At 71.4% G+C, this 56960-nt stretch carries 53 protein-coding genes (2 of these 53 running past the window's edge); 18 read left to right on the top strand and 35 right to left on the bottom strand.

What is annotated here, in order from left to right; translation table 11 throughout:
- Positions 1-233, top strand: the final stretch of a protein-coding gene (locus ACPXBU_RS07735) for an alpha/beta fold hydrolase (protein WP_393365639.1). It extends 700 nt beyond the left edge of the window; 233 of the gene's 933 nt are visible here — the last part of the coding sequence; its start codon lies beyond the left edge, outside the window; its stop codon occupies positions 231-233.
- 4 nt (positions 234-237) lie between these two features.
- Here the strand turns inward: ACPXBU_RS07735 and ACPXBU_RS07730 are convergent, their stop codons facing one another.
- Together ACPXBU_RS07730 and ACPXBU_RS07725 are read right to left on the bottom strand one after the other, a co-directional pair.
- Complete coding sequence (locus ACPXBU_RS07730; protein ID WP_393365638.1) at positions 238-603, bottom strand: hypothetical protein; 366 nt, start codon at positions 601-603, stop codon at positions 238-240.
- Positions 600-3749 (bottom strand): SseB family protein, encoded by a 3150-nt coding sequence (locus ACPXBU_RS07725; RefSeq protein WP_425757392.1) that lies wholly within the window; start codon positions 3747-3749, stop codon positions 600-602. Before ACPXBU_RS07725 ends, ACPXBU_RS07730 begins: the two co-directional genes overlap by 4 nt.
- Before the next feature lie 152 nt (positions 3750-3901).
- Here ACPXBU_RS07725 and mycP point away from each other — a divergent pair, with 152 nt between their 5' ends.
- Positions 3902-5125 (top strand): type VII secretion-associated serine protease mycosin, encoded by a 1224-nt coding sequence (gene mycP / locus ACPXBU_RS07720; RefSeq protein WP_425757390.1) that lies wholly within the window; start codon positions 3902-3904, stop codon positions 5123-5125.
- Between the two features lie 118 nt (positions 5126-5243).
- Here mycP and ACPXBU_RS07715 read toward each other — a convergent pair whose 3' ends face one another.
- Positions 5244-5537, bottom strand: coding sequence for a WXG100 family type VII secretion target (locus ACPXBU_RS07715; protein WP_393365632.1), 294 nt, complete (start codon positions 5535-5537; stop codon positions 5244-5246).
- Positions 5538-5559: 22 nt separating this feature from the next.
- A complete protein-coding gene (locus ACPXBU_RS07710; protein ID WP_393365630.1) occupies positions 5560-5880 on the bottom strand; it encodes a WXG100 family type VII secretion target in 321 nt (106 codons plus the stop codon).
- A gap of 291 nt (positions 5881-6171) precedes the next feature.
- Here ACPXBU_RS07710 and eccE point away from each other — a divergent pair, with 291 nt between their 5' ends.
- The 4 genes from eccE (at position 6172) to rarD (ending at position 10162) form a co-directional block, all read left to right on the top strand.
- A complete protein-coding gene (gene eccE / locus ACPXBU_RS07705; RefSeq protein WP_425757387.1) occupies positions 6172-8103 on the top strand; it encodes a type VII secretion protein EccE in 1932 nt (643 codons plus the stop codon).
- A 61-nt stretch (positions 8104-8164) separates the two neighbouring features.
- Positions 8165-8551: a phage holin family protein gene (locus tag ACPXBU_RS07700; RefSeq protein WP_355027384.1), complete on the top strand. Its 387-nt coding sequence runs from the start codon at positions 8165-8167 to the stop codon at positions 8549-8551.
- A 115-nt stretch (positions 8552-8666) separates the two neighbouring features.
- Positions 8667-9164, top strand: coding sequence for a GNAT family N-acetyltransferase (locus ACPXBU_RS07695; protein ID WP_425757385.1), 498 nt, complete (start codon positions 8667-8669; stop codon positions 9162-9164).
- Positions 9161-10162, top strand: coding sequence for an EamA family transporter RarD (gene rarD / locus ACPXBU_RS07690; protein WP_425757383.1), 1002 nt, complete (start codon positions 9161-9163; stop codon positions 10160-10162). The genes ACPXBU_RS07695 and rarD overlap by 4 nt, the downstream gene beginning before the upstream one ends.
- Here the strand turns inward: rarD and ACPXBU_RS07685 are convergent.
- Both ACPXBU_RS07685 and ACPXBU_RS07680 read right to left on the bottom strand, forming a co-directional pair.
- A complete protein-coding gene (locus tag ACPXBU_RS07685) occupies positions 10147-10863 on the bottom strand; it encodes an anti-sigma factor family protein (RefSeq protein ID WP_425757381.1) in 717 nt (238 codons plus the stop codon). The genes rarD and ACPXBU_RS07685 overlap by 16 nt on opposite strands.
- On the bottom strand, positions 10860-11354 hold the full coding sequence (locus ACPXBU_RS07680; RefSeq protein ID WP_393367050.1) for a sigma-70 family RNA polymerase sigma factor: 495 nt from the start codon (positions 11352-11354) through the stop codon (positions 10860-10862). Before ACPXBU_RS07680 ends, ACPXBU_RS07685 begins: the two co-directional genes overlap by 4 nt.
- Before the next feature lie 247 nt (positions 11355-11601).
- Between ACPXBU_RS07680 and ACPXBU_RS07675 the strand changes: the two genes are divergently transcribed.
- A complete protein-coding gene (locus ACPXBU_RS07675; RefSeq protein ID WP_425757379.1) occupies positions 11602-13716 on the top strand; it encodes a PhoX family protein in 2115 nt (704 codons plus the stop codon).
- Between the two features lie 116 nt (positions 13717-13832).
- Here ACPXBU_RS07675 and ACPXBU_RS07670 read toward each other — a convergent pair whose 3' ends face one another.
- Positions 13833-14615, bottom strand: a complete 783-nt coding sequence (locus tag ACPXBU_RS07670; protein ID WP_393365618.1) for an IclR family transcriptional regulator — start codon at positions 14613-14615, stop codon at positions 13833-13835.
- A 154-nt stretch (positions 14616-14769) separates the two neighbouring features.
- On the opposite strand from ACPXBU_RS07670, the gene ACPXBU_RS07665 reads away from it, so the two are divergent.
- Positions 14770-16014, top strand: coding sequence for an MFS transporter (locus ACPXBU_RS07665; RefSeq protein ID WP_425757377.1), 1245 nt, complete (start codon positions 14770-14772; stop codon positions 16012-16014).
- Between the two features lie 26 nt (positions 16015-16040).
- The gene (locus tag ACPXBU_RS07660) at positions 16041-17144 is read left to right on the top strand and encodes an IS30 family transposase (RefSeq protein WP_425757375.1); all 1104 of its coding nucleotides are present in this window, start codon (positions 16041-16043) and stop codon (positions 17142-17144) included.
- A gap of 120 nt (positions 17145-17264) precedes the next feature.
- Here ACPXBU_RS07660 and ACPXBU_RS07655 read toward each other — a convergent pair whose 3' ends face one another.
- From ACPXBU_RS07655 to mqnC, 20 genes are all read right to left on the bottom strand, one after another.
- Positions 17265-18350 carry a polyprenyl synthetase family protein gene (locus ACPXBU_RS07655; RefSeq protein ID WP_425757373.1) on the bottom strand — a complete coding sequence of 362 codons (1086 nt, stop codon included), beginning with the start codon at positions 18348-18350 and terminating at the stop codon, positions 17265-17267.
- 90 nt (positions 18351-18440) lie between these two features.
- The gene (gene nuoN, locus ACPXBU_RS07650) at positions 18441-19994 is read right to left on the bottom strand and encodes an NADH-quinone oxidoreductase subunit NuoN (RefSeq protein ID WP_425757371.1); all 1554 of its coding nucleotides are present in this window, start codon (positions 19992-19994) and stop codon (positions 18441-18443) included.
- A complete protein-coding gene (locus ACPXBU_RS07645) occupies positions 19991-21523 on the bottom strand; it encodes an NADH-quinone oxidoreductase subunit M (RefSeq protein WP_425757369.1) in 1533 nt (510 codons plus the stop codon). The genes nuoN and ACPXBU_RS07645 overlap by 4 nt, the downstream gene beginning before the upstream one ends.
- A 64-nt stretch (positions 21524-21587) precedes the next feature.
- Positions 21588-23513: an NADH-quinone oxidoreductase subunit L gene (nuoL, locus tag ACPXBU_RS07640; RefSeq protein ID WP_393365611.1), complete on the bottom strand. Its 1926-nt coding sequence runs from the start codon at positions 23511-23513 to the stop codon at positions 21588-21590.
- A 12-nt stretch (positions 23514-23525) separates the two neighbouring features.
- A complete protein-coding gene (gene nuoK, locus ACPXBU_RS07635) occupies positions 23526-23843 on the bottom strand; it encodes an NADH-quinone oxidoreductase subunit NuoK (RefSeq protein WP_238684800.1) in 318 nt (105 codons plus the stop codon).
- A gap of 58 nt (positions 23844-23901) precedes the next feature.
- On the bottom strand, positions 23902-24672 hold the full coding sequence (locus tag ACPXBU_RS07630) for an NADH-quinone oxidoreductase subunit J (protein ID WP_425757367.1): 771 nt from the start codon (positions 24670-24672) through the stop codon (positions 23902-23904).
- Complete coding sequence (gene nuoI, locus ACPXBU_RS07625) at positions 24669-25310, bottom strand: NADH-quinone oxidoreductase subunit NuoI (RefSeq protein ID WP_357484594.1); 642 nt, start codon at positions 25308-25310, stop codon at positions 24669-24671. The genes ACPXBU_RS07630 and nuoI overlap by 4 nt, the downstream gene beginning before the upstream one ends.
- Position 25311: 1 nt before the next feature.
- Entirely contained in the window at positions 25312-26664 is a 1353-nt protein-coding gene (gene nuoH / locus ACPXBU_RS07620) for an NADH-quinone oxidoreductase subunit NuoH (RefSeq protein ID WP_393365607.1), read from the bottom strand.
- Positions 26661-29162, bottom strand: coding sequence for an NADH-quinone oxidoreductase subunit G (locus ACPXBU_RS07615; protein ID WP_393365606.1), 2502 nt, complete (start codon positions 29160-29162; stop codon positions 26661-26663). The genes nuoH and ACPXBU_RS07615 overlap by 4 nt, the downstream gene beginning before the upstream one ends.
- Positions 29162-30478, bottom strand: a complete 1317-nt coding sequence (gene nuoF / locus ACPXBU_RS07610; protein ID WP_357372903.1) for an NADH-quinone oxidoreductase subunit NuoF — start codon at positions 30476-30478, stop codon at positions 29162-29164. The genes ACPXBU_RS07615 and nuoF overlap by 1 nt, the downstream gene beginning before the upstream one ends.
- Positions 30475-31641, bottom strand: a complete 1167-nt coding sequence (gene nuoE, locus ACPXBU_RS07605; protein ID WP_425757364.1) for an NADH-quinone oxidoreductase subunit NuoE — start codon at positions 31639-31641, stop codon at positions 30475-30477. Before nuoE ends, nuoF begins: the two co-directional genes overlap by 4 nt.
- On the bottom strand, positions 31638-32963 hold the full coding sequence (locus ACPXBU_RS07600) for an NADH-quinone oxidoreductase subunit D (protein ID WP_393365602.1): 1326 nt from the start codon (positions 32961-32963) through the stop codon (positions 31638-31640). Before ACPXBU_RS07600 ends, nuoE begins: the two co-directional genes overlap by 4 nt.
- Positions 32960-33697 (bottom strand): NADH-quinone oxidoreductase subunit C, encoded by a 738-nt coding sequence (locus ACPXBU_RS07595; RefSeq protein ID WP_393365600.1) that lies wholly within the window; start codon positions 33695-33697, stop codon positions 32960-32962. Before ACPXBU_RS07595 ends, ACPXBU_RS07600 begins: the two co-directional genes overlap by 4 nt.
- Positions 33694-34371, bottom strand: a complete 678-nt coding sequence (locus ACPXBU_RS07590; protein ID WP_030486262.1) for a NuoB/complex I 20 kDa subunit family protein — start codon at positions 34369-34371, stop codon at positions 33694-33696. Before ACPXBU_RS07590 ends, ACPXBU_RS07595 begins: the two co-directional genes overlap by 4 nt.
- A 14-nt stretch (positions 34372-34385) precedes the next feature.
- A complete protein-coding gene (locus ACPXBU_RS07585) occupies positions 34386-34751 on the bottom strand; it encodes an NADH-quinone oxidoreductase subunit A (protein ID WP_074316036.1) in 366 nt (121 codons plus the stop codon).
- A 135-nt stretch (positions 34752-34886) separates the two neighbouring features.
- Positions 34887-36164, bottom strand: a complete 1278-nt coding sequence (locus ACPXBU_RS07580) for a geranylgeranyl reductase family protein (protein ID WP_393365598.1) — start codon at positions 36162-36164, stop codon at positions 34887-34889.
- 139 nt (positions 36165-36303) lie between these two features.
- Positions 36304-36528, bottom strand: coding sequence for a hypothetical protein (locus ACPXBU_RS07575; RefSeq protein ID WP_393365596.1), 225 nt, complete (start codon positions 36526-36528; stop codon positions 36304-36306).
- A gap of 79 nt (positions 36529-36607) precedes the next feature.
- Entirely contained in the window at positions 36608-37318 is a 711-nt protein-coding gene (locus ACPXBU_RS07570; protein WP_393365595.1) for a demethylmenaquinone methyltransferase, read from the bottom strand.
- Positions 37319-37456: 138 nt separating this feature from the next.
- The gene (locus ACPXBU_RS07565; RefSeq protein ID WP_425757360.1) at positions 37457-38761 is read right to left on the bottom strand and encodes a cell wall anchor protein; all 1305 of its coding nucleotides are present in this window, start codon (positions 38759-38761) and stop codon (positions 37457-37459) included.
- 424 nt (positions 38762-39185) lie between these two features.
- Positions 39186-40376 (bottom strand): cyclic dehypoxanthinyl futalosine synthase, encoded by a 1191-nt coding sequence (gene mqnC / locus ACPXBU_RS07560; RefSeq protein WP_393365593.1) that lies wholly within the window; start codon positions 40374-40376, stop codon positions 39186-39188.
- A gap of 168 nt (positions 40377-40544) precedes the next feature.
- Here mqnC and ACPXBU_RS07555 point away from each other — a divergent pair, with 168 nt between their 5' ends.
- Both ACPXBU_RS07555 and ACPXBU_RS07550 read left to right on the top strand, forming a co-directional pair.
- Entirely contained in the window at positions 40545-40940 is a 396-nt protein-coding gene (locus ACPXBU_RS07555; protein WP_425757357.1) for a hypothetical protein, read from the top strand.
- Positions 40941-40979: 39 nt separating this feature from the next.
- Entirely contained in the window at positions 40980-41507 is a 528-nt protein-coding gene (locus ACPXBU_RS07550) for a hypothetical protein (RefSeq protein WP_425757355.1), read from the top strand.
- A 203-nt stretch (positions 41508-41710) separates the two neighbouring features.
- Here the strand turns inward: ACPXBU_RS07550 and paaE are convergent, their stop codons facing one another.
- The 5 genes from paaE to paaA are packed head-to-tail and all read right to left on the bottom strand — an operon-like array spanning position 41711 to position 45503.
- Positions 41711-42847, bottom strand: a complete 1137-nt coding sequence (paaE, locus tag ACPXBU_RS07545; RefSeq protein WP_425757353.1) for a 1,2-phenylacetyl-CoA epoxidase subunit PaaE — start codon at positions 42845-42847, stop codon at positions 41711-41713.
- Complete coding sequence (paaD, locus tag ACPXBU_RS07540) at positions 42844-43317, bottom strand: 1,2-phenylacetyl-CoA epoxidase subunit PaaD (RefSeq protein ID WP_393367048.1); 474 nt, start codon at positions 43315-43317, stop codon at positions 42844-42846. Before paaD ends, paaE begins: the two co-directional genes overlap by 4 nt.
- Before the next feature lie 47 nt (positions 43318-43364).
- Positions 43365-44090 (bottom strand): 1,2-phenylacetyl-CoA epoxidase subunit PaaC, encoded by a 726-nt coding sequence (gene paaC, locus ACPXBU_RS07535; protein ID WP_425757351.1) that lies wholly within the window; start codon positions 44088-44090, stop codon positions 43365-43367.
- Between the two features lie 37 nt (positions 44091-44127).
- A complete protein-coding gene (gene paaB, locus ACPXBU_RS07530; protein ID WP_355027413.1) occupies positions 44128-44415 on the bottom strand; it encodes a 1,2-phenylacetyl-CoA epoxidase subunit PaaB in 288 nt (95 codons plus the stop codon).
- A complete protein-coding gene (paaA, locus tag ACPXBU_RS07525; RefSeq protein WP_393365588.1) occupies positions 44412-45503 on the bottom strand; it encodes a 1,2-phenylacetyl-CoA epoxidase subunit PaaA in 1092 nt (363 codons plus the stop codon). Before paaA ends, paaB begins: the two co-directional genes overlap by 4 nt.
- 369 nt (positions 45504-45872) lie before the next feature.
- Between paaA and ACPXBU_RS07520 the strand changes: the two genes are divergently transcribed.
- Both ACPXBU_RS07520 and ACPXBU_RS07515 read left to right on the top strand, forming a co-directional pair.
- A complete protein-coding gene (locus ACPXBU_RS07520) occupies positions 45873-46883 on the top strand; it encodes a hypothetical protein (RefSeq protein ID WP_425757349.1) in 1011 nt (336 codons plus the stop codon).
- On the top strand, positions 46883-47845 hold the full coding sequence (locus ACPXBU_RS07515; protein ID WP_425757347.1) for a hypothetical protein: 963 nt from the start codon (positions 46883-46885) through the stop codon (positions 47843-47845). The genes ACPXBU_RS07520 and ACPXBU_RS07515 overlap by 1 nt, the downstream gene beginning before the upstream one ends.
- Positions 47846-47985: 140 nt before the next feature.
- Here the strand turns inward: ACPXBU_RS07515 and ACPXBU_RS07510 are convergent, their stop codons facing one another.
- A complete protein-coding gene (locus ACPXBU_RS07510) occupies positions 47986-48837 on the bottom strand; it encodes a menaquinone biosynthetic enzyme MqnA/MqnD family protein (RefSeq protein ID WP_393365584.1) in 852 nt (283 codons plus the stop codon).
- A 229-nt stretch (positions 48838-49066) separates the two neighbouring features.
- Here ACPXBU_RS07510 and ACPXBU_RS07505 point away from each other — a divergent pair, with 229 nt between their 5' ends.
- Complete coding sequence (locus ACPXBU_RS07505) at positions 49067-50317, top strand: DUF222 domain-containing protein (RefSeq protein WP_425757345.1); 1251 nt, start codon at positions 49067-49069, stop codon at positions 50315-50317.
- Positions 50318-50674: 357 nt separating this feature from the next.
- Positions 50675-52861, top strand: coding sequence for a HelD family protein (locus tag ACPXBU_RS07500; RefSeq protein WP_425757343.1), 2187 nt, complete (start codon positions 50675-50677; stop codon positions 52859-52861).
- On the opposite strand, the gene ACPXBU_RS07495 is transcribed toward ACPXBU_RS07500, so the two are convergent.
- Positions 52850-53461: a hypothetical protein gene (locus ACPXBU_RS07495; protein ID WP_393365580.1), complete on the bottom strand. Its 612-nt coding sequence runs from the start codon at positions 53459-53461 to the stop codon at positions 52850-52852. The genes ACPXBU_RS07500 and ACPXBU_RS07495 overlap by 12 nt on opposite strands.
- A gap of 250 nt (positions 53462-53711) precedes the next feature.
- On the opposite strand from ACPXBU_RS07495, the gene ACPXBU_RS07490 reads away from it, so the two are divergent.
- The 3 genes from ACPXBU_RS07490 (at position 53712) to ACPXBU_RS07480 (ending at position 56262) form a co-directional block, all read left to right on the top strand.
- Positions 53712-54653, top strand: coding sequence for an ABC transporter ATP-binding protein (locus ACPXBU_RS07490; RefSeq protein WP_393365578.1), 942 nt, complete (start codon positions 53712-53714; stop codon positions 54651-54653).
- A gap of 10 nt (positions 54654-54663) precedes the next feature.
- Positions 54664-55401, top strand: a complete 738-nt coding sequence (locus ACPXBU_RS07485) for an ABC transporter permease (protein ID WP_393365577.1) — start codon at positions 54664-54666, stop codon at positions 55399-55401.
- Between the two features lie 96 nt (positions 55402-55497).
- Positions 55498-56262: a VOC family protein gene (locus ACPXBU_RS07480; RefSeq protein ID WP_357244012.1), complete on the top strand. Its 765-nt coding sequence runs from the start codon at positions 55498-55500 to the stop codon at positions 56260-56262.
- 77 nt (positions 56263-56339) lie between these two features.
- On the opposite strand, the gene ACPXBU_RS07475 is transcribed toward ACPXBU_RS07480, so the two are convergent.
- Positions 56340-56960: the 3' portion of an ABC transporter ATP-binding protein gene (locus tag ACPXBU_RS07475; protein ID WP_425757340.1), read on the bottom strand. Its footprint extends 234 nt past the window's final position; the window shows 621 of its 855 coding nt (coding positions 235-855); the start codon falls outside the window, past its right edge; it ends in the stop codon at positions 56340-56342.

Below are 56960 nucleotides of genomic sequence, written 5' to 3'. Positions count from 1 at the left end.
TGCGGCTGCACGGCTACCGGTTCGTACGCCTCATGCAGAAGCCGCTGGCCACCCCGACCCTGCAACTGCACGGCGCGCTGGACCCCGCCTCCCTGCCCCGTACCGCCCTGGGCTCCGGCCGCTACGTCGTCGCCCCGTACGAGTGGCGGCTGCTCGACGGGGTGGGGCACTTTCCGCACCTGGAGGCACCGGAGCTGGTGCTCGGCGAAATCCTGCGCTGGGCCAAGAGCTGACCGCTCAGACCCGCTGCTCCCGCAGGTCGGTGACCTCGGACGCCGGTGCCCAACCCTGGTAGACGCCGAAGTCGAAGACCTCCAGCCGCATCGCCTCGGCCACCGGCCAGCGGCCACCCGTGTATTCCACCCGCAACCAGGCGTCGTGCTCGCCGAGCACGATGAACGGCTGCCCCTGCCAGGTGCAGGTGGTTCGCACGTACGCCAGGTCCTCGATCTCGTTCGCCCGCAGCACCCGGACGTACCGGCCCGCGCGGACCTCCTCGAAGCCCTCGCCCGGCTCGCGTTGGTAGAGGCGGATGTTGTCACCATCCGGGCTGGCCTGGTATTCCCGGCCCTGCCACCGGGCCACGTAACCGTCGCGCATCACGCCTCACCGACCCGTCGCCAGACCACCGTGTCGGTGTCCAACTCGGCGATCACCCGCTCGGTGCCGTCCGCGCCGATCCGCCAGAGCTGTGCGCCGTGCGGGAGGCGCGCGCTGTCCACCTTGAACTCCGCCACCACGTCGCTGCTCTCGCCCGGGGCGAACCCGTTGCCCCGGAACGGGGGACGCTCGATGACCCAACCCTCCATGGCCCGCATCGCGGGCTCGTTCTGACCGCCGTAGGGGATGCGGTAGAGGCTCGGCCGGTGCGCCGGCCAGCGCAGCACGTAGATCTCCTCGGCGTCGCGGGCGAACGGCGAACCGGGGTAGCTGAGGCCGAGCGCGTCGTGCACCTGCGCGGGCGTGGTCAGGTGGGCCAGCTCACCGGCCCGGTGCACGAAGCCGGAGACCCGGTCGTACCCGCGGTCCAGGTAGTAGGCGAGTTGGCTGGGCGCGACCGCCTTCTGCATCACCGTCGGCCGGGTCGGGTCGACCACCGCCGGGGCGTACCGGGGGCGGGCGGTGGGCTCCGCCACGGCCGGCGCCTCCTCCGGGTCCACCTCCAGGTCGTCACCGAGCCCCACCTCGGCGGCCCAGTTGGCCAACGCGACGATCTGCTCACCGGGCAGCTTCGCGCCGACCGGCGTGCCCGGGTTGACGGCGAACGACCAGTCCTCGTCCGGCCACCGCCGGATCAGTTGGGCGAACTTCACACCGACGGTGACCACGTCGCCCTCGACGTGGTCGGCGAGACGCTTCGGTGACGTGTAGACCACCACGTACGTCTCGCCGTCGAGCTGCGCCGTCCGCCAGACGAAGCCCGGATCACCGGGACGGCTGCCCGGCAGCGAATCCGGGGCCGCCGGTAGCAGCACCCGGGCCAGCAGCAGGGTGGACAGGAACGTGTCGGTGCTGCCGGCGCCCGCGGCACCGAGAAGGTCTTCCTCGACGGTGTTGGCCGGCTCGAACTCGACCGGGGCCGGTTCGTCGACGGGCGGCGGCCGCCCATCGCCGTCCGCGGTCGCGGTCGCGCTCTCGCCGCTGCCGACCCGGTCCGCGCCGGTCACACCTGCCGACGAGCCGTCGCCGTCGGTGCGACCGCCACTGACCGGGACGCCATCCCGGTCACTGCTGAGCCCGCCACTGACCGGGTCGCCATCGCGGTCAGCGGTGAGCCCGCCACTGACCGGGTCGCCATCGCGGTCAGCGGTGAGCCCGCCAGTGATCGGGTCGCCAGCGCGGTCAGCGGTGAGCCCGCCGCTGACTGGGACGCCAGTGCGGTCAGCGGTGAGCCCGCCGCCCGTGCCGGCACCGCTCAGGCCGCCTGCGGCGTGGCCGGCGTCCACCGGCCCGCCGGCGGCCGGCGCCGACGGGCTCGGACCGGGGTCGGACGACGCGGGACCGGACGGGCTGGGGTTGGAGGACGACGGGCTGAACAGGTTTGGACCGGAGGGCGCGGGGTCGAACGGTCGCGGGGCGGCCTCGGCGGGGCGGGGCTGCCGGGTCGCGTCGAACGGGCCGCTGGTCTCGACCGGGTCGGTGAGATCGCGGGACTCGATGATGGTGCCCTCGATGACGATGGGCGTGAAGCCGCGGCGCGGCGCGGGCGGGCCGGAGACCGGTTCCGCGACGGACGCCGACAACTCCTCCGCCGGCCCGAATCGGCTCGGCCGGTCGTGCGGGATCGCCTGGGTCCGGTCCGCCGACGGGCTGGGCCGCTGCGGCGCCCGGGTCAGCGGTGGCTCACCGGTCACCCGAAAGGCGCGGGTCGGCTCCTCGGCCACCGGGTCGGGTCGGCGCGGTGGCAGCGGCTGGGTGATCTCCTCGCCGGGTGCCGGTGCGCGTACCCCTCGGGAAGTGCCGGGGCCGCCGGCCGGCGGCCGCAGCGGCCGGGTGGCGTCCGGGTCAGCCATCGGAAAGGCCCGGGTCGCGGCCTCCTCGGCCGGCGCGTCGGCCGGACGGCGGCGCGGGAAGGGCTGGCTGCCGCGGCCGAATCGGGTCGGCGGGGCCGCCCGGTCGGCGGAGCGCCCACCGCCCGGCGGCGGGTCGGACGCCCGTTCCCGGGAGGTGGTGGGTTCGAAGAAGGAACGCCGAGCGGCCTGGGGACCGCCGCTGCCGTTACCCGCCGCCGGGCCGTCGGCCTCGCTCGGCCGATTCGCTGCCGGCCAGCCCACGCCCGGTCCGGGGGCATCGGTCGGCCCGACACCGGAACGGTCGGCGGGCGCCAACGGCGTGAACCGGGACGGCCGGCCGCTGCGGGGCAGGGCGCCGCTGCCCGGCGCGCCGGGTTGGGGCGCGTCGCTCGGGTACCGCGGACCGGCGGCGGGCAGGTCTTCCTCGCCGGGCCGGCGGGACGGCCCAACGGGGCCGGGCGTGCGCGACGCCGGACCGGGCATCGGCGGGCCGGGTATCGAGGGGGCAGGCACCGACGGGCCGGGCACCGACGGGGCAGGCATCGGCGGGGCGGGCACCGAGGGGGCAGGCACCGAGGGGGCAGGCACCGAGGGGGCAGGCACTGAGGGGGCAGGCACCGACGGGGCGCCGGCCGACCGGGGTGCTGGACCCCACGCGGCCCTCCGCGCCGGGATCGGGGCGGGCGCGGTCGGGGCGGGCGGGACCGGGGCGGGGCCAGCCGGCGTCGCACCCGTCGGGGGAGGCGATCCGGCGGCCGGCGCGGCGTCCCGACCGGGCGTGCCGGTGCGGGTGCGGGCCAGGGACTCGGCCCGCTCCAGCCGAGCGCGGGCGCCCATGGCGCGGCCGGGCAGGCGCACGTCGCCCCGGGAGAGTTGGGCCACGAACCAGGCCGGCAGATAGCCCTCGACCGGCAGACCCGGGTTGACAGCGAGCCACCACTCCTGGTTGGGCCAGCCGACCGCGAGGTCGGCGAAGGGAACGCGTCGGTTGGTGCCGGAGTGCTCACCGAGGCAGACCCGCAGTGCGGCGGCGGACGTGAAGGCCAGCACGTGCGTCCGGCCACCTGTGGTCCAGGTGCCCCAGCCGGGTGGCGCCTGGCCGGGCTGCGCAGGCGCGGAGACCGGCAGCAACAGATCGGTGCGGGACAGGAGTCGGAAGTAGAGCTCCTGGTCGTTGGCGCGCAGCGCGTCGCGCATCGCCACCTCGGCCTCCGTGGCCGGCTCCCATGCGGTCACGGCCACCTCCCCTTCCGAGAACAGGCCACAGGTATCGCGTACAACCTACAAGGTGGTATCAAGATCACAATGGCTGACCGTCGGCGGCCAACCGGGGCGTGGGTGAGGCGATAACATCCCGTCCCGGAGCCGACACGATACGGAGGCTGTCGATGTCCCGATCGATCACGCGCCCGGTCCTCGCAGGCCTGGCCGCAAGCCTGCTGACCGTACCGGTCCTCCCGAGCACCACCGCCACCGCCAGGCTCCGGACGGCACCGGCGTGCGCGAGGCCACTCGCCCCGGTCCGGCCGGTCCCGGCCACCCCGTGGCCACAGCAACGGTACGACCCGACCCGGCTCGCGTCGTTGGCCACCGGCGCCGGGGTGACCGTCGCGGTTGTCGACTCGGGGGTGGACCGGGCGCACCCCCAGCTGGCCGGGCGCGTGCTGGCCGGCACCGACCTGCTCGACCTCGGCGGTGACGGCAGTCGGGACTGCGCCGGGCACGGCACCGGTGTGGCGAGCATCATCGCGGCGGGACCCCAACCCGGAGTCGCCTTCCGTGGCCTGGCGCCGGGTGCCCGGATCATGCCGGTGCGGGTGAGCGAGCAGCAGGTGGTGCAGGGGCGCGAGTCGGGGCGTACGGTCAGCGTCGCCGAGTTCGCCCAGGCCATCCGCTGGGCCGTCGACCACGACGCCGACGTGGTGAACCTGTCGGTCGTGTTGTACGCGGACGACCCGGAAGTCCGTTCGGCAGTGCGGTACGCGGTCGACCGGGACGTGGTGCTGGTGGCCGCCGCCGGCAACCTGCGCGACAGCGGGAATCCCCGGCCGTTTCCCGCCGCCTACGACGGGGTGCTCGGCGTGGGAGCGATCGGCGCGGACGGCGCACGGGCCACCTTTTCGCAGACCGGCGCGTACGTCGACCTGGTCGCACCGGGCAGCGCGGTGCTGACCGCCGCCCCCGGGTCGGGCCATCATCAGGTCGAGGGCACCAGCTACGCCGCGCCGTTCGTGGCCGCCACCGCCGCGTTGCTGCGCGAGTATCGGCCCGAGTTGACCGCCGCCCAGGTCGCGGAACGGATCATCGCCACCGCCGATCCGGCTCCCGACGCGGGCCACGGCGGCGGGTACGGGGCCGGCGTGCTGAACCCCTACCGGGCCGTCACCGAGACCAGCGGCAGCCGCGCGGCCGACCCTCGACCGGTCGCCGTGCTCTCCGACGACCGGGCCGACCCGGCACTGCTGGCCCGCCAGGCCCGCCGCGCGAGGGCGCAGAAGCGCGCCCTGCTGGTCGGCGCGGCGGTCGGCACGATGGCGGCCACCGTGGCGCTGCTCGCCCTGGTGGTGCCCAGGGGTGCCCGGCGACGCTGGCGCCCGGCCGACCCGACCTGATCCCGACAGTCGACCACCTGGACCGTCGACAACCTGCGACAGTCGACCACCTGGACCGCCGACCTGCGGCGGCCGGGCGGCTGACCGGGACACGGTCAGCGCTCCCGACCCACCGCGTTCACTGGAACAGCCCGGTGTTCTTCTTCTCGGTGTCCAGGTAGTCGGTGGCCGAGTCGTGCACCGCCACCTTGATGTCCCGCAGCATCGCCTGGAGATCCTGCGAGGCGGACCGCCACCGCGCCTGCCGCTGCTCGTAGGCCTCACGGGCCTCGCCCGTCCAACTCGCCACCAGCGGGGCGGCGTCTCGTTCGAGTTGACCCAGCTGGGAGTCGAGCGTGTTCAGCGCCTTCTGGATGTCGCCGCCGGCCTGCTGAAGCGCGGCGAAGTTGACGACCAGCACACCATGGTCCATCGGATTTCCCTCCCCAGTGGGATCAGAGCGGCAGCTGGATGCCGCCGCGATTGGTGCCGGCAACCCGGCTGGCCACCTCGTCGTCGGAGGCGTCGTACTGTCGGCCGGCGGTGCGGATCGCCCCGGCGGTCTCCCGCAGCGCCCGGTGCAGCGCCGCCTGGTCCTGTGACCACTGCTGCTTGACCTGCTCGAACGACCGGCCGCCAGCACCGCGCCAGGCCTGCTGCAACACCTGCAGCTCGGCCAGCAGGCCGGTCAGCATGGTCTGCAACGACTGGTCTACCTGCTCGAACTTCGCGGCGGTCTGCTGCATCACCGCGGCTTCTGCCTGGGTCTGGGACACCCGGACGTCACCTCGTCTCCCTGATCGCGCCTCGGCCGTCGACGCGCCCGCCCTGTGAACGCGTCGTTCGCTTGGCCCGGTCGTCGAGCACTGAGACGCGGGTCAGCGATGACTTCGTGGCTGACGGTAGCGGCCTCGTTGCGGTTCTGCTACCCCCTTCGTCTCCCCTGTGGACAACCGCGTGAGCCATCGGTCGCTTACGATGTGCCGCAGCCACGTCGCGGCGCGTGACGGGCCGCCGGAGGGCGGGCGGGCCGCCCGACACGGTCCCCCACTGGTCGAGGAGGCACGGTGCCGGCGATCACCACCGGAGGACCGCACCCGGCGACCCCGGTCGGGTCCGGGCCGAGCGCCGCCCCGCAAGCGGTCGGGCCGGGTGAGCGGGCCAGGTCGGGTCGACCCGCCGAGGTCGGCCCGGACCCCACCGGTCCGCGCGCGCTCCGTCGCCGGTCATCCCTGGATCACCGGGCCTGGTCCGGTCGGCGGACCGGCGCCGGCGTACGGGCCGGTCAGCTGGTCACCGCGCAGGTCGCGGCGGCGCTCGTCCTCACCGCCCTGGGCCGGCCCGCACCCGTCGTCGTCGCGGCCGCGCTGGTGGCCGTACTGCTGCTGGCGGTCGCCGGGGTCCGGTTCCGGGGCCGGTGGCTCTTCGAGTGGCTGGGCACGGCGGTCGGGCACCTGACCCGCCGCCGGACGCTCGCCGGTCCGGCCGGAGCGGCCGAACTGCTCGACCTGGTCGCTCCCGGCACCGTCGTCCGCGCGACGGAGCTGACCGGCGGCCCGGCCGCCGTCCTGGAGGACACGGCGGGCATGGTGGCGCTCCTGGAACTCGGCGACCCCGGCGACCTGCTGGGCGACGTGTCCCGGGCGATCCCCACGCCCGCCGCGTTGCTGCCCCCGGCCGGTCCGGACGTGCCCCCGCTGCGGGTGCAACTGCTGCTCGCCGGTGCGCCGGCACCGGTGCCGGCCGCCGGCGGCACGGCCGGCACGTCGTACCGGCAGCTCACCGACGGGCGGCTCGCCGGGCGGGAGCGGGCGGTGGTGGCGATCCGGGTGCTGCGGGTGGACGGATGGTCGGAGGAAGACCTGCGCCGGGTGCTCGCCGGCACGGTACGGCGCGTCGTCCGCCGGCTCGGATCGCTGACCGCGCGGCCACTCGGTGTACCGGCGGCCCTGCGCGTCCTGGCCGAGTTGGCCCACCACGACGGCCAGCCGGTGCGGGAGTCCTGGCCGGCACTGCGCTGCGGCACCCTGGTGCAGGCCACCTTCCGGCTGGTCCGGTGGCCGGAGGCGGGCGGCACGGGTGGGTTGCGGCTGGTGCCCCGGCTGCTCGCGCTGCCGGCGACCGCGACGACAGTGTCGATCACCGCGGGACCGTCAGCGAGCACCGGCACCGGCCCGGCGCCGACCGAGCTGACCGTGCGGCTGGCCGCCACGACGGCGACCGAGCTGACCGCGGCCACCGGGGCGCTGCATCGTCTGGTGACCGACCTGGGCGGGGAGCTGCGACGCCTCGACGGCGCACACCTGCCCGGACTGGCCGCCACGCTGCCGCTGGCGCTCACCGCACCCGGGGCGCGGACACGCATCGCGATGGACGACTGGGAGCTGACCCTGGGCGACGCGGGGATGATGCTCGGCACGAACCGACACGGCAGGGCCGTCACCGTGCGGCTCTTCCGGCCGGAGAGCACCCGGGTGCTGCTGGTCGGCGGGGTGCGGGCGGCCCAGTTGGTGACGCTGCGCGCACTGGCACTCGGCGCGCTGGTGGTGGTGCAGACCGCACGGCCACGCGCCTGGGAGCCGTTCGTCCGGGGAGTGGGCGCGCCGGGTGGGACGATTCCGCTGCTCCCACCCGGTCGACAGATCGCCGACGGGGTGGGGTCCGCCCTGCGTCCGTTGCTGCTTGTCGTCGATGCCGGGCCGGTGCCGGCCGAGGCCGAGCCGGGTCCGCCGTGGCGGGCCACGCTCGTCGTACGGGACGAGTTGACCCCGGCCGACGTCGACGCGTTGAGCCGGGCCGATCTCGCTTTGCTGCAGCCGCTCGACGACGGCGAGGCCGCGCTGGCCGGCGCCGCCCTGGGGCTGGGCGGCTCGGCCGAGTGGCTGACCCGGATCCGGGACGACATGATCGCCGTGGTCAACCGGCGGGCGCTGCGCTGGGCACTGCTCTCCCCCACGCCGATCGAGGCGCAGCTGATCGGTCGGCCGGGGCGCGGCTGATCCGCCCGCATGGTCAACTGGCGGGTTACGCCGGTGCGAGGTCCGTGGCACGATCCCCGCCATGGGTTTTCTGAAAGGTCTGCTGATTCGGCTGGCCAGCACAGCGCTGGCATTCTGGCTGGCCACACTTCTCATCCCGGGCATCTCGCTGGAGTCGGACTCCGCCGTCGAGACGGTCACCACGCTGCTCCTGGTGGCGGTGATCTTCGGCGTGGTCAACGCGGTCCTCCAGCCGGTCATCAAGACCGTCGGGTGTGGCTTCTACCTGCTGACCCTGGGTCTCATCGCGCTCGTGGTGAACGGGCTGCTGTTCCTGCTCACCAGTTGGATCGCCGACCAGGCCGGGCTGCCGTTCACGGTGGACGGTTTCTGGCCGGCCGCGGTGCTCGGCGCGCTGTTCGTGAGCATCGTGACCTGGATCCTCGGCGCCGTCCTCGACCGGGACTGACCGTCCAGGCGCCAGCACCGATCCGCGCCCCGAGGGCTCTGACCACGGCCGGCCAATGACCAGGATCTGGGAATTGGCCGGTCTGGCCGCCCATCCCGGCGGCTAGCGTCGATGCGTGTTCTCGTTGACTCGCACCGATGGTTACCTGCTCAGCACCGACCCCGACCGACTTGATCTGGCCCGCGTGCATCTCTGGTTGTCCACCGACGCGTACTGGGCACTCGGTCGGGACCGGGAGACCACGGCACGGGCGTTCGCCGGCTCGCTGCCGTTCGGCGTCTACCGACCCGAGGACGGCCAGCAGGTGGCGGTTGCCCGGGTGGTCACCGATGGCGCCACCTTCGCGTGGCTCTGCGACGTGTACGTCGACCGCGCCGCCCGCGGCCGCGGGTTGGGCGGCTGGATGGCCGGCGCGATCCGCGACCACCTGGACGACCTCGGCGTACGCCGGATCCTGCTGATCACGAAGGACGCGCACGAGGTGTACGCGCGGCTCGGCTTCACGCCGCTGGACGTGCCGGAGCGGTGGATGCAGCTCGACCGGCGCACGCCGGTGACCCCCGTCACCGGAAAGGAGCAAAGCGACAGTACGCCCCTTACGGTGGAGGGGTGACGCCACTCCGCCTGGGATACCTCTACGGCTTCGGCGCGTACCTGCTCTGGGGCTTCTTTCCGCTCTACTTCAAGCTGCTGCGGCCCGCCGGGCCGCTGGAGGTCCTGGCCCACCGGGTCGTCTGGTCGGTGGTCTTCGTGGCCCTGCTGCTGGCGGCGCTGCGCAACATCGGCTTCCTGCGAGCGCTGGTGCGACGTCCCTGGGCGATGGCCGGGATCGTCGCCGCCTCCGCGTTGATCGCCGTCAACTGGGGCACCTACATCTACGGGGTCAACTCCGACCGGGTGGTCGAGACCGCGCTCGGCTACTTCATCAATCCGCTGGTCGTGGTGCTGCTCGGGGTGACCGTGCTGCGGGAGCGGCTACGCCCGGCACAGTGGTTGGCGCTGGGAATCGGCACGTCGGCGGTCGTGGTGCTCACCGTGGACTACGGCCGGCTGCCCTGGTTGGCGCTGACGCTGGCGTTCAGTTTCGGCGGCTACGGCCTGGTCAAGAAGCGGCTCGGGCTGCCGCCAGCGGAGGGTCTCTTCGTCGAGTCGGCGGTGCTCGCGCTGCCGGCCTTGGGTTACCTGGCCTGGCTCACCAGCCGCGCACAGTCCACGTTCGGCCACGTCTCGGCCGGGCACACCGCGCTGCTGGTGCTGGCCGGCGCGGCCACGGCGATCCCGCTGCTCCTGTTCGCCGGGGCGACCAACCGGTTGCCCCTGAGCGGTCTCGGCATGATCCAGTATGTGGCGCCGATCCTCCAGCTCGGCTGCGGCGTGCTGATCTTCCACGAGCCGATGCCGCCAGCCCGCCTAGCCGGTTTCGCACTGGTCTGGCTGGCCCTGATCGTCTTCACCGCCGACGCGGTCCAGTCCTCCCGCCGCACCCGCGCCAGCGCCCTCCCCCGCGATCTTGCAGTTTCGGTTGTCGAGATGTCCGCCATGCCCCTTGTGGAAGGACAGAAAGTGCAAGATCGCCGAGGAGAGGGGTGGGCTGGTCAGGGGACCGCGTAGGTGAGCAGGGGCGTGCCGTCGGCCTTCTGGAGTTCCACGCTTATCAGCTCGGCATCGGTGAACCTGGTGGCACCCGTGAACTGGAGGTCGTCGCCCGGCGCGGCCAGCCAGGAGCCGATCTGTTCGCTGGCGCCACTCGGACCGCGCGCCACGAGCCGGAACGGGTACGCCTTGCCGTAGCTCGTCCGCGCGTCGTACCCGCAGCGCATGGTCACCTGCGTGCCCCACTTGGTGCCGAGAAGCCCGATGTCGGCGTGCACCGGCCCGGTGCTGGCCACCGGACGCATCGCGACCATCGACACCTGCGGCGCCGGCGTGCCGCCCTGGACGACCGGCGGGCCCGGCGGGGCGGGGCGGGGCAGCACCACGGCGGTGCCCACACCGACGAGCAGGGCCAGCCCGGCGGCGGCCAGGGTGGTCAACGCGTAGCGTCGCCGGTCCGTGGCGCGCTCCCGACGCCGGCGACGCCGGGCCTCCTCCAGCAACGCGGGCACCCGGGGCGGGGCCGGTGGCGGCAGGATCTGCTCCAACCCCACCGGGTCGAGCCGCCCGAGCAACCCGGGCAGGACGGCGATCTCGGCGACCGCCTCCCGGCAGGACGCGCAGCCGCCAAGGTGCCGCTCGTAGGCCGCCCGCTCGGCGGGGGCCAGGGCACCCAGCACGTACGCGCCATCGTCGTGCGCGAACTCGCACCGGGTCATCCCGTCACTCCCATCTCAGCCAGGACCAACCGTAGGGACCGCAGCGCGTAGTGGGTGCGGGACTTCACGGTCCCCGGTGGCACGCCGAGTCGGGATGCGGCCTCGGCCACCGACCGTCCCTGGTAGAAGCACTCGACGAGCACTTCCCGGTGGGTCGGGCTGAGCCGGTTGAGCGCCTCGGCGACGGTCCACGCCTCCACCGCCCGCTCGGCCTCGTCGATCACCTCGGGCGGTTCGGGAACGTCGTCGGTGAAGACCTCGCCGACCCGTGTGGAACGCCGCCGCCAGGCGTCGATGGCCAGGTTGCGGGCGGTGGTGAAGAGCCAGGACCGCACCGAACCGCGCTGCGGGTCGAGCGACTCCGGATGTCGCCAGGCCCGCAGCAGCGTCTCCTGCACGAGGTCCTCGGCTCGCTGCCGGTCGCCGTTGACGAGCCGCAGGGCATGCGCGTACAGCGCCTCCGCGTGCTCGTCGTGCAGCGCGCGCAGCAGTTGGGCGTCGTGGTCGCTGATGGCGGTCTCCCTCGCTTCCGGCGCGCGTCCGGCGTTGCGTTCGCTCGGGAATACGTGCGGTCACGCCGATCGGTTCAGCCCGAGGTCAGACCGGTTACGTGCGGTAGCCGTCCCGGCAGGTGTTCACGACGGGTTCACATCGTGGCCGACGCGTGCTCACCACGTCCTCCTAGCGTCCGCCTGGTACGCCGCCTGCCGTGCCACCGACTTCTCTGGAGGCTCCCCCATGAGCGACAGTCCCCGGCTGCTCCCACTGCTGACCGGCAACCGCCATGGCACGCGTGACGCCATGACCTGCCTGTACCGCTGCGGAAACGCCTGTGACCACCCGGTACCGAACACCTCCGACAACGCGTACTTCGGGGACGTGGTGAACGCGGAGGTCTCGCGGCGAGGCGTGGTCCGGGCCGGCGCGATCGGCGCACTGGTCCTCGGCTTCGGCGGCGCGGCTGTCGGCGCGGCCCCGGCCCTGGCGGCCCCCGCCACCCCGGACGTCCCGGAGGCCTTCGGTTTCGGCCGTCCCAGCACCGGGGTCGGCAACGGCGCGCTGACCTTCAAGCCGATCCCACCGAACAAACTGGACACCCTCGTCGTCCCGAACGGCTACGACCACGCCGTGGTGATCAAGTGGGGTGACCCGGTGCTGCCGGGCGCGCCGGAGTTCGACGTGCACCACCAGACCGCCGCGGCGCAGTCCCGGCAGTTCGGTTACAACAACGACTTCGTGGGCGTGCTGCCGCTGGACAAGCAGGGCCGGCGCGCCCTGCTCGTGGTCAACCACGAGTACACGAACGAGGACCTGATGTTCCCGGGCTTCCCCGGCCTGGACGGGCTCTCCGTCGAGCAACTCCGCACCGCGATGGCCGCGCACGGCATGTCGGTGGTGGAGGTGGAGCGGGTCGCGGGCACCGGGCAGTGGAAGCCGGTCGACGCCGGCCGCCGGCCGTACAACCGGCGGGTCACCGCGCTCAGCACCAGGTTCGACCTGACCGGCCCGGCCGCCGGCTCGGCCTGGCTGAGGACCGCCGCCGACCCCAAGGGTCGTACGGTCGTCGGCACGCTCAACAACTGCGCCGGTGGCGTGACCCCGTGGGGCACGGTGCTGTCCGGCGAGGAGAACTTCAACCAGTACTTCGTGGGCGCCGACGCCGCGCCGGCCGAGCTGAAGCCGAAGCTGGACCGCTACGGCATCGGCACCGCCAGCCGCTACCCCAGTGGCAGCCGCAAGTGGGAGCGCGCCGACGAGCGCTTCGACCTGGCCAAGCACCCCAACGAGGCGCACCGGTTCGGCTGGATCGTCGAGATCGACCCGTTCGACCCGGAGAGCCGCCCGCGCAAGCACACCGCGATGGGCCGGTTCAAGCACGAGGGCGCGAACGTGATCGTCGCGAAGGACGGCCACGTGGTCGCGTACATGGGCGACGACGAGAGGTTCGACTACCTCTACAAGTTCGTCTCGGACCAGAAGTTCCTGAAGGGCAACTCCTGGGCTGCCCGCAAGCACAACCTGACCCTGCTGGAGTCGGGCACGCTCTACGTGGCGAAGCTCGACCAGACCAGCGCCGCCGAGATCGACGGCTCGGGCCAGCTCCCCACCGACGGCGCGTTCAACGGCCGGGGGCGCTGGATCAAGCTGGTCAGCGGCAACCGGTCGTTCGTCGACGGGATGACCGCCGCGGACGTGCTCACCTTCACCCGGCTCGCCGGCGACAAGGTCGGCGCGACCAAGATGGACCGCCCCGAGGACGTGGAGCCGAGCCAGCTCACCGGCAAGGTGTACGTGGCGCTCACCAACAACACCGACCGCGGCAAGGCCGGCAAGGCCGCGGCGGACGAGGCCAACCCGCGTAACGCCAACAAGCACGGGCAGATCCTGGAGTTGGTCGAGGACCGTAACGACAACACCGCGGAGACCTTCGCCTGGTCGCTGCCGATCGTCTGCGGCGACCCGACCGACCCGTCGACCTACTTCGCCGGGTACGACAGGACCAGGGTCTCCCCGATCTCCTGCCCGGACAACGTCGCCTTCGACGCCACCGGCAACCTGTGGATCTCCACCGACGGCAACGCGCTGGGCAGCAACGACGGTCTGTTCGCCACCGCCGTCGAGGGCCCGGAGCGGGGTCACCTCAAGCAGTTCCTGACCGTGCCGCTCGGCGCGGAGACCTGCGGGCCGTTCATCACCGGCGACAACCGCTCGGTCTTCGTCGCCGTTCAGCACCCGGGTGAGATCACCGGCGCCTCGGTGGAGAACCCGGCCTCGAACTGGCCCGACGGCGACTACGCCAAGCCGGGCGTGGTGGTCACCTGGCGTCTCGACGGCGGCCCGGTGGGCAGCTGACGGAGCCGCCACCGTCGGTGGACCGCTGAACCTCACCTCAGGGCGGGTCCGGCGCTGGACCGCCCCGAGAGGCCCTCTCCCAGCCCGGGAGAGGGCCTCTCGCCGTCTCTCGGGGGTCAGGCGTCGGCGGCGATGCCGTCGGCGACGCTGCGGGCCACGGTGAGCAGCTTGGCGCGGACCACCCGGGCGGAGGTCATCATCTCGCTGGCCGGCATCGCACAGGCCAGCACGACGCGGCGTTCCATGTCCTTGTCCGGCGCGACGAGCACCGCCGCGCACGCCACCCCCTGGCGGAACTGCCCCATCTCCAACTGCATGCCGCGCCGGTCACCGGCTGCCAGGTCGGCCTCGAACGCCTCGGTGGTGGTGAGCGTGGCGCTTGTGAACGGGCGCATGCCGTACTCCCGCAGGTAGCGGTAGCGCTGATCGGCGGTCAGGGTGGCCAGCAGTGACTTGCCGAGAGCCGTCGCGTGCGCCCCCTCGTCGAAGCCGGGGACCAGATCCTCCAGGTAGGGCGAGCGGTGCCCCTCGGCGACCGCCGTGAGGGCCACCTGCCCGCCGACGAAGCGACCCAGGAAGTGGCTGTAGCCGGTGTCCAGAGCGGCCCGCCGTAGCGTCTCACCGACCACCGGGGGGCCCCGGAACGCCGTCACCAGCTCCCGGTAGCGGTCGGCCACCTCCAACCCCACGATGTACGTGCCGTCCTCGCGACGGATCACGTAACCCTCGTAGGCGAGCGTGCGGACCAGGTGGTAGGTGGTGGCCACGGTCAGCTCGCACCGCCGAGCGATCTGCTTGACGGTCAGGCCTTTCGGGGCACGACCGACCGACTCCAGCACCCGCAGCGCTCGGGACACGCTGCGAATCAGGTCCGAAGGTTCTGCCAAGGGGTCGCGCACAACCACCTCCGCCGCCGGGGACTTACACCATATGAAATACAGGCCCACTGCGAAATGCCTGTTCGGGTGGAGGATGCCAGATCATCACCCACAGCGTGTACCCCGGTGGTCACCATGAGTGGCCCGAGCTGGGTTCACGTATTTTTGCCGGACGATGACCAACACCGTCTCCACCCCCCACCAGACCATCGCCCGACCCCACCCGGTCCGGGCCAGCGCCGGCGCGGTCGTCACCACAGTGGCCTGCGTCCTGCCCGTCTTCCTGCTCGGCGGCCTCGCCGTGCAGATGGGCGCGGACCTCGGCTTCTCCCCGGCCGGTCTTGGCCTGGCCGTGGCCGTCTACTTCGGGGTCAGCGCGCTGGCCTCGGTACCCTCCGGCCGGCTGGTCGAGCGGTACGGGCCGACCCTGGTGGCCCGCTGCGGCATCGTGCTGGCCGCCGGGTCGATGCTGGCCGTGGCGGCCCTCGCCCGGTCGTACCCGATGCTTGTCGGCCTGCTGGCGCTCAGCGCCGCCGCGAACGCCCTCGGCCAGCTGGCCAGCAACGCGGCGTTGGCCCAGCACGTGCCGGCCCGACGGCAAGGGTTGTCGTTCGGTGTCAAGCAGGCCGCCATCCCCGCCTCCACTTTGCTGGCCGGGGCGGCGGTGCCCACCTTCGCGCTCACCATCGGCTGGCGCTGGGCGTTCGTGGCCGCCGCCGCGGTCGCGCTGACGACGCTGCCCGCCGTACCCCGGCAGTTGCCCGGCGCGGCACGGCGGGCCGGCGCGGCACGCGCGGGCCGGGCGACGGCGGCGCTCGTGGTGATCGGCGCGGCGGCGACGTTGGCCGCCGCCGCCGCGAACACGCTCGGCACCTTCCTGGTGGACTCCAGCGCGGCGCGGGGCCTCTCGCCCGGCCTCGCCGGCCTCACCCTGACCCTGGGCGGCGCGGTCTGCATGGTGGCCCGGGTGGGGGCCGGTTGGTTCGCCGATCGGCGCGGCAGCGGTCACGTCGCCCTCATCGCCGCGATGCTCGTCGTCGGCGCGGCCGGGTTGGCACTGCTCGCGTCGGCCGGCTCGGTGCCGCTGGTGGCCGGCGTGGTGCTCGGCTTCGGCCTGGGTTGGGCCTGGCCCGGCCTGATGAACTTCGCGGTGGTCCGGCTCCACCCGCAGTCGCCGGCCACCGCCACGTCGATCACCCAGACCGGGGTGTACGCGGGCGGCTGTCTCGGCCCGCTGAGCCTCGGACCGCTCGCCGCCCACCTCGGCTACTCCGTCATGTGGACCACGGCGGCGGTGGCGATGGTGCTCGCCGCCGCCCTCATGCTCGTCGGCGGTCGCCTGTTAACCCACACCGACCCCGCTGCGGCCCACCCCACCCCGCCCACCCCGCCTCGCGGTGATCATGAGGTTATCGTCTGATCACACGGGCTGGTTTCTAGGCTTCAGTGCAACTGATCTTGGTTGTGGTGGAGGTGCTGGTGGCGAGGCCGGGTGTGGTGACGTTTGGGCATCGGCAGGTGTTGGAGCACTTGTGGGGGTCGGGTCGGACGATCTCGCAGATCGCGGGGCTTCTCGGGGTGTCGGTGGGCACGGTGTCGCGGGAGGTGGGCCGGTATCACAGTGCGCGGCATGGGACGAAGAACCCGTTGGGGCGGTCGTTGCCGTCGGGGCGGGCTCGGGCGCCGTATCGGTGGGGGTATCAGGCGCAGTGGGCGCAGCGGCGTGCGGACGCGGCGCGTCGGCGGCCGAAGGCGTCGAAGTTGGGGGTGGGTACGCGGCTGCGGCGGGTGGTGGCGGGGAAACTAGCGCGTAGGTGGTCTCCGAAGCAGATCGCCGAGTGGTTACGGGCCACGTTCGCCGACCGGCCGGAGTTGCAGGTGTCCCACGAGACGATCTACCAGGCGATCTACGTGCAGTCGCGCGGCAACCTGAGGGCCGAGTTGACCCGGCAGGTGGCGCTGCGTTCCGGGCGCACCCAGCGGCGTGCGCAGTCGCGTGCCGCGGGTGCTGCCCGTAGTCGGCGGCCCTGGATCGGGGACCTGCACATCAGCAACCGCCCGGCCGAGGCCACCGACCGGGCGGTGCCGGGGCACTGGGAAGGTGACCTGGTCATCGGTAAGGCCGGCGCGTCAGCGATCGTGACCCTCGTCGAACGCGCCACCCGCTACGTGATGCTCGGCGCCCTACCCAACGGCCGCGACAGCGAAGCCGTCATCGGGGTCCTCACCACCCTGGCCGCCCGAATGCCCGAGCATCTGCGCCGCTCACTGGCCTGGGACCAAGGTGTCGAGATGGCCACCCACCCGGTGTTCACCGTCGCCACCGGATGCCCGGTCTACTTCTGCGACCCCCACAGCCCCTGGCAACGCGGCACCAACGAGAACACCAACGGGCTCTTGCGCCAGTACTTCCCCAAGGGCAGCTACGACTTCCGCATCATCGACCAAGCAGGCCTCGACGAAGTCGCCCACGAACTCAACACCCGCCCCCGTGAAACGCTGGGCTGGGCCACCCCAACCCAACGCCTCGCGGAAGTCATCGCACCCTAACGATTGCACTCACCCCTTGACCCCGCCCGGCGTGTCGTGGCGATAACCTCATGATCAACGCCGAGGTGCGGAGGTGCGGAGGTGCGGAGGGGGTGGGGGGTGGGGGTGGGGGTGGGGGCGTCAGCCGGTGCGGTCGGCGATGTAGTCGCAGAGGGATTCGAGGGCCTGGCGGGACGGGCCCTGCGGGAGCGGGGCCAGGCGCGCGCGGGCGTCCTCGGCGTAGCTGCGAACGGTCTCCCGTGCGCGCTTGAGCGCCGGGCTCTCCCGCAGCAGGCCCAACGCCTCCGCGTGCAGCGCGTCGTCGGTCAGTGGGCCGGTCGCCAGGATCTCCCGCAGCCGCACCGAGGACGCGTCGGTGTCGTCCGCCGCGCGCGCGTAGAGCACCGGCAACGTCGGGACACCCTCGCGCAGGTCCGTGCCGGGCGTCTTGCCCGACTGACCCGACTCGGAGGCGATGTCCAGCAGGTCGTCGGAGAGCTGGAAGGCGACGCCGATCGTCTCGCCGTAACCGGCGAGGGCATCCACGTGCTCGGCGGGGGCACCACCGAACATCCCGCCGAACCGGGCCGACGTGGCGATGAGCGAGCCGGTCTTCTCGGCGATCACGTGCAGGTAGTGGGTCACCGGATCGTCGTCGACCCGTGGACCGACGGTCTCCGCGATCTGACCGTGCACCAGCCGGGCGAAGGTGCGGGCCTGCAACCGGACCGCCTCCGGGCCCAGATCGGCGGCGATGTCCGCCGCCCGGGCGAAGAGATAGTCGCCGACCAGGATGGCGACCGAGTTGGTCCAGCGGGAGTTGGCACTCGGCGCACCCCGGCGGACGGCGGCCTCGTCCATCACGTCGTCGTGGTAGAGCGTGGCGAGGTGAGTGAGCTCCATCACCACGGCGGCCGGGACCACCTGCGCGCCACTGGGGTCACCGAACTGGGCGCCGAGCGCCACCAGCAGCGGCCGGAAGCGCTTCCCGCCGGCCTCCAGCAGGTGCCGGGCAGCCTCGGTGACGAACGGGTCGGCGCTCGCCACACTGGCCCGCAACTCGACCTCGACCGTGTCCAGCACACCCAGCACCGACGCCTCGACGCGGGGATCGGCGAGATGGAGGCCGAGCGCGCCGAACTGACTCGTGCTCGCCCGACCCCGCCGACCGCCGGAGCCGGTGGAACCTGAACGCTCGCCCGCCGGATTCACCACGCCATCAACCATGCCACACCCGTTCTACCTGCTCCGGGCCGGGGATACGCACCGGGGGCCGACGCGTGAACACGCGCCAACCCCCGGTGATCGATCCCTCGGTCATCGAACGAATTCGGCAGCTCCGGTCGCCAGATCGAGCAGCGGCGCCGGTGCGACACCCAGCACCAGGGTCGCCAGCACACCGATCATCAACGCGGCGGAGGTCAGCCCACCGGGCACGGTGACGGTCGGGGTGGACTCGCCCGGCTCGGACAGCCACATCATCACCACGACCCGCAGGTACGGGAACGCCAGCACCATGCTGGTCAGCACGCCGGCGATCACCAGCCAGGTCTGACCACCCTCCAACGCCGGCCCGAAGACCGCGAACTTGCTCATGAAGCCGCTGGTCAGCGGGATACCCGCGAAGGCCAGCAGGATGAAGGTGAACAGGGCGGCGAAAAACGGCGAGCGGCGGCCCAGCCCGGCCCACCGGGACAGGTGGGTGGCCTCCCCGTCGGCGTCGCGCACCAGGGTCACCACCGCGAACGCGGCCAGCACCGAGAAGCCGTACGCGACCAGGTAGAACATCGTGCCGGCCAACCCGTCGCGGCTCGGCGCCAGCACACCGACCAGCAGGTAGCCGGCGTTGGCGATCGAGGAGTACGCGAGCAGCCGCTTGATGTCGGTCTGGGTGACCGCGAGCACCGCGCCGACGAGCATGGTCAGCACCGCCACCACACCGAGGATCGGGGTGAAGTCCCAGTTGGCGTCGGCGAACGCGACGTGGAAGACACGCAGCAGGGCACCGAACGCGGCGACCTTGGTGCAGGCCGCCATGAAGCCGGTGACCGGGGTCGGCGCACCCTGGTAGACGTCCGGGGTCCAGACGTGGAACGGCGCCGCCGCGGCCTTGAAGAGCAGGCCGATGGCGAGCAGCGCCATGCCGGCGAAGAGCAGCACCCGGCTGGCCGGCGACTCGCTCACCGCCGCGTTGATGGTGGCGAAGTCGACGCCCGCCACCCGGCCCGGCATCCCGGCGGTGAAGCCGTAGATCAGGGCCACGCCGAACAGGAAGAAGGCGGAGGCGTACGCGCCGAGCAGGAAGTACTTCATCGCGGCCTCCTGGCTCAGCAGGCGGCGGCGACGGGCCAGCGCGCAGAGCAGGTAGAGCGGCAGCGAGAAGACTTCCAGCGCGATGAACATGGTCAGCAGGTCGTTCGCCGCCACGAAGATCAGCATGCCGCCGATCGCGAACGTGGTCAGCGGGTAGACCTCGGTGAGGCCGTTGCGCCCCTCGGCCTGCCGCCGGTCGTCGGCCGACTCGGCGGTCACCGCAGCCTGGGCGACGAACGCCCCACCCAGCTCGACCGAGCGGTCACCGATCAGCAGCAACGCCATCGCTGCCAGCACCAGGATCGCGCCCTGGAGGAACAGCGTCGGGCCGTCGATCGCGAGGGCCTGGCCGGCGGTGATCATTCGCTCGTCGGCACTGAGCACCACCATGGTCAGCGCCGCGAGCACCGCCAACAGCGCCAACGTCAACTGCACGACGTGCCGCCAGCGCCGGGGCACGAAGGCCTCGACGAGCACGCCGAGCAGGGCGGTGCCCAACATGATCAGGATCGGGGAGAGCGCCGCGTAGTCGATCGACGGCAGTTTGAAATCGGTCACTTTGCCGCCTCCTGGACGGTGCCGACCGACGGGGCCGGGTCGGTTCTGCCGATGTCGTCCATGGTCGCCTGGACGGCCGGGTTGATCACGTCAGTGACCGGCTTGGGGAAGAAGCCGAGCAGCACGATCAGGGCGATCAGCGGAGCGACCACGACCTTCTCGCGCAGGTTGAGGTCCCGGCGCATGCCGTCGACCTCGGTGAGCGTCGGGTTGAGAGTGCCCTGGGTGGTGCGCTGCACCATCCACAGCACGTACGCGGCGGCCAGGATGATGCCGAGCGTGGCGATGATCGCGACCGGCTTGTTCACCGTGAAGGTGCCGATCAGCACCAGGAACTCGGAGATGAACGGCGCCGTACCGGGCAGCGCGAGCGAGGCGAGACCGGCGAAGAAGAGCACCCCGGCGAGCACCGGGACCAGCTTGCCGGCGCCACCGAAGTCGCTGATCAGCGACGAGCCACGACGGGAGATCAGCATGCCCACCACCAGGAACAGCAGGCCGGTGGCCAGACCGTGGTTGAGCATGTAGAGCACCGCGCCGGTGCCGGCCTGGGTGGTGAAGGCGAAGATGCCCACCCCGATGAAGCCGAAGTGCGCGATCGAGGTGTACGACACCAGCCGCTTGAGGTCGTTCTGACCGACCGCCAGCAGCGCGGCGTAGACGATGCCGATCACGCCCAACGCCAGCGCCCACGGCGCGAACCACCTCGACGCCTCGGGGAACAGCGGCAGGCAGTAGCGCAGGATGCCGAACGTGCCGACCTTGTCCAGCACACCGACGAGCAGGGCCGCGGCGCCGGCGGGGGCCGCGCCACCGGCGTCCGGCAACCAGGTGTGGAACGGGAAGAACGGCGCCTTGATGGCGAACGCGAGGAAGAAGCCGAGGAACAGCCACCGCCCGGTGCCGGTGCTGATGTCGACCTCCGACAGCTTCTGCCAGTCGAAGGTCTTGCCGCCGACCACCCACAGCCCGATCACGGCGGCCAGCATGAACAGACCGCCGACGAGCGAGTAGAGGAAGAACTTCACCGCCGCGTACTGCCGCTGGTGGCCGCCGTAGCTGCCGATCAGGAAGTACATCGGCACGAGCATGACCTCGAAGAACACGTAGAACAGGAAGACGTCGGCGGCCGCGAAGACACCGATCATCGTGCATTCGAGGACCAGCAGCAGCGCGAAGTAGACGGGCACCGACCGCTTGGAGGACTCGGCGTCGTGCCAGGAGGCCAGGATCACCAGCGGCACCAGCACCGCGATCAGCATCAGCATCACCAACGCGATGCCGTCGGCGGCGAAGGTGAAGCTGACGCCCCAGTGCGGGATCCACGAGTACGACTCGCGGAACTGGAACCGGTTACCACCGGCGTTGAAGCTGACCCACATCGCCACCGAGAGCGCCAGCACCAGCAGCGACCAGACGAACGCCACCTGCTTGGCCAGCTCCGGCCGATGGCGCGGCAGGAAGGCCACCACCAGGGCACCCACCAGTGGCGCCACGGTGAGCACCGAGAGGAACGGGAAGTTGGACATTATGCGGCCTTACCTCCGTCGTCACTGCGTGGTCCGCCGGCGGGGGCGGCCGGGAACAGGTCGATCACGCCAACCACCCCGCCTGCACCGCCAGGAACGCCGCCATCACCAGCAGCGCGCCGGCCAGGATCGAGGTGGCGTACGAGCGGACGAAGCCGGTCTGCATCCGCCGGAGTCGACCCGAGCCACCGCCGACCGCGGCGGCGAGCCCGTTGACCAGACCGTCGATACCCCGGTTGTCGAGGTAGACGAGCGCCCGGGTGAGGAAGATGCCCGGCTTCTCGAAGACCGCCTCGTTCACCGCGTCCGCGTACAGGTTGCGCCGTGCGGCGGTGACCAGCACCCCGGCCGGCTGCGGTGCGGTGGCCGTACCGGCCCGGAACAGGAACCAGGCCAGCCCCGCGCCGAGCACGGTCACCAGCAGCGACAGCGTGGTGATCACGGCGTGCGAGAGGACCGCCTCGTGCTCGGCGTGCTCGCCGCCCAGGCCGGCGGTCGCCGTCAGCCAGTCCGGCACCGAGGTGGAGAGCAGGAAACCGGCGCCGACCGAACCGGCCGCCAGCAGGATCAGCGGGATGGTCATCAGCTTCGGCGACTCGTGCGGGTGCTCGATGTCCTCGGTCCAGCGCTTCGGACCGTGGAAGGTGAGCACGAACAGCCGGGTCATGTAGAACGCGGTGAGCCCCGCGCCGAGCAGCGCCGCCCCGCCGAAGAGCCAGGCGGTCCAGTCCTCCCGCTCGAAGGCGGCCACGATGATCGGCTCCTTGGAGAAGAAGCCGGAGAACGGGAACATGCCGATGATGGCGAGCCAACCCATCATGAAGGTCAACCAGGTGACCTTCATGTACGTCGACAGCCCGCCGAAGCGGCGGATGTCGACCTGGTCCTTCATCCCGTGCATCACCGAGCCGGCGCCCAGGAACATGTTGGCCTTGAAGAACCCGTGCGCCAGCAGGTGCACGATGGCCAGCGCGTACGCCCCGCCGCCCAGGCCGACACCGAGGAACATGTAGCCGATCTGGCTCACCGTCGACCAGGCGAGCACCCGCTTGATGTCGTCCTTGGCCGCGCCGATGATGCAGCCCATCAGCAGGGTGAGCGCGCCGACGCTGACCACCACGAGCTGGAGCGTCGAGTTGGCGGAGAAGACCGGGTTGGACCGGGCGATCAGGTAGACGCCCGCGGTGACCATGGTGGCGGCGTGGATGAGCGCCGACACCGGGGTGGGGCCCTCCATCGCGTCCGGCAACCACGCCTGCAGCGGGAACTGACCGGACTTGCCGGCCGCGCCGAGCAGGAGCAGCAGGCCGAGCACCAGCACCGTGGTGCTCGTCATCGCGCCGACGCCGTTGAACACCTCGTCGTACTGGGTGGTGCCCAGGGTGGCGAACATGATGAAGATGCCGATGGCCAGGCCGGCGTCGCCGACCCGGTTCATCAGGAACGCCTTCTTGCCGGCGGTGGCCGCGCTCGGCCGCCCGTACCAGAAGGAGATCAGCAGGTACGACGCCAGACCGACGCCCTCCCAGCCGAAGTACAACATCACGTAGTTGTTGCCCAGCACCAGCAGCAGCATCGCCGCGACGAACAGGTTGAAGTACGCGAAGAACCGGCGGCGGCCCGCGTCGTGCGCCATGTACTCCACCGCGTACAGGTGGATCAGGAAGCCCACCCCGGTGATCAGCAGCACGAAGACGGCGGCCAGCGGGTCGAACAGCAGGCCGAAGTCGACCCGCAGGTCACCGACCGCGATGAAGTCCCAGAGGCTCAGCTCGACCGACTTGTTCTCCAGGCCGCGAAGCTGGAAGAAGAACGTCAGGCCGAGCACGAACGCGGCACCGATGGCGGCGACGCCCAACCAGTGCCCCCAGCGGTCGGCCCGGCGGCCGAGCAGCAGCAGGACGGCCGCGCTGAGCAGCGGGATCGCCACCAGCAGCCAGACGCTCCCGAGCAGCCCCGTGGCCTGGGCGTATTCCACAGTCTCTTCCACCGGTGGACCCCTCTAGTACTTGAGCAGGTTGGCGTCGTCGACACTCGCCGAGCGTCGCGTCCGGAAGATGGACATGATGATCGCGAGTCCGACCACGACCTCGGCCGCCGCCACCACCATCACGAAGAACGCCATGATCTGACCGTTGAGGTCACCGTTGATCCGGCTGAAGGTGACCAGCGTCAGGTTGGCCGCGTTGAGCATCAGCTCCACGCACATGAACAGCACGATCGCGTTGCGCCGGATCAGCACCCCGGCGGCGCCGATGGTGAAGAGCACCGCGGCGAGCACGAGGTAGTAGGTCGGCTCGACCGAGAAGAACGATCCCATTACGTGGTTTGCCTTCCGTTCGCGACTGCGGGGCTCCGCTCCGCTGCACTCCTCGCGCTCACCGGTCCGTCCCCTTCAGAGCCGTCTCCTCGGCGGTCAGCTCGCGCTGCGGAAGGATCGCCGGGGTGCTGCGGTCGGTCAGGCGGCCGTCGGGCAGCCGGGCCGGGGTGGCCACCGACGAGGAGGTCGCGAAGACGCCGGGGCCCGGCTTCGGACCGGGGTAGTTGCCCGGGGCGAAGCGCGCCTTCATGGTCGACACCTGGTCGACCTTGTCCTGCTTCCGCCGCTCGACGTGGGCCAGCACCATCGCGCCGACCGCCGCGGTGATCAGCAGTGCCGAGGTCAGCTCGAACGCGAAGACGTACTTGGTGAAGAGCAGCCGGGCGATGCCTTGCACGTTCCCCTCCGTGTTGGCCTGCTCGAGGCCGACCGCGGTGGTCCCGTCCAGCGCCTGGTAGAGGCCGGTGGCGACCAGGCCGGCGAAGCCCAGGCCGAGCACGATCGCGGCGACCCGCTGGCCCCGCAACGTCTCGATCAGCGAGTCGGTGGAGTCCCGACCGACCAGCATCAGCACGAAGAGGAACAGCATCATGATCGCGCCGGTGTAGACGATGATCTGCACCATGCCGATGAACGGACCGGCCTGGAGCACGTAGAACACGCCCAGACAGAGCATGGTCAGCACCAGCCACAGCGCCGAGTGCACGGCGTTGCGCGCGGCCACCATCCCGATCCCGCCGATCAGCGCGAGCGGCGCGAGGATCCAGAAGGTGACCGCCTCGCCGCCGGACACCGAACCGGCGGCGGCGAGCACGGTAGACGTGGTCATGCTCCCTCTCCCTTGCCGGCCGCGGCCCGCTGGGCGGCCTGCTCGGCGCCCGGGAACGTCACGCCGGGGTGCTCCTCGACCTGGTAGCGGCCCGGACCCATCGGGGACGTCTCCGCACCGGCGGAGGTGCCCGGGTTGTCCAACGCGCCGACGTAGTAGTCCTTCTCGCTGTCACCGAGGCGCATCGGGTGCGGAGGCTGCTCCATGCCCTCCAGCAACGGCGCGAGCAACTGCTCCTTGGTGAAGATCAGGTCCTGCCGGTTGTCCCGGGCCAACTCGTACTCGTTGCTCATGGTGAGCGAACGGGTCGGGCAGGCCTCGATGCACAACCCGCAGAAGATGCACCGGGCGTAGTTGATCTGGTAGATGCTGGCGTACCGCTCACCCGGCGAGAAGCGCTGCTCGTCGGTGTTGTCGCCACCCTCGACGTAGATCGCGTCCGCCGGGCAGGCCCACGCGCACAGCTCGCAGCCGATGCACTTCTCCAGGCCGTCCGGGTGCCGGTTGAGGATGTGCCGCCCGTGGTAGCGCGGCGCCGACACCGGCGGCTTGAACGGGTAGTCGGTGGTGACGACCTTCCTGAACATGTGCGAGAAGGTGACACCGAATCCCTTGAACGTTCCGGTGATCGCGCCCACGTCACACCTCCCTGGAGTCCGAGCCGGCAACGATGTTGGCCGGCTCCCGCTCGGCGACCACGCGCGTGATGCGCGGGCTCGGTGGTACCTGAAGATCCATCGGTGGCAGCGGGAAGCTCCCGTACGGCCGGTTGTCGACCTGCTCCTGCGTCGTCGGCTTCGACTTCGGACGCCGGCTGGGCCAGAGGATCGTGACGAGCAGCAGGATGCCGGCCGGAATGCCGACGGCGATCAACTTGCCGCGCGAGTCCCAGTCCTCGATGGACCGCAGGCCCGACAGGACCAGGATCCAGACCAGGTTGATCGGCAGCAGCACCTTCCAACCGAGGCGCATGAACTGGTCGTAGCGCAGCCGGGGCAGCGTGCCGCGCAGCCACACGAACACGAAGACCAGCGCGATCACCTTGCCGAAGAACCAGAGCATCGGCCACCAACCGGAGTTGGCGCCCTCCCACAGGGTGATCGGCCAGGGCGCCCGCCAGCCGCCGAGGAACAGCGTGGTGGTGACCGCGGACATGGTTACCATCGCGACGTACTCGCTGAGCATGAAGAGCGCGAACTTCAGCGAGCTGTATTCCGTCATGAAGCCCGCGACCAGCTCGGACTCGGCCTCGGGCAGGTCGAACGGCGCCCGGTTGGTCTCACCCACGGTGGCGATGAAGAAGATGACGAAGCTGGGCAGCAGCAGGATCGCGTACCAGCCCGGCGCCGGGATCGTCTGACCGAAGACGCTCAGCTCGGTGCCGTGCGCCTGCTTCGCGACGATCCCGCTGGTGCTCATCGTGCCGGCGGTCATGAAGACCGCCACGATGGAGAGCCCCATGGCGACCTCGTAGGAGATCATCTGGGCGCTCGACCGCAGGCCGCCGAGGAGCGGGTACGTCGAACCGGAGGCCCAGCCGCCCAGCACGATGCCGTAGACGCCCATCGACGAGCAGGCCAGCAGCAGCAGCACCGCCACCGGCACGTCGGTGACCTGCAACGGCGTGTGGTGGCCGAAGATGCTCACCATCGGGCCGAACGGCACCACCGACAGGGCGGTGACCGCGCAGATCACCGAGATGGTCGGCGCGAAGAAGTAGACGACCTTGTCGGCCGCCTTCGGCAGGATGTCCTCCTTGAAGGCCATCTTCAGGCCGTCGGCGAGGGTCTGCAGCAGACCGAACGGGCCGACCTGGTTGGGGCCGGGCCGCACCTGCATGTAGCCGACCACGCGCCGCTCGAACCAGACACCCAGCAGGGTGGCCAGCAGGCCGAAGGCGAACGCGAAGACGATCTTGCCGAGAACCAGCCACCACGGATCCCGGCCGAAGTCGGCAAGCGTCGGATCCTGGGCCAGGAGTGACGGAGTCACTGGTTACCCCCGGAGTTGAGGAGCGGGAGACCGGTCTCGTCGGCCGCCACGCGTCCGGCCGGGATGGCCGTTCCCGTCGCGGGGACGGAGATCCGGACGACCGCGCCGGACGTCGCCCCGAGGCTGCGTCGCACGGTCGAGCCGGGTGAGTTGGTCGGCAGCCAGACAACGCCGTCCGGCATCTCGGTCAGCTCGGCCGGCAGGGTCAGCGCCCCCCGGTCGGTGCCGACCGTGACCGCGTCGCCGTCGGCGACACCGAGAGCGTCGGCGGTGCCCTTGCCCAACCGGACCACCGGCGGGCGAGCGGTGCCGGCGAGGTTCTCGTCGCCCTCGGTCAGGCTGCCGAGGTCCACAAGTTGGTGCCAGGTGGCCAGCACGGCCTCCCCGGCGCCCGGCTGCGGCACCCGGGCCGGCGCCACCGACGGCGAGGACGGCCGCGACGTACGCGTCGCCGGCAGCGCGCCCAACTCGCGACGCACGCTCGGCACGTCAGCGGTGCCGAGCCGCACGTCGAGCAGCGCGGCGAGCGCGTCGAGCACCCGACCGTCGGTCATCGCGGCGGTGGTCAGCACCGCCTCGAACGGGCGCAGCCGACCCTCCCAGTCCAGGAAGCTGCCGGCCTTCTCGGCCACCGGGGCGATCGGCAGCACCACGTTCGCCCGCCGGGTCACCGCGGTGGGGCGCAGCTCCAGGCTGACCAGGAACGGCACCGCGTCCAGGGCGGCCTCGGCCAGTCGCGGGTCGGCCAGGTCGGCCGGGTCGACCCCGCCGACGAGGAGCGCACCGAGCTGCCCGTTGGCGGCGGCGTTGAGGATGCCGTCGGTGTCCCGACCGGCCTGGCTCGGGATCACCCCGGCCGGGATGTCCCACGCCTCGCCCAGCTCGGCGCGGGCGGCCGGTTCGTTGACCAGACGTCCACCGGGGAGCAGGTTGGGCAGGCAGCCCGCGTCGACCGCGCCGCGGTCACCCGCGCGCCGCGGCACCCAGGCCAACTTCGCGCCGGTACGCCGGGCCACGTCCGCCGCCGCGGAGAGCCCGCCCGGCACACTCGCCAACCGCTCGCCGACGATCAGGATCGCGCCCGGCGCGCTCAGCGCCTCGGCGACCGTGGCGTGCTCGGCGAGCACGCTGGCCTCCTCGCCCGGCACGACCCGGGCCAGCTTGGCACCGAGCTTCTCCAGGCCGCGGGTGGCGAACGGCGCCAGCGCGTACACCGTCAGGGTCTTCTTCAGGTACGCCTTGCGCAGCCGCAGGAAGAGGATCGGGCACTCCTCCTCCGGCTCCAGGCCGACGAGCACCACCGCCGGCGCGTTCTCCACGTCGGTGTAGGTGACGTCGGTGACCCCGGCGACCGAGCTGGCCAGGAAGTCGGCCTCCTCGCGGGAGACCGGCCGGGCCCGGAAGTCGATGTCGTTCGTGTTCAACGCGACGCGGGCGAACTTCGCGTACGCGTACGCGTCCTCGACGGTCAGCCGGCCGCCGGTGAGCACCGCCGTGCCCTGCCCGCCCTCCCGGGCGGCGTGCAGCCCTTCGGCGGCCACGGTGAGCGCCTCACTCCAGGACGCCTCGCGCAGCTCACCGGTGCGCTCGTCGCGGACCAGCGGGGTGGTCAGCCGGTCGGTGGCCCGGGTGTACTGGAAGCCCCACCGGCCCTTGTCGCAGTTCCACTCCTCGTTTACCTGCGGCTCGTCGCCGGCCAGCCGGCGCAGCACCTTGCCGCGCCGCCAGTCGGTGCGCTGCCCGCAGCCGGCCGAGCAGTGCTCGCAGACGCTCGGGCTGGAGACCAGGTCGAACGGGCGGGCCCGGAACCGGTACTGGGCGCCGGTCAGCGCCCCCACCGGGCAGATCTGCACGGTGTTGCCGGAGAAGTAGGAGTTGAACGGCACGTCGCCGGCGTCGCCGTCCTCGCCGTACGCGTCGTCCCGGTAGATGTTGATCTCTTCGGCGGACGACCGGCCCATCAGGTCGATGAACTTGTCGCCGGCGATCTCCTCCGAGAACCGGGTGCACCGCTGACAGAGGACACAGCGCTCGCGGTCCAGCAGCACCTGGCTGCTGATCGCCATCGGCTTCTCGTACTCCCGCTTGTGCTCGTGGAAGCGCGAGTCGGTGCGGCCGGTGGACATCGCCTGGTTCTGCAGCGGGCACTCGCCGCCCTTGTCACACATCGGGCAGTCCAGCGGGTGGTTGAGCAGCAGCAGCTCCATCACCCCCTCCTGCGCCTTCTTGGCAACCGGCGAGGTGAGCTGGGTGCGGACCACCATGCCGTCGGCGACGGTCTGGGTGCAGGAGGCGACCGGCTTGCGCTGCCCCTCCACCTCGACCAGGCACTGCCGGCACGCGCCGGCCGGGGCCAGCAGCGGGTGGTCGCAGAACCGGGGGATCTCGGTGCCCATCTGCTCGGCGGCCCGGATCAGCAGCGTCCCCTTGGGGGCGGTGACCTCGACGCCGTCGATGGTGAGCGTGACGGTCTCGGTCTGCTTGGCTACGTCGGTCATCAGTGCGCCCCTACCAGGGTCTTCTCCGACAGCTTGGGTGCGGTACGTCCCTCGATGTAGTCGAGGTAGTCCTGCTTGAAGTACTTCAGCGACGAGGTCACCGAGCTGGTCGCGCCGTCACCGAGACCGCAGAACGAGCGGCCCAGGATGTTGTCGCAGGTGTCCAGCAGGGTGTCCAGGTCCTCGTGGGTGCCCTGGCCGGCGAGGATCCGCCGGTAGACCCGGACCATCCAGTAGTTGCCCTCCCGGCACGGGGTGCACTTGCCGCACGACTCGTGGTGGTAGAACTCCAGCCACCGGTACGTCGCGTAGACCGGGCAGTCCTGGTCGGAGAAGATCTGGGTGGCGGTGGTGCCGAGGATCGAGCCGGCCGCCGCCACGCCCTCGAAGTCCAGCGGCACGTCCAGGTGCTCGGCGGCGAGCAGCGGGGTCGACGAGCCGCCCGGAGTCCAGAACCGCAGGTTGTGACCGGGCTGCATCCCGCCGGCCAACTCCAGCAGCTCGCGCAGCGTGACGCCCATCGAGCACTCGTACTGGCCCGGGTCGACGATCCGGCCGGACAGCGAGTAGATCATCGGCCCGGAGGACTTCTCGGTGCCCATGGACTTCCACCAGTCGGCCCCACCGAGCACGATCGGCGGCACGCTGGCGATGGTGCCGACGTTGTTGACCACCGTCGGGCTCGCGTACAGGCCGTGGGTGGCCGGGAACGGCGGGCGCAGCCGGGGCTGACCCCGGAACCCCTCCAGCGAGTCCAGCAGCGCCGTCTCCTCGCCGCAGATGTACGCCCCGGCGCCGGAGTGCACCACCAGCTCCAGGTCGTAGCCGCTGCGCAGGATGTTGCGGCCGAGGTAGCCCTTGTCGTACGCCTCCTGGACCGCGTTGCGCAGCCGGCGCGCGGCGTGCACCGCCTCACCCCGGATGTAGATGTAGGCGCGGCTGGCCCGGATCGCGTACGACGCGATGATGACGCCCTCGACCAGCGCGTGCGGGTCGTGGGTCATCAGCGGCAGGTCCTTGCAGGTGCCCGGCTCGCCCTCGTCGGCGTTGACCACCAGGTAGTGCGGCTTGCCGTCGCCCTGCGGGATGAAGCCCCACTTGAGGCCGGTCGGGAAGCCGGCGCCACCTCGGCCGCGCAGCCCCGAGTCCTTGATCAGCTGGATCAGGTCGTCGGGGTGGGCCTTGAGCGCCTTGCGCAGTGCGGCGTAGCCGTCGAGCTGCTCGTACGTGCCGATGCGCCAGGCGTCCGGCGACAGCCAGCGCTTGGTCAGCACCGGAGTCAGCTTGGCCACGGTCTCCGGGCGGGGAGTGGTCACTTCTGGGCCCCCGTTTCGTTCGCGTCCGCCGGTCCGGCGCCGTCGGCGTCCGTGCCAGCCTTCGCTTCGGTGAGGTTGCGCTCCTGCGCCCCGGCCTCGTCGCCGGCGGGCTTGCCGTCGCCGGCCGGCCGGTTGGCCGCCACTCCGGCGGCCTCGGCCGACCGCGCGTCGCGCGGCTCGGGCGCGGTGCTGTCCGTCGGGACCTTGGTGCCGGGGGCGTCCGGCACCGCCGTGCCCGCGTCCGGCTGCCGGGTCTCGGCGGTACGCACCTGCGGCGACTTGTCGTCCGGTGCCTTCACGTCCGGGGCGGTGCTGCCGCTCGCGGCGGCGGCGGGAGCCGGCTCGCCGGCACCGGCGTTGCCGGGCGTCGGCGCGGAGGCGCCGTCCCCGCCCTTGACCGGGGCCGCGCTGGCCTCGACCGGAGCCGGCTTGGCGGCCTCGGCCTTCGCCTTCGCCTCGGCGGCGGCCTTGTCCGCCTCCGCCTTGCTCCGGATCGGGGTGTTCGGGTCGAAGCCCGGCACCGAGACGCCGTGCTGCTGGGCCAGCCGCAGCCCCCGCAGGGTCGGCTCGCCCGGCCCGCCGTCGGCGACCGCGCCGTCGCGCTCGTCGGCGAAACCGGCGAGCTGCACCGCCATCTCCTTGAGCGTGCAGAGCCGGGCGCCCCGGGTCGGCATCGGCCGCCCGCCCGCCCGCAGCTCGTCGACGACACCGACCGCGGTGGAGGCGTCCACGCCGTCGAAGAAGTCGTAGTTGACGGTCATCACCGGGCCGTAGTCGCACGCCGCCAGGCACTCGGCGTGCTCAAGCGTGATCGTGCCGTCGGCGGTGGTCTCGTCGTGCCCGACGCCCAGGTGCGCGGAGAGGGTGTCGTAGACCTCCTGGCCACCGAGCACGTTGCACATGGTGTTGGTGCAGACGCTGACCAGGAAGTCACCTGTCGGCTTGCGCTTGTACATCGTGTAGAAGGTGGCGACCGCGCCGACCTGGGCCTTGTTCAGCCCCAGCACCTCGGCGCAGAACGCGACACCGGCCGGGGAGACGTACCCCTCCTGGGCCTGCACCAGGTGCAGCAGCGGCAGCAACGCCGAGCGGGACCGGTCCGCCGGGTAGCGGGAGATGATCTCGCGCGCCCGCTCCCGGGTCTCTTCAGTGAAAACACTCATCGGTCACAACCACCCATCACCGGGTCCAACGAGGCGCCGCCGGCGATCACGTCGGCGATCAGACCACCCTCGGCCATCGCCGGGAGGGCCTGCAGGTTGACGAAGCTCGGCTCCCGGTAGTGCACCCGGTACGGCCGGGTGCCACCGTCGGAGACCGCGTGCACGCCCAGCTCGCCGCGGGGCGCCTCGATCGCGACGTACACCTGGCCGGGCGGGACCCGGAAGCCCTCGGTCACCAGCTTGAAGTGGTGGATCAGCGACTCCATCGACTGACCCATGATCTTCGCGACGTGCTCCAGCGAGTTGCCCATGCCGTCCACGCCGATGGCGAGCTGCGCCGGCCAGGCGATCTTGCGGTCGGCGACCATCACCGGACCCGGACGGAGCCGGTCCAGGGCCTGCTCGACAAGCTTCATCGACTCGCGGATCTCGGCGAGCCGGACCTGGTAGCGACCCCACACGTCACCGTCGGGGTGGGTCGGCACGTCGAACTCGTAGTTCTCGTAGCCGCAGTACGGCATGGTCTTGCGCAGGTCCCAGGCGAGGCCGGCGGAGCGCAGCACCGGGCCGGTGATGCCGAGCGCCACGCAGCCGGTCACGTCCAGCACCGCGACGTTCTTCGTCCGCTCGGTCCAGATCGGCTGGCCGGAGAGCAGGTCCTCGTACTCCTTGAGCTTCTTCGGCATCATCTTGAGGAACTCGCGGATCTTGACGATCGCGTCGTCCGGCACGTCCTGCGCCACACCGCCCGGCCGGACGTACGCGTGGTTCATCCGCAGGCCGGTGATGGTCTCGAAGATGTCGAGGATGTACTCCCGCTCACGGAAGCCGTACAGCATGATCGAGATCGCGCCCAGCTCCATGCCGGTGGTGGCCAGCCAGACCAGGTGCGACGAGATCCGGTTGAGCTCCATCATCAGCACGCGGATGGTGGTGGCCCGCTCGGTGATGTCGTCGGTGATGCCGAGCAGCTTCTCGACCGCGAGGGCGTACGCCGTCTCGTTGAAGATCGGGGCGAGGTAGTCCATCCGGGTCACGAACGTCGAGCCCTGAACCCAGTTGCGGTATTCGAGGTTCTTCTCGATGCCGGTGTGCAGGTAGCCGATGACGGAGCGGGCCTCGCGGACCGTCTCGCCCTCCAACTCCAGGACCAGCCGCAGCACCCCGTGCGTGGACGGGTGCTGTGGACCCATGTTGACGACGATCCGCTCGTCGTTGATCGGGTCGGTGCCCGAGACGATGGTGTCCCAGTCCCCACCGGTGACGGTGAAGACCCGACCCTCGTCGGTCTCGCGCTCACTCGCGTAGTTCGACGTCGTCACTGGTACGACCTCCGCTCGTTCGGCGGCTGGATCTCCGCGCCCTTGTACTCGACGGGGACACCGCCGAGCGGGTAGTCCTTGCGCTGCGGGTGGCCCTCCCAGTCGTCCGGCATGAGGATCCGGGTCAGGTTGGGGTGGCCGTCGAAGACGATGCCGAACATGTCGTACGCCTCGCGCTCCTGCCAGTCCGCCGTCGGGTAGATGGCGGTCACGCTGGGCAGGTGCGGGGCCGCCACGGAGACCGCGGCCTCCAGTCGGACCCGACGCCGGTACGTCATCGAGGTGAGCAGGTAGACCACGTGCAACCGGCGTTCGTCGGCGCCCAGGTAGTCCACGCCGGACACCGAGGAGCACAGCTCGAACCGCAGCGCCAGGTCGTCCCGCAGCACCTGGCAGACCTCGGCGATCCGCTCCGGGCGGACGTGCAGGGTCAGCTCGCCCCGGTCGACCACGACCTTCTCGATCGCGTCGGCGAAGGCCGGGTACGCCTCCTCCAACGCGTCGCGGACCTCGTCGAAGTAGCCCCCGTACGGCCGGGACGCCTCCTCGACGGGCTGGCGCTGGCGGACCAGGCCGCCGTAGCCGGACACGTCGCCGGTGCCCTGGTTGCCGAACATGCCGCGACCGGCCGGGCTGGCCGGCGGAAGCTCGGCGGGGGCACCACTTGTGGCGCCGGCCGGCGTGACCGGCACCGGCACCCCGCCGTCGGTGGGCTTGTCCGTGGGTGACGTCATTTGGGACCTGCCTGCGGGTGGAGGTGGTTCTGAGCGTTCATCCAGTTCTCGATCCGCAACTGCTCCTCGCGGCCCTCGCGGACCGCTCGGGTCCACTCGGCCCGGCGGGCCTTGTCGCTGCGGTACGAGGAGGGCATGGAGCCGTAGGGCACGACCGGAACGTCGCCGCGCTCCTGGCGGGCGGCCAGCATCTTGCGGCCGTTCGGGCCCAGCGGCTCATACATGATCTTCTCGCGGAGCTTGAGGATCGCGTCGATGAGCATCTCCGGCCGGGGCGGGCAGCCAGGAAGGTACATGTCGACCGGCACCACGTGGTCGACGCCCTGCACGATCGCGTAGTTGTTGAACATGCCGCCGCTGCTGGCGCAGACGCCCATGGACAGCACCCAGCGGGGCTCGGCCATCTGGTCGTAGATCTGGCGCAGCACCGGAGCCATCTTCTGACTCACCCGGCCGGCCACGATCATCAGGTCAGCCTGCCGGGGGGACGCCCGGAAGACCTCCATGCCCCAGCGGCCCATGTCGTAGTGCGGACCACCGGCGGCCATCATCTCGATGGCGCAGCAGGCCAGGCCGAAGGTGGCGCCCCACACGGACGACTTCCGGGACCAGTTGACCAGCTTCTCCACCGAGGTGAGCAGGACGCCGGCGGGAAGCTTCTCCTCGATGCCCATCTGACGTTCCTTCCTCAGTCCCAGTCCAGGCCGCCGCGCCGCCACACGTAGGCGTACGCAACGAAGACCGCGACGATGAACAGGACCATCTCCACGAAGCCGAAGATCGGCAGGGCGTCGAACGAGACCGCCCAGGGGTAGAGGAAGATGATCTCGATGTCGAAGACGATGAAGAGCATCGCCGTCAGGTAGAACTTGATCGGGAACCGGCCGCCGCCGACCGGCTGCGGGCTGGGCTCGATGCCGCACTCGTAAGCCTCGAGTTTGGCCTTGTTGTAGCGACGGGGACCGGCGAAGCGGGCGGCGCCGACGGAAAACAGCGAGAACGCCGCGGCGAGGGCGAACAGCCCGATGATCGGTGCGTAAGGCGAGAGCGTCATCGTTTTCTCCTGCTCGTCCTTCCCTGCCCTCGGTGCTTGACGAAAATCACACTATTCACGTCCCTCGCACTGGCAGTCGGCGGGGGTCGATCTTTGTCGGCGTCGGGGCTGTGACCAGCACCGATGCCGTCCTACTCAGACAGCCGGGGCGGCCTTCGTCATCGCGTTGATGACCCGGTCCATCGCGTCCCCGCCGCGCGGGTCGGTCAGGTTGGCCAACAGCTTGAGGACGAAACGCATCAGCGTCGGGTGCGGCATGCCGTGTTTGGTGGCGATCCGCATGATCTCCGGGCGGCCGATCAGCTTCACGAAGATGCCGCCCAGCCGGTAGTAACCGCCGAGGCGGGCCTTCAGCTCGTTCGGGTACGCCAGCAGCGCCCGCTCCCGCTCCGGGCCGGCCGGCCGGGCGAGGGCCTGGACCATGACCTCGGCGGCCAGCTCGCCGGACTCCATCGCGTACGCGATGCCCTCACCGTTGAACGGGTTGACCATGCCGCCCGAGTCGCCGACCAGCAGCACACCTCGGGTGTAGTGGGGCACCCGGTTGAAGCCCATCGGCAGCGCGGCGCCGAGGATCGGACCGTCGGCGTTCGTCTCGTCGGTCATCCCCCAGTCTTCCGGGGTGTTGGCGAGCCAGTCGGTGAGCAGCCGGCGGTAGTTGGTCTTGCCGAACGCGGAGGACGAGTTGAGCACGCCGAGGCCGACGTTTACCCGGCCGTCACCGAGGCCGAAGATCCAGCCGTACCCGGGCAGCAGGTTGTCGCCGCTGTCCTTGCTGCGCAGCTCCAGCCAGGACTCCAGGTAATTGTCCTCGTGCTTGGCCGGCGAGCGGTAGTAGCGGCGGACGGCCACGCCGATCGGCCGGTCCTCCCGCTTGGCCAGCCCGAGCGCGAGCGGGAAGCGGCCCGAGACGCCGTCCGCCGCGACGACGAGCGGGGCGTGGAACGTGGTCGGCTCCTTGCCCGGACCGACCTCCGCCTCGACGCCGGTGACCCGGCCGTCGCCGTCGAGCACCGGGCCCAGCACGTTGACGTTCGTGCGCAGCTTGGCGCCGGCGGCCACCGCCCGCTGGGCGAGCAGGTCGTCGAAGTCGAGTCTCGTGCGCACCAGGCCGTAGTTGGGGAAGCTGGCCAACTCGGGCCAGTCCAGTTCGAGGCGCACGCCGCCGCCGATGACCCGCAGGCCCCGGTTGTGCAGCCAGCCGGCCTCGGGCGAGGTGTCCACACCCATCCGGATGAGCTGGCGCACCGCGCGTGGGGTCAACCCGTCGCCGCAGACCTTCTCCCGGGGGAACTCGGTCTTCTCCAACAACAGCACCCGTACGCCGTGCCGGGCCAGGTGGTACGCAGTAGCTGATCCACCGGGACCGGCGCCCACGACAATGACGTCGGCGTCGTGTTCCACCGGGGTCATTCGCGCCTCCTCCCGCACGCTCGTGAAATGCTTCACAAGCCAGACGGGACGAGTGTATGACCGGCGTCATACCTGCGCAGGATCAGGGGTACCTAACTCGCCGATGTGACAGCCCTCGACCGTCCACAGCGGTCGGGTGTCAGGCCGGGCTGGAGGCGTCCAGACCCGCATCGACCCGGATTGCCTCCGGCAGATGCTCCCGGAGCGCGCCGCCCGCCGCCCGGTCCAGCGCCGCCAACACCTCGGCGACCACCTGCCGGACCTCCACCGGATCGGCTCCCGCCAACGCGCGCAGCTGCGCGACGAGTTCGGCCGCGTCGTCGTCGGTGGCGGCCACCGGGTCCGCCGGGTCTGCTCCGGTCATGCGGACGAGCGTACGGGGCAAAGTGGACTAAAGACCGATATTCACGAAATCTGAGCGATGTCCGCGTCGGTCTCGTCGACTACTCGCGGATCCCCCGGTGCAGGGCCACCACGCCACCGGTCAGGTTGCGCCACGCCACCCGACCCCACCCGGCCGCGGCGACCCGGCCGGCAAGCGCGGCCTGCGCCGGCCAGGCCCGCACCGACTCGGCGAGGTAGACGTACGCGTCGGGGTTGCTCGACACCGTCCGGGCGACCACCGGCAGCGACCGCATCAGGTACGACAGGTAGACCGTCCGGAAGACCGGGTTGACCGGGGTGCTGAACTCGCAGATCGCCAACCGCCCACCCGGCCGGGTGACCCGGGCCAGCTCCCGCAGGGCCGCGTCGGTGTCGCTGACGTTTCGCAGCGCGAAGGAGATGGTCACCGCGTCGAAACTGGCGTCGGCGAACGGCAGCCGCAGCGCGTCGCCGGCCAGCAGCGGCACCTCGGGACGGACCCGCTTGCCGGCGTACAGCATGCCCAACGACAGGTCGGCCCCCACCGCGTACGCCCCGGACTGCGCCAGCTCCCGGGTCGAGACGCCGGTGCCGGCGCCCACGTCCAGCACGCGCTCGCCCGGTCGCAGCCCGAGCGCCGCCCGGGTGGCCCGACGCCAGGACCGGTCCTGGCCGAAGGAAATCACCGTGTTGGTCAGGTCGTAGCGCTCCGCCACGCCGTCGAACATCGCGGCGACCTCGTGCGGCTGCTTGTCCAGACTGGCGCGCTGGCCCTGCGGGGAACGGCTCACCCCTCCACTCTGCCAGCCGCCCGCCAACCGGCGTCCATGGGGTGGTGCGGCACCCCCGGGTACGCGAAGGGGCGGGGTGGTCGCCCACCCCGCCCGCACGTCATGCCGGCTTCCGAACGCCGACTGCCAGCGCCGCCGTCAGTCGGTCGACTTCTCGTCGCTCGGGGCGACCAGGACGACCTTGCGCCGGCGGGAGAGCACCAGCAGCGCGCCGCCCACCAGCAGGATGACGGCGCCGATGCCACCGATCAGGCCGACCTGCACACCGGTGACCGGCAGGCCACCACCACCGGAACCGCCACCACCGGCGGCCGGCGACGTGCTCGTGCCCGGCGTCGGCGTCGCGCCCGGACCGGGCGTACCGCCCGGCGTCGGGGTGGCCGTCCCACCCGGGGTGGGCGTGGCGGTGGGCGTCGGGGTGGCCGTGGCGCTCGGCGTCGGCGTCGGGGTCGGCTGCGCGGTCAGGTCGACGAAGACGTCGAAGACCGCCTGGTTGTCGCCCTCGTCGACCTCGGTGAAGGCCTTCCGCTGGGCGCTGGTCGCCGGCTCGGGCTGCTCCTCGGCCTGACCCGTCGCGGCGTCCAGACCCTGCGCGACCAGCTCGCCGACCCGCAGCACCGGCTCGGTGACGTTCGCGCCGACCGTCACCTTGACGTCCGCCGTGTAGTACTCACCGGGCTTGATCACCGCGCCGTCGTCCTGGCAGAGCGCCTGGGCGACGCCGCCGAAGGTCTGCGAGGCGCAGGTCTCCGGGAGGGTGGCGAAGGTGACGCCGGCCGGGAGCGTGAGCACGTAGGACAGGCCGGTGGCCTTGCGGCTGCCGTCGTTGTAGACCGCCCAGTCCAGCGGCACCGTCTCGCCGCGCCGGACCGGCCGGAGGTTGGGGTCGTCGCCCTGGACGCCGTTCACCACGACGTTCGCGTAGACGTCCTGCACCCAGCTGGTCAGGTCGTAGCCGCGCTTGCCGACGGTGATGTCGTGCTCGACCCGGTTGTCCTTCTTCTTGGGGTCGGCGGTGGCCGACTTGATGGTGACCACGAGCGTGCCGGCCTCGCCGCGCGCGCCCTTGGAGAACAGCGGAATGCCGAAGTCCTCGCTGGTGCCGGCCGGCACGTCGCCGAGCGGGCAGGTGAACGTCTTGCCCTTCACCTGGCAGCCGTTGGGCACGACGACCCCGACCACGCTCTTCAGCAGGTTGCTGGTGTCCACGGTGTAGCTGACGCCCTTGGCGGCGACCGTGCTCCGGGTGTTGTCCACCAGGAACTTGAACGGCTTCGCCTTGGCCGCCTTGACGCCCATGGCCAACTCGGTGCTGAGCGGCACCAGTGCCAGATCGGCCTGATCGGCGGCCTGTGCCGGGGCGGCCACGGTGGCCAGGCCACCGGCCGCGAGCAGGGCCACCACGCCAGCGCGGGCCAGGGCCGTGCGGTGGAACGCTGTCATCGGTCCCCCGAGGGATAGGGATAGAAGAATTGATTGCGGAACGAGCGGACGCTATCGGAGGTCGATCACGCACGCCAGCGCCCGCAGCCCTTTTCATCCGTCCGGCCCGGGGTCCGCAGACGGTACGGGCGGGATGGTCACCCATCCCGCCCGTACCGCCGTGCGTTATATGAACGACCCGCAACGGGCCGATGGAGGACAGCCGACGAACGCCAATCAGACCACCCGCCACCAGCACGATCGCGCTGACTCACCGGTCGACGGTGGTGAGGGATACGAGCCGGGACGCTAGCCGCCGACGATCACCTTCACCACCCCGAAGCGGACAGCCTGACGCTGCGGCGACCGGGACCACCCGTACCGCCGGGGCGAGCCGGCGGGAGCATGAGCCTCGATCAACCGAACGGCCGGGCGTCGAGCCGCGTCAGTTGACCTCGACGAGCGGCAGGGATCGGCCCGCGCCACCGCCGGGAAGCGCGATCGAGGAGAAGTGCGAGACCACCCGATCGTCGGTCGGGTCGTCGGCAGGCGTGTGGTGCACGGCGAGCCGGTTGTAGAGGGTGTCGCGCTGCGCGGGGATCCGGTCCGCCGAGCGGATCATGCCGATCAGCTCGTGCAGGTTGGAACGGTGCCGCGCGCCGGCAGAGGAGATCACGTTCTCCTCCAGCATGATCGAGCCGAGGTCGTCCACACCCATGTGCAGCGAGAGCTGCCCGACGTCCTTGCCGGTGGTCAGCCAGGACGCCTGCAGGTGCGGCACGGTCTCGAAGAAGAGCCGGGCCACCGCGACGAGGCGTAGGTATTCCAGGGTGGTCGCCTGGGTGCGGCCCTTGAGGTGGTTGTTCTCCGGCTGGTACGTCCACGGGATGAAGGACCGGAACCCACGGGTGCGGTCCTGCACGTCCCGGATCATGCGCAGGTGCTCGATCCGCTCGGCGTGCGTCTCGCCGGTGCCCATCATCATGGTGGCGGTCGACTCGATGCCCTGCCGGTGCGCCAGCTCCATGACCTCCAGCCAGCGCTCGCCCGACTCCTTGAGTGGCGCGATCGCCCTACGCGGACGCTCCGGCAGCATCTCCGCGCCGGCGCCCGCGATCGAGTCCAGACCGGCGGTCTTGATCCGGGCGATGGCCTCGTCCAGGCTCACCCCGGAGACCTTCGCCATGTGCAGGATCTCGCTGGGGCCGATCGAGTGGATGACCAACTGCGGGTACGCCTGCTTGACCGAGGAGAACAGCTCCTCGTAGTACTCCACGCCGTAGTCCGGGTGGTGCCCGCCCTGGAGCATCACCTGGGTCGCGCCCAGCTCGACCGCCTCGCCACACCGGCGCAGGATCTCCTCGGTCGGGTGGGTCCACCCTTCCGAGTGCTTCGGCGCGCGGTAGAACGCGCAGAACTTGCACGCCGTCACGCAGACGTTCGTGTAGTTGATGTTGCGGTCGATCAGGTACGTGACGACGTTGTCCGGGTAGCGCCGCCGACGCACCGCGTCCGCCGCCTCGCCCAACCCGTGGAAGGGCGCCTCGGTGTAGAGCAGGAGGGCTTCCTCGGGCGTGATCCGCCCGCCGTCCGCGCCACGCTGCAGGATGTCGTCGATCTCCCGGCTCACCGTCACGCCCTCGAGCGTACGTCGGCGTCAACTCGTCGCGCGGACCTGGGGACGCTGATGTGATCCCCAACGGCGTCCTCAATATATTCCCAAGATCAGAATGTAACATTGGAAACCCGTTGACATCTTATGTGATCGGTCCGAAAATATTGTCGATGTTGAGGGAGGCGCGATATGAGCGACACGGACACCGCTCCGGGCATCGCAGCCCGCTGTCGAGCCGACGGCGGACTAACGCAAGCAACTCTCGGCGAGTTACGGGACGAGTTGGGCTACCGGAAGCTCGGCCGCTGGGTCCTCGCGGAGATCGCCGAGACACTCAGAGCGACAGGCCTCGGCTTCTTCCCTCCAGAACGACTCACTGCCGAACTCAACACCGAGCCGCGCCAGTGGCAGACGCTCTGGATTTACGTTCGGGATGGCGGGCCGCGGGCACGAGTGATCGATGCCGTGCTTCAGCCGGACGACTGCGATGTACGCGCAGAACTCGACGCCATCGGCACCAAGCACCCGACAGCGCTTACACCTCAGCAGAGGTTGGATCGAATCCGAGACATCCTCAACGCGTAGGCCAGGGTCAGCGACCACCACAGGAAGGGTCCACGCGCCATGAATGCGCACGTCTTCGTGGACGAGACGAAGGAGCGAGGGCTTCTCGTCGCGGCTGCGGTCGTGCTTCCGGCGGACCTGGCCGCTGCCCGCCGAACCGTTCGCGCCCTGATCCTGCCGGGTCAGCGTCGCATCCACTTCCACAAGGAGAAGGACGACCGTCGCCGGCAAATAATCGCCGCTGTCGTCACTCTGTCTGCCCACGCGGTGATCTTCGACGCAAGGAGACACCGCGACCCCAGGGCGGCCCGCGAGGCCTGCCTCGTCGAGCTCGTGGACCACGCAGCGAAGATCAACGCTGCACGCCTCGTCCTGGAGCGCGATGATTCGACATTCCAAGCCGACCGGCGTCTGCTCTTCGAGCAGGTGAGGAAGTCGGGAACGTCCGGCACCCTGCGTTACGACCAACTGAGAGCCCACGAGGAGTGCCTGCTGGCCATTCCCGACGCTTTGGCCTGGTGCTGGGCCAAGGGCGGACGATGGAAGACGTCCGTGCAGCGCGTCGTCAGAGAGGCGCGGCAGGTCTGACACGTCCCGGGAAACGCGAAACCCGGCTCACCCACCGTCCGGAAGGCTGCCGGGTCCACTTCCAAGGAGCTACTGCCCCTGGCATTTGCAGATTACCTTTGTCCGCAGCTTCCGGACAAGGTATTGGCCCATTCCATCGGGCACCTGACAGCGAGGTTCACAAGAAAGTTGTCCACCCCTCAGACAGACCCTCTTTGGCGTTGTCAGGCGTCGTAGTCGACGGTGAGCCGATCGGTGGTCGGGCTGGACTGGCAGGTGAGGACGTAGCCGGCGGCCAGCTCGTCCGGCTCCAGGGCATAGTTGCGGGCCATCGAGACCGACCCGTCGACGACCTTCGCCTTACAGGTCGAGCAGACACCGCCCTTGCAGGCGTACGGCAGTTCGCCGCGCACCTTCAACGCGGCGTCCAGCACCCGCTCCTCGCGACCCATCGTGAAGCTCGACGACCGGCCGTCCAGCACGATGGTGACCTCCGCGCCGGCGCCCGCCTGGTCCGCCGGACGGCGCACCGGCTCCGGCGGCGCGTCGACGTGGAACAGCTCGGTGTGCACCGCCGACTCGGGCAGGCCGCGTGCGGTCAGCACGTCCCGGACGTCGACCACCATGGCGTACGGGCCGCAGAGGAACCACTCCTCGATCACGTCGCCCGGCACGATGGTGCCCAGCAACCGGCCCAGCCGTTCGGTGTCGATCCGCCCGGAGAGCAGCGCCGACTCGCCCTGCTCCCGGGAGAGCACGTGCACCAGGTGTAGTCGGGTGGGATAGCGGTCCTTCAGATCGGCCAGCTCCTCGGCGAACATCACCGTGTTCGCCGTGCGGTTGCCGTACACCAGGGTGAAGGTGCTGGCCGGCTCGACGGCCAGCGCGGTCGCGACGAGCGCGAGCACCGGCGTGATGCCGGAGCCGGCGACGACCGCGCCGTAGTGCCGCACCCGGTCCGGCGCGAACGCCGTGGTGAAGGTGCCCAACGGCGGCAGCACCTCGACCGTGTCGCCGCCCCGCAGCGCCCCGCAGGCGAACGCCGAGAAGGCGCCGCCGGGGATCTCCCGTACCCCGATCCGCAACCGGCCGTGCCGGGCCAGGTCGTCGGGGGTCGAGCAGATCGAGTACGACCGGCGCACGTCCGTGCCGTCCACACCGGCGGTGCTGGCGCCCCCGGCGCCGCCGGGAAGACGCACGGTGAGGTGCTGGCCCGCGCGGAACGCGAAGGTCTCCCGCAGATCCTCGGGTACGGCGAAGGTCACCGCGACCGCGTCGTCGGTGAGCCTGTCGACGGCGGCGACCGACAGCGGGTGGAAGACCGGCCGGCGGCGGACCGGGCGGGTGATGGTGACAGTCACAGCGCCTTCAGGTGGTCGAAGGGTTCGGAGCAGGATCGGCACCGCCACAGCGCCTTGCACGCGGTGGAGCCGAACCGGCTGACCTGCTCGGTCTCCGGTGAGCCGCACTGCGGGCAGCGGACCGCGAGGGTCAGCGGGACGACGCCGGCGGCGGGCACCGGGGCTGGCGGGGCGATCCCGGCGGCGGCGAGCTTGGCCCGCCCACCCGCGGAGATCCAGTCGGTGCTCCACGGTGGGCTGTAGACGGTGCGGACCTCGGCGTCGGGGTGGCCGGCGACCGCCAGCGCGCGGCGGATGTCGGTGCGGATCACGTCCATCGCCGGGCAACCGGTGTAGGTCGGGGTGATGGTGACGGTGACCCGACCGTTCGTCGGATCCTGCTCGACGGCCCGCAGGATGCCCAGCTCGTCGATGGTGATCACCCGGATCTCCGGGTCCACGACGCTGGCGGCCGCCTCCCGCGCGCTCACCGTGCCGCCGTTCGCGACCGCGGGGCTCGGCCCCGCTGCCACCGCGCTCACCAGGTCGCTCCGGGATGGGCGCGGTGCAGCACCTGCATCTCGGCGAGCAGGTAGGCCAGGTGTTCGGTGTGCACGCCGTCCCGCCCGCCGGCCGGGGCCCAGCCGCTCTCCGGTCGGGTGAGCGTCGCCTCGGCCAGCACCGCGCCGACGGTCTCGTCGAAAGCGGGCCGCAGGGTGGCCGGGTCGATCGGCGCCGCCGGGTCCGCGGCGAACAACTCGTGGGTGTACGGCCACACCTGGTCGACGGCGGCCTGCATGCGACCGTGCGACTCGTCGGTGCCGTCGCCGAGCCGCCGCACCCACAGCGCGCCGTGGTCCAGGTGGTACGCCGACTCCTTGCGCGCCTTCGCACCGATCGCGGCCAGGCGCTGGTCGGCGCAACCGGCAAGCGCCGTGTACAGCGGTAGCTGGTAGGCCGCCAGGAAGAACAGCTTCGCCATGGTCACCGCGAAGTCGCCGTTGGGCAGCTCGACCAGGAGCGCGTTGCGGAACTCGCGGTCGTCGCGCAGGAACGCCAACGCGTCCTCGTCCCGGCCCGCGCCCTCCAGCTCGCCCGCGTACGACAGCAGCAGCCGGGCCGCGCCAAGCTGGTCGAGGGCGATGTTGGCGAGCGCGATGTCCTCTTCCATCTCCGGCGCGCGGGTCGTCCACTCGGCCAGTCGTTGCGCCGCGACCAACGCGTCGTCGCCGAGGGCGAGTGTGAAGTCGTACGGCCCGTTCACGCCGCCACTCCATTGCTGGGCCTGTTGCTTCGCGCGCTCACAGGTGGGCCACCCCGTCCGGCACCTCGTAGAAGGTGGGGTGGCGGTAGACCTTGTCGGCGGCCGGGTCGAAGAAGGCGTCCTTCTCGTCCGGGCTGGACGCGGTGATCGCGCCGGCCGGCACCACCCAGATCGACACCCCCTCCTGACGGCGGGTGTACAGGTCCCGGGCGTTGCGCAGGGCCAGCTCCGCGTCGGGGGCGTGCAGGCTGCCGACGTGGGTGTGCGACAGCCCACGTCGCGCCCGGACGAAGACCTCCCAGAGCGGCGAGTGTTCGGTAGTCACGCGGCCACCTTCTCCTTCTGTTGCGCCCGCTTCGCGGCGTACGCCGTGGCGGCGTCGCGGACCCAGGCGCCCTCGGCGTGCGCCGCCCGGCGGTGGGCCATCCGCTCCCGGTTGCACGGGCCGTTGCCCTTGATGACCTGCATTAGCTCGTCGTAGTCCGGCTGGGTGTAGTCGTACGCCTGCCGCTCCTCGTTCCAGCGCAGGTCCGGGTCGGGGAGGCGGACGCCGAGGATCTCGGCCTGCTGGACGCACATGTCGACGAAACGCTGCCGCAGATCGTCGTTGGAGAAACGCTTGATCTTCCAGGACATCGACTGCGCCGAGTGCGTGGAGTCGCCGTCCGGCGGGCCGAACATCGCCAGCGACGGGTACCACCAGCGGTCCACCGCGTCCTGGGCCATCGCCTGCTGCGCCGGCGTGCCGTGCGCGAGGGTGTGCAGGATCTCGTAGCCCTGCCGCTGGTGGAACGACTCCTCCTTGCAGACCCGGATCATCGCCCGGGCGTAGGGGCCGTACGAGCAGCGGCACAGCGGCACCTGGTTGACGATCGCCGCGCCGTCCACCAGCCACCCGATGGCGCCCACGTCGGCCCAGCTCAGGGTGGGGTAGTTGAAGATCGAGCTGTACTTCTGGCGGCCGTCGAGCAGCAGTTGGACCAGCTCGTCGCGGCTGATGCCGAGGGTCTCGGCGGCGGCGTAGAGGTAGAGGCCGTGACCCGCCTCGTCCTGCACCTTGGCCAGCAGGATCGCCTTGCGTTTGAGCGACGGCGCCCGACTGATCCAGTTGCCCTCCGGCTGCATGCCGATGATCTCGGAGTGGGCGTGCTGGGCGATCTGCCGGATCAACGTCCGGCGGTACGCGTCGGGCATCCAGTCACGGGGCTCGATCTTCTGCTCGGCGTCGACCACCTCGGCGAAGTACGCCGCGAGGTCCTCGTCGGGCGCGGGTCCGCCACGTCGGCCGCGTGCCGCCGCCGCGCGGAGCTCCGCCTCGGCGGCCTCGACCTCGCCCAGCAGGCCGGCAGCGGGCGCGTCGCCCGCAGCGGCGTCCGACGTGTCGGTCGGGGTCGGGAAGTCGTTGCCATACATGGGACAAGTGTTACAGCTTGCGACCCAAGAAACCAGAGCGTGTAACAGGAATCCGTGGATCCGATCCGTAACGGAATGAGTGCTTTGCGCTACCTGGACCGGGCGATGTCACCGTGACCTGGGCCACGATGCGAAGACGAATTTGTACAACTGCCGCATAACGTCTCCATATCCGGCCTTTATCTCCTGTTGCCTGGTGTCGGACCCTGGCGGGTCCGCAAACCGGACGTAGACTTTCCGCCGGCACACCGATCGGCTTCAGAAGATCGCCGCCAGACAGAGGCCACCTCCCCCGGCCTCGGCGATCGACCGATCCGTCCGGACACCAAGCCGGTCCCCCCGGCCCTGACACCTGGAGTTCACCCACTCATGCGTTCCCGCGTGACCCTGGTGCTCGCCCTCGCGGCGGTCCTGCTCGGCGGAGTCCTCCTCGGCCCCGCCGCGTACGCCCGTCTCTCCAGTGGCGACAGCAGCGGAGGCGGAGGAGGCATCGTCGCCGCCGGCACAGTCCCGAAGATCGCCGCGCCCGCACCCACTCCACTTCCACCGCCGCCACCCACGCTGGCGGCCGGCCCGGTTTCGGTGGACTTCCAGGGCGACTTCTTCTCCTGGGCACTGCTCGATCGGCAGACCGGCACGATCTCCGGATCGCCGAACATGGCCGCGACCAGCTCCACCGAGTCGATGATCAAGGCGTGGATCGTCTCGGACTACCTGCGGCAGCTCAAGGGCAAGGAGCCGCCCGCAGCGTTGAAGACGGCAGCCCAGCTCGCCATCATCGACAGCAACGACGGCGCGGCCGACAAGGTCCACGCTGCCGCTGGCGGCTCGTACCGGCCGTCCACGAGCAGCACGCCCGACGCGGTGATCCAGCGGGCGATCACGATCTGCGGGCTGACCGACACCAAGCGCGGCGCGATCAAGCCGTTCTCCGGCTACTGGAGCTTCACCCAGATGTCTCCGCGGGACGCGGTCCGGCTCGGCGACTGCATCGCCGACGGTAAGGCCGCCGGCCCGAAGTGGACCCCGTGGGTGCTGGATCAGATGAGCAAGGTCCGGGGCACCACCGCGGCGAAGGACCAGAGGGAGAAGTCCGGCGGTGGCCGCTGGGGGATCATCGACGGCCTGCCGAAGTCGATCACCGCGCAGGGCCCGGTCAGCATCAAGAACGGATGGACGCGGATCTACTACGACCGCAACTGGCACGTCAACTGCCTCGCCGTCACCAGCAAGTGGAGTCTCGCAGTGATGTTGCGCTACCCGGCCAAAAGCAGTCTCGACTACGGCGCGAAGGTCTGCGCCAGCGTGGCCACCCAACTGGTCACCCCCCAGCCCGGCGCGGCGCTCAAGGTGCCGCAGCAGCCGGTCGGGAAGCTCTGATGGCCGGCAGTCGGCGGGCCGACCGGCGCGGCGGCGGTGAGACGTCTCCGCTGCGGCTGGTCGCCATCGCCGTCATCCTGCTCGGGTTGGTGCTGGTGTCGCTGCGGCTCCTGCCCGGGTCACCGTTCGAGTCGGCGGCGGCCGCCAAGTGGGGCGACGCCGGCTCCGGCACGAGCGACCGCCCCACCGGCGCGGGCGCCAACCGCAGTGCCCGCGAGCGGCCCTCGCCGTCACCGAGCCCCAGCCCGCCGCTGGAGCCGCTGCCGTTCGTCGCCAAGGACCTCAACCTGGACATCGAGGGCTGGTACTCCTGGAGCGTGTTGGACCGCCGCACCGGGGAGATCATCGGCTCCAAGAACATGAACGAGACCAGCACGACCGCTTCGATGATCAAGGCCTGGGTCGTCGCCGACTACCTCCGTCGCGCGGCCGACGACGGCCAGACCCCGAGCAGCGCGAAGCTCGCCGACGCGACGCTGATCATCCGGGACAGCGACAACGCCCGGGCCCAGCAGTTCTACAACCAGGTCGGCGGGGCCGCCTCGATCAAGCGCCTGATCTCGATGTGCAAGCTGACCGACAGCAAGGTCGCCCCCGACCGCGGCTGGAGCGAGACGGCAGTCTCCCCCCGGGACGCCGCCCGCATGGGCAACTGCATCGCCACCGGCGTCGCCGCCGGCCCGAAGTGGACCAAGTGGCTGCTCAACGAGATGAAGCTGGTTCGCGGCGCCGGTGACTTCGGCATCCGCAAGGCCTTCCCCGCCGCCGAGCAGAAGCAGATCGCCATCAAGAACGGGTGGATCGACCGGACCGAGGTGCAGGAGATGCACATCAACTGCATGGCCATCGCTGACACCTGGACGATGGGCGTGATGGTCAGGTACCCGATCAACATGGGCTACGACTACGGCATGAAGAACTGCGAGAAGATCACCGAGGCGCTCCTGCGCCCCGGCATCTGAGCCGCGGCCCCGCGCACGCCGCGGGGCCGGTCCGCCGGTCCGCGCGCTGCGGCGCTGCGGGCCGATCCGCCGGCGCTGCGGGCTGCGGGCCCGCGGCGCTGCGGGCTGCGGCCTCGCGGCGCTACGGGCCGACCAGCCGGTCAGCCGGCGAAGAACTCGGGGCCGCCTTCCGGCAGCTCCGGGGCCGCACCGATCGCGGCGGCCCGCCGGGCCCACTCGCGCAGCCCGGCGACCTGCCGGTCACCGAGCGAGAAATCCAGGGTACGGAAGTACGTGGCGAGCGTCGCCGCGTCGAACGTCTCCCAACGGGCCGCGGCCTCCGCGACCTGGTCCAGCTCGGCCAGGCAGAGGTCCCGCGAGCGCAGGAACGCCTCGTGCACCTCCTTGACCAGGCCCGGATGGGCGGCGGCGAAGTCGCGGCGGACCGCCCAGACGGCGAAGACCATCGGCAGGCCTGTCCACTCCCGCCACGCCTGCCCGAGGTCGGTGACGATCAGCCCCCGCTGCGGCGCCTCGTAGTACGCCCGCAGCGCCACGTCCCCGATCAGCACCCCGGCGTCGGCTTCGAGCAGCATCTGGGTCAGGTCCGGCGGGCAGCGGAAGTATTCGGGCCGCACGTTGTACCGCTCGGCGAGCAGCAACTGGGCCAGCATCACCCCGGTCCGCGAGGTCGAGCCGAGCGCCACCCGCGCGCCGTCCAGCTCGGCGAGAGGCCGGGTGGAGACCATGTTGACCGAGAGCACCGGTCCGTCGCTGCCTACCGCCAGGTCCGGCAGGAGGAGCAGCTCGTCGGCGTGCTTCAGGTATTCCAAGAGCGTGATCGGGCCGATGTCGAGGTCGCCGGCGACAAGCGCGGCGCTCAGCCGGTCCGGCGAGTCCTTCTGCAGGTCGACGTCGAGCAGGGCACCGGAGCGCATCAGACCCCAGTAGATCGGCAGGCAGTTCAGGAACTGGATGTGCCCGACCCGCGGTCGTGCGATGCGCTCAGCCATGACCCGACCGTATCCCCGGCCTTCGGGTCCGGCTCGGCGGGTCGGCCCGGAGTGGCCAACCCCGCATCCGCGCCCTCCACCCGGGGATGTTGGTGGGCCTCGTCCGACACTGGCCGTCCGACTTCTGCGAACAGCCGGCCGAGAGCGTGGCCGGCCGATGCGACATTCAGCGTCAGCGCCGCGGTCCACGTGCACCGAAAGTGTCGTACACCTGTTCTATTCTGTCTTCATGTTGGGGGCGTTGACGCAGGCCGGAGGCGCGGTCGACGACTGCGCCGGCACCGCGCTCTGGGGGCTTTCCGACGACGAGCTGCTCGCCTCTCTCGACGCGACCCACGTGTTGGCGCAGCGGCTGGCGACCGTTCAGCTCGGCCTGGTCCGCGAGGTGGACGGCCGCGGCCTGGCGGTCGCCCAGGGCGCCTCGTCCACCGCCGTCTGGCTGCGAGAGCGGCTGCGGCTCTCCGGTCGTTCCGCGCGCCAGCTGGTCCAGCTCGCCGCCACCGTCGATGCCGCGCCGGCAGCGGTGCGCGACGCGCTGCTCAGCGGCGCCATCACCGTCGAGCAGGGTCGAGTGGTGGCCGAGACGATCGCCGCGCTCCCGGTGGAGGCCGGCCCGGAGGTGGCGGACAAGGCCACCCAACTCCTGGTCGCCTGGGCCGACCGGTTCGATCCGACCATCCTGAACCGGCTCGGAGAGCGCGTCCTCACGCACGTCGCACCGGATCTCGCCGACCAGGCTGAGCTGAAGGCTCTCCAACGGGCCACCGAGCGGGCCGAGGCCCGCCGGCACGTCACGCTCTCCGAGCAGCAGAACGGTCAGGTACGCCTCAGCGGAAACCTCGACACCGAAACCGCGAGCCTGCTACGTGAGGCGATCGACCCGCTCTGCGCCCCGGCCGGTGAGCACGACGACCGCAGTCCAGGCCAGCGCCGAGCCGACGCGCTGGGCGACGTCTGTCGGCTGGCGCTGCGCACCGGGCAACTGCCCGACAACGGCGGAGACCGGCCGCAGCTCGTGGTTACCGTGTCGCTCGACGATCTGGTCAACGGCGTACGTGCCGGCACCGTGGAGACCGGAGTTCGTCTCACGCCGGGCGCGGTCCGCCGACTCGCCTGCGATGCGGGCGTGCTGCCCGCGGTGCTGAACGGCGACAGCCAGGTCCTGGACGTCGGCCGCCAGCGCCGGCTCTTCACCGGTCCGCTGAGGCGTGCGCTCGTGCTGCGCGACGGCGGTTGCGCCTTCCCTGGCTGTGATCGGCCGCCGCGGTGGTGCGACGGTCACCACGTCCGACACTGGGCCGACGGCGGAGCCACCGCGCTGGGCAATGCCGTGCTGCTCTGCGGCTACCACCACCGGTTCGTCCATCGCGGCGACTGGACGGTCCGCATCGGGGCCGACGGCCGACCCGAGTTCCTTCCGCCTCGCTGGCTCGACCCCCTGCGCGCACCACGCCGCAACCTCTACCACCGGCGCTGCTGATACCGGAGGTGCCTCCACGGCCAGCAGCCTGCCTGTCCGGGCACGCCGACAGCCTGGTAACACGCCGCGCACCGCCTCGGGCAGCCACTGCACCGCAGCGCCGCACCCGGTGCGACGCCCGCCGCGTTACTGCCCGACGACACGCCCACTTTCGTGCGCCGCGCCCGGCGACACGCCCTCTCCTACGGGTGGTTGGGTGGGTAATTCGGTGGAACGGACGGGCTTGGGAGCGTAGGGTTGCAGCCCGCTTGACGGCCGAGGTGAGCTGCACCGGAACGGACGTCTTCGCGCCGGGCGGCCGGCCATCCGTCCCCGGACACGCGAGCGCGCAGCAGATGTGAGCGATGGGACGTCAGCATGCCCGCACTTGACCTCGACACCGATCTGTCCGCCGAACAGGCACACCTGGCAGCATCGCGGAACGCGCTGCGGCGAATGCGGGACCGGGCCGAAGCCCTCTTCGCCACCGGTGACCAGGTGGCCGGCGACGCGTACGCGGCGGAGACACTCGGCCGCACCCTGGCCCGCCGGGTGGCCGAGCTGGCCGACGACCCGACAACGCCCCTGTTCTTCGGCCGCCTGGACTTCACCGAGTCCACCGACCCCGACGGCACGGACACCGACACCGACACCGACAGCACCGGCGGCAGCCGCACCACGCACGGCAACACCACGCACGGCACCACCGACGCCGGCCGCACCGGGGGCAGGACCAGTGACGGGGATCCTGGCGTGGGTGTGCGCAGCTCGGATCATGAGGGTCGGCGGTATCACGTGGGGCGGCGGCATGTCGCCGACGACCGCGGCGAGCCGTTGGTGCTGGACTGGCGGGCGCCGGTCTCTCGGTCGTTCTACCAGGCCAGCGCGCGGGATCCGCAGGGCGTGGCGGTCCGGCGACGGTTCGGGTTCAGCAACGGGGTGCTGACCAGTTTCGAGGATGAGCGTCTCGATCGGGGCGAAGAGCTCGGCACGACCAGTCGGATCCTCACCGCCGAGATCGAGCGGCCACGTGTCGGGCCGATGCGGGACATCGTCGCCACGATTCAGCCCGAGCAGGACGAGCTGGTCCGGGCCGACCTCGCCGACTCGATCTGTGTGCAGGGGGCGCCGGGCACGGGAAAGACGGCTGTCGGCCTGCACCGGGCCGCGTACCTGCTCTATCTACACCGGGAGCGGCTGCGGCGGGCGGGTGTGCTGATCGTCGGGCCGAACAGGGCGTTCCTGTCCTACATCGCGGCGGTGTTGCCGGCGCTGGGTGAGGTCGAGGTCGAGCAGGCCACGGTGGAGGAGTTGATTGCCCGGGTGCCGGTTCGGGCGGTCGAGGCGCCGGAGGTCGCCGTACTCAAGCACGACGTACGCATGGCGCGTGTGTTGCACCGCGCGGTGCAGGCACAGATCGGCTCGGCCACCGAACCGATCACCGTGTCGGACGGTTCGTTCCGGTGGCGGATCGGGCTGGAGCCGTTGCACCGGATCGTCGAGGAGACCCGCCGGGAAGGGCTGCCGTACGGCACGGGTCGGGAGCGCGTCCGCGCGCGAGTGGTGAGCCTGCTGCAACGACAGGCCGAGGCGCGGCGGGCGGAGTCGCCGAGCGATGCCTGGTTACGCCGGATGGGCCGCTGCCGTCCGGTGCTCGATTTCCTGGACGCGGTCTGGCCGGCGCTCACCCCGGAAGGGCTTCTGTTCGGCCTGCTCTCCGACCCGGTACGGCTCGCCGCCGCGTCGGACGGCCTGCTCACCGACACCGAGCAGGCGCTGCTCAGCTGGGTGAAGCCGGCCCGCACCGCGAAGGCGACCCGCTGGACGGCCGCCGACGTGGTGTTGCTCGACGAGGCGGCCGGGCTGCTGGAACGGCCCTCCGGGTTCGGGCACGTGGTGGTGGACGAGGCGCAGGACCTTTCCCCGATGCAATGTCGGGCCATTGCCCGGCGCAGCGAGCACGGCTCGGTCACCCTCCTCGGTGACCTCGCCCAGGGCACCGCGCCGTGGGCGGCGACGGACTGGCGGGAGTCCCTCGCCCACCTGGGCAAGCCGGACGCCGTGGTGGTCCCGTTGACAGTCGGTTTCCGGGTGCCCGCCGCGGTTGTCGCATTCGCGAACCTGCTGCTCCCGGCACTCGCGGTGGACGTACCGCCGGCCGAGTCGCTGCGCCACGACGGCGGCCTGGACGTGCGTACCGTGACCGATCTGGTCGCGGAGACGGTGGCCGAGGTGCGCGCGGCGCTCGCGCACGACGGCTCGGTGGGTGTGATCGCGGCCGACGACGCGATCGACGAACTGCGCGCGGCGCTGGCAGCCGCCGGTGTCGCGACCGCGACCGCCGACGACGTGGCGACCGCGGAGCGGGTCACCGTGGTCCCCGCGACGCTTGTCAAGGGCCTGGAGTACGACCATGTGGTGGTGGTCGAGCCGGCCGCGATTGTCGCGGCCGAGCCGCGCGGGCTGCACCGGCTGTACGTGGTGCTCACCCGAGCGGTGTCCCGGTTGGCGGTGCTGCACCGCGAGCCGCTACCCACCCCGCTCGGGGGCGGCTCAGCCGGCTGACACGGCCGTCGCTATCTCGCGCAGGGGGCGGCCGGAGTCAGCCAGCGGCACGTGGAACGACAGCCACGAACCGTCGGCGAAGTCGAGCCGCAGCCGCTTCCAGTTCAACCGGTACCAGCCGACCCGGGCGGCCACCGTCGTGCGCGGCGCCGACCCGAGCAGTTCGACGTCGGCCTGCGCCCGTTCGCCCGCTCCCGAACTGGAGAACAGCCCGACCGGCGCTGTCGCGCCGAGCAGCAACCGCTCGTCGGTGACCCCCAGCACGACGTCGCGGAGGCCGGGGCCCTTCGTCGCCACGGTCAGGGCATGGTGCAGCAGAGAGGCCTGCGAACCCGGTTCGCCTCGACCTCCGACACCGAAGAAGAGCCAGTCGACGGCGTCGTCGGCCCGGCCGAAGGTGATGTTCGGCGAGAGCACAATGAACAGGGCGCCCAGTAGGCCCGCCCCGCCGGAGGCAGGTGGCGTCGCCGGCTGCGGGGGTGCCGCCGGGGTCAGACCACCGCCCACGTGGACGCGGGCCACGGCACGCACCCGTTCGCCGGTGGGGAGCAGTCGGGTGAGCCCTTCGACGTACCGTGCGTGACTCTCGTCGACGATCATCGACGCCCCGGCTGGGCGTTCAGCTCGCTGTGCGGGCTCGACACGGACCCTCCTCTGTGTCCTGTGCGACGGGTCAGCCGCCGCCGCTGCCACCATAGGCACTGCCCCCGCGACCGGGTGACCCCGCCCGCGACGTCGGGGGCACCGCACTTTGACTCCGCGTCCTAGGGTTCGTGCTGGGGGTAACCCGCCACGACCTGCTTCCCCACGACGCCGCCGCGGGGGCAGTGTGAATGCCCGAGGAGCTGACATGACCCTCGTCCGCGCCGACCAGGCCAGCCGCCGGTACGGCGACGTCCTCGCCCTCGACCGCGTCGACCTGGAAGTCCGGGCCGGTGAACTGGTCGGCCTGCTCGGGCCGAACGGCGCCGGCAAGAGCACCCTGATGAACCTGCTGGTGGGCCTGCGCCGCCCCACGTCCGGGCGGGTCGAGCTGAACGGCGGCGACCCCCGCGACCCGGCGAGCCGCCGGCAGATCGGGGTCACTCCGCAGGAGACCGGCCTGCCGGGCACGCTGCGCGTCGGTGAGGTCGTCGACTTCGTCTCGGCGCACTACCCGGACCCGGTGCCCCGCGGGGAGTTGCTCGACCGCTTCGGTCTGGGCGATCTCGTCCGACGGCAGTGTGGCGGGCTCTCCGGTGGGCAGCGCCGCCGGTTGGCGGTGGCGCTGGCGTTCGTCGGCCGGCCCCGCCTGGTGCTGCTCGACGAACCGACCACCGGCCTGGACGTGACCGCCCGGCACAGCCTGTGGGAGGCGATCCGCGCGTTCCACGCCGACGGCGGCACCGTGCTGTTGAGCAGCCACTACCTGGAGGAGGTGGAGGCGCTGGCACAGCGGGTGGTCGTCATCGGGCAGGGCCGGGTGCTCGCCGACGACACGGTGGACGCGGTGCGCGGCATCGTCGGCGTACGCCGGGTCAGCCTGGTCGCCGACGACCTCCCCGACCTGCCCGGGGTTGTTCGCAGTGAACGGATCGACGGGCGGCTGCACCTGCTCACCACCGACGCCGACGAACTGGTCCGCGCGTTGGTCACGGCCCGGACCCCCTTCAGCGACCTGGAGGTACGGCCGACCTCGCTGGAGGAGGCGTTCCTCGCCATCACCAGCGGGGACGTGCCCGTCGGGGGTCAGCGCGCCAGCGGAGACCGGCCCGCCACCACCGCTGCCGGCGGTCGGTCCACCACCGCCTGAGGAGGCCACCGTGCAGCTCGCCCTGGTCCACGCCCGCTACCAGCTCCTGGAGATCATCCGAATCCCGGTGGCCGTCGTCGGCAGCGCCTTCTTCCCGGCCGCCGCCATGATCTTCTTCGTGGTGCCGTTCGCCCGCGACGACGCGGTGGGCGCCACCTTCGCCACCGCGTCGATGGTCACCTTCTCGGTGATGAGCGCCAACATCTTCCAGTACGGCGTCGGCGTCGCGGAGGACCGCGACCAGCCGTGGAACCCGTACACCCGGACCCTGCCGGCCGGGTCGGCGCCCCGCTTCGCGGGCCGGGTGCTGGCCGGCCTGGCGCTGACGTACCTGTCCCTGATCCCGGTCGTGGTCATCGGCGCGACGCTCACCCCGGCCCGGGTCACCCCGGCGGCGTTCCTGCTGACCGCCGTCACGGTGGCCGTCATCTCGGTGCCGTTCACGCTGATGGGCCTCGCCATCGGCTACTCGCTGCCGAGCAAGGCCGCGATCGTGGTGGCCCAGGTGGTCTTCCTGCCGCTCGCGTTCGGCGGCGGGCTGCTCTCCGCGCCGGGAGAGGCGCCCGGCTTCATCGAGACGATCGCGCCGTTCCTGCCCACCCGGGGGGTGGCCGAACTGATGTGGTCGGCGGTCGGTGACTACCCCGTCGAGCCGCTGGCACTGATCATGCTGGGCGTCTGGGTGGTGCTGCTCGCGGCGCTCGCCACGTGGGCCTACCGACGGGACGAGGGTCGCCGGTTCAGCTGACGATTCGTCCGTTTCCGCCCCGCGCCGCGGCGGGACGGTGCCAGGATTCCGGCAGGGGGTCGCCGTGGCCGCCCGGGCCGAGAGGGGTCTTTGACCGTGAGCACCGTCCCGCCGGGCACGCCCTGCTGGGCCGACCTGGCCACCCCGGACCTGACCGACGCGCGGCGTTTCTACCCCGAGCTGTTCGGTTGGACCGGTCGGGTCACCCCGGAACCCGAGGCGGGCGGCTACACGGTCTTCCTGCTCGACGGCAGACCGGTGGCCGGAGCCGGGCCGCCGGCGATCCCGGACCAGGTGCCCATCTGGTCGACGTACCTCGCCACCGACGACGCCGAACTGGTCGCCGGTCGAGTCGAACGGGCCGGCGGGCAGGTGGTGGTGCCGCCGTTCGAGGTCTTCGACCGAGGCTGGATGGCGGTCTTCGCCGACCCGGCGGGCGCCACGTTCAGCGTCTGGCAGCCACTGGCGATGGCCGGCGCCGAGGTGTTCAACGTGCCGGGCGCGATGAGCTGGAACGAGCTTGTCACCCCCGACCCCGAGGGCGCGAAGGTCTTCTACGAGCTGGTGTTCGGCTGGCAACCCGACGACCAGGCGGTGGGCCCGATGACGTACACCGGGTGGCGGCTCGGGACGCAGATCGTCGCCGGGATGATGCCCCCGCTGGCCGACGACTTCCCGGCCGACCTGCCGGCGTACTGGACCGTGTACTTCGCGGTGACCGACGCGGACGCCGCCGCGGCCCGCGCCGCCGAGCTGGGCGGAACGATCCTCGTCCCACCCCGCGACATCCCGGCGGGCCGGTTCGCCGCTCTCCGCGATCCCCAGGGCGCCCTCTTCTCCGTCATCGACCTGGGCCCCTGACCGACCCCGCGCCCCTCGCGCGTCCCGATCTTGCCCGGCGCGGGCGGGAGTCGGGGCCCGGCGCGGGCGGGTGGGGCTCAGGGGCGGGTGGGGCGGACCGGGACCACCAGGGGGCCGTGGGCGCCGGGGACGACCCGCACACTGGCCCGGTAGTGGGTGGCGAGCAGGTGCTCGGTGAGCACCTCGGCCGGAGTTCCGGCGGCCACCACCTCACCGCCGTCGAGCATGACCATCCGGTCGGCGTACTCGCCGGCCAGGGAGAGGTCGTGCATCGTGGCGAGGACGGTCAGGCCGTGCTCGCGGCGTAGCTGGTCGACAAGCTCCAGCACCTCCTGCTGGTGACCGATGTCGAGCGCGCTCGTCGGCTCGTCGAGCAGCAGCAGGGTCGCGCCCTGGGCGAGCGCCCGGGCGAGGAACACCCGTTGCCGTTCGCCCCCGGAGAGGGTGGCCAGTTCGCGGCGCTGGAAGCCGGTGAGGTTCAACCGCCCCAGCACGTCGTACGCGGCGTCGACGTCGGCCGTCGACTCCCGGCCCAACGCCGGGATGTACGGGGTACGTCCGAGCAGCACGTAGTCCAGCACCGACATGCCGGGCGGTACCACCGGGGACTGCGCCACCGTGGCCACCACCCGGGCGCGGTCCCGGCGGCGCAGCGCGGCGCTCGCCGTACCGAACAGGGTGATCGACCCCGGCGCGGG

The sequence above is a fragment of the Micromonospora sp. DT231 genome, assembly GCF_049847025.1.
Lineage (GTDB): Bacteria > Actinomycetota > Actinomycetes > Mycobacteriales > Micromonosporaceae > Micromonospora.
The sequence above is the reverse complement of the archived record's forward strand: the minus strand, read 5'-3'. Positions and strand labels throughout refer to the sequence as shown.

What these genes read in the sequence shown, in the direction of transcription:
- ACPXBU_RS07575 (WP_393365596.1), bottom strand. Translation starts at nt 36,528, where the DNA reads ATGACCGGAGCAGACCCGGCGGACCCGGTGGCCGCCACCGACGACGAC.
- ACPXBU_RS07490 (WP_393365578.1), top strand. Translation starts at nt 53,712, where the DNA reads ATGACCCTCGTCCGCGCCGACCAGGCCAGCCGCCGGTACGGCGACGTC.
- ACPXBU_RS07495 (WP_393365580.1), bottom strand. Translation starts at nt 53,461, where the DNA reads ATGATCGTCGACGAGAGTCACGCACGGTACGTCGAAGGGCTCACCCGA.
- ACPXBU_RS07700 (WP_355027384.1), top strand. Translation starts at nt 8,165, where the DNA reads ATGGGTTTTCTGAAAGGTCTGCTGATTCGGCTGGCCAGCACAGCGCTG.
- ACPXBU_RS07655 (WP_425757373.1), bottom strand. Translation starts at nt 18,350, where the DNA reads ATGGTTGATGGCGTGGTGAATCCGGCGGGCGAGCGTTCAGGTTCCACC.
- ACPXBU_RS07615 (WP_393365606.1), bottom strand. Translation starts at nt 29,162, where the DNA reads ATGACCGACGTAGCCAAGCAGACCGAGACCGTCACGCTCACCATCGAC.
- ACPXBU_RS07515 (WP_425757347.1), top strand. Translation starts at nt 46,883, where the DNA reads ATGGCCGGCAGTCGGCGGGCCGACCGGCGCGGCGGCGGTGAGACGTCT.
- paaA (WP_393365588.1), bottom strand. Translation starts at nt 45,503, where the DNA reads ATGTATGGCAACGACTTCCCGACCCCGACCGACACGTCGGACGCCGCT.
- ACPXBU_RS07505 (WP_425757345.1), top strand. Translation starts at nt 49,067, where the DNA reads ATGTTGGGGGCGTTGACGCAGGCCGGAGGCGCGGTCGACGACTGCGCC.
- ACPXBU_RS07500 (WP_425757343.1), top strand. Translation starts at nt 50,675, where the DNA reads ATGCCCGCACTTGACCTCGACACCGATCTGTCCGCCGAACAGGCACAC.
- ACPXBU_RS07595 (WP_393365600.1), bottom strand. Translation starts at nt 33,697, where the DNA reads ATGACGTCACCCACGGACAAGCCCACCGACGGCGGGGTGCCGGTGCCG.
- ACPXBU_RS07715 (WP_393365632.1), bottom strand. Translation starts at nt 5,537, where the DNA reads ATGGACCATGGTGTGCTGGTCGTCAACTTCGCCGCGCTTCAGCAGGCC.
- ACPXBU_RS07585 (WP_074316036.1), bottom strand. Translation starts at nt 34,751, where the DNA reads ATGACGCTCTCGCCTTACGCACCGATCATCGGGCTGTTCGCCCTCGCC.
- ACPXBU_RS07520 (WP_425757349.1), top strand. Translation starts at nt 45,873, where the DNA reads ATGCGTTCCCGCGTGACCCTGGTGCTCGCCCTCGCGGCGGTCCTGCTC.
- ACPXBU_RS07590 (WP_030486262.1), bottom strand. Translation starts at nt 34,371, where the DNA reads ATGGGCATCGAGGAGAAGCTTCCCGCCGGCGTCCTGCTCACCTCGGTG.
- ACPXBU_RS07565 (WP_425757360.1), bottom strand. Translation starts at nt 38,761, where the DNA reads ATGACAGCGTTCCACCGCACGGCCCTGGCCCGCGCTGGCGTGGTGGCC.
- nuoE (WP_425757364.1), bottom strand. Translation starts at nt 31,641, where the DNA reads ATGAGTGTTTTCACTGAAGAGACCCGGGAGCGGGCGCGCGAGATCATC.
- mycP (WP_425757390.1), top strand. Translation starts at nt 3,902, where the DNA reads ATGTCCCGATCGATCACGCGCCCGGTCCTCGCAGGCCTGGCCGCAAGC.
- ACPXBU_RS07555 (WP_425757357.1), top strand. Translation starts at nt 40,545, where the DNA reads ATGAGCGACACGGACACCGCTCCGGGCATCGCAGCCCGCTGTCGAGCC.
- ACPXBU_RS07685 (WP_425757381.1), bottom strand. Translation starts at nt 10,863, where the DNA reads ATGACCCGGTGCGAGTTCGCGCACGACGATGGCGCGTACGTGCTGGGT.
- ACPXBU_RS07550 (WP_425757355.1), top strand. Translation starts at nt 40,980, where the DNA reads ATGAATGCGCACGTCTTCGTGGACGAGACGAAGGAGCGAGGGCTTCTC.
- ACPXBU_RS07580 (WP_393365598.1), bottom strand. Translation starts at nt 36,164, where the DNA reads ATGACCCCGGTGGAACACGACGCCGACGTCATTGTCGTGGGCGCCGGT.
- ACPXBU_RS07510 (WP_393365584.1), bottom strand. Translation starts at nt 48,837, where the DNA reads ATGGCTGAGCGCATCGCACGACCGCGGGTCGGGCACATCCAGTTCCTG.
- ACPXBU_RS07645 (WP_425757369.1), bottom strand. Translation starts at nt 21,523, where the DNA reads ATGTCCAACTTCCCGTTCCTCTCGGTGCTCACCGTGGCGCCACTGGTG.
- ACPXBU_RS07665 (WP_425757377.1), top strand. Translation starts at nt 14,770, where the DNA reads ATGACCAACACCGTCTCCACCCCCCACCAGACCATCGCCCGACCCCAC.
- ACPXBU_RS07630 (WP_425757367.1), bottom strand. Translation starts at nt 24,672, where the DNA reads ATGACCACGTCTACCGTGCTCGCCGCCGCCGGTTCGGTGTCCGGCGGC.
- nuoK (WP_238684800.1), bottom strand. Translation starts at nt 23,843, where the DNA reads ATGGGATCGTTCTTCTCGGTCGAGCCGACCTACTACCTCGTGCTCGCC.
- ACPXBU_RS07675 (WP_425757379.1), top strand. Translation starts at nt 11,602, where the DNA reads ATGAGCGACAGTCCCCGGCTGCTCCCACTGCTGACCGGCAACCGCCAT.